At 63.9% G+C, this 57671-nt stretch carries 45 protein-coding genes and 1 tRNA gene; 19 read left to right on the forward strand and 27 right to left on the reverse strand.

Annotated features, from left to right (window positions below; genetic code table 11):
* A partial coding sequence (aceE, locus tag QRN51_RS13220) for a pyruvate dehydrogenase (acetyl-transferring), homodimeric type (protein WP_284990318.1) occupies nucleotides 1-1708 on the reverse strand: 1708 nt, incomplete at its 3' end.
* A 344-nt stretch (nucleotides 1709-2052) separates the two neighbouring features.
* Here aceE and QRN51_RS13225 point away from each other — a divergent pair.
* The 3 genes from QRN51_RS13225 (at nucleotide 2053) to QRN51_RS13235 (ending at nucleotide 5251) form a co-directional block, all read left to right on the forward strand.
* On the forward strand, nucleotides 2053-3621 hold the full coding sequence (locus tag QRN51_RS13225; RefSeq protein ID WP_284990319.1) for an NCS1 family nucleobase:cation symporter-1: 1569 nt from the start codon (nucleotides 2053-2055) through the stop codon (nucleotides 3619-3621).
* Nucleotides 3622-3706: 85 nt separating this feature from the next.
* Nucleotides 3707-4465, forward strand: a complete 759-nt coding sequence (locus tag QRN51_RS13230; RefSeq protein ID WP_284990320.1) for an aspartate/glutamate racemase family protein — start codon at nucleotides 3707-3709, stop codon at nucleotides 4463-4465.
* A 21-nt stretch (nucleotides 4466-4486) separates the two neighbouring features.
* Complete coding sequence (locus QRN51_RS13235) at nucleotides 4487-5251, forward strand: SDR family oxidoreductase (RefSeq protein WP_284990321.1); 765 nt, start codon at nucleotides 4487-4489, stop codon at nucleotides 5249-5251.
* Here the strand turns inward: QRN51_RS13235 and QRN51_RS13240 are convergent.
* Both QRN51_RS13240 and QRN51_RS13245 read right to left on the reverse strand, forming a co-directional pair.
* Nucleotides 5248-6159 carry a glutaminase gene (locus QRN51_RS13240; protein ID WP_284990322.1) on the reverse strand — a complete coding sequence of 304 codons (912 nt, stop codon included), beginning with the start codon at nucleotides 6157-6159 and terminating at the stop codon, nucleotides 5248-5250. The genes QRN51_RS13235 and QRN51_RS13240 overlap by 4 nt on opposite strands.
* Before the next feature lie 5 nt (nucleotides 6160-6164).
* Entirely contained in the window at nucleotides 6165-7781 is a 1617-nt protein-coding gene (locus tag QRN51_RS13245) for a PucR family transcriptional regulator (protein WP_284990323.1), read from the reverse strand.
* Between the two features lie 272 nt (nucleotides 7782-8053).
* On the opposite strand from QRN51_RS13245, the gene QRN51_RS13250 reads away from it, so the two are divergent.
* The 3 genes from QRN51_RS13250 (at nucleotide 8054) to QRN51_RS13260 (ending at nucleotide 14144) form a co-directional block, all read left to right on the forward strand.
* Nucleotides 8054-9652: an amino acid permease gene (locus QRN51_RS13250; protein ID WP_284990324.1), complete on the forward strand. Its 1599-nt coding sequence runs from the start codon at nucleotides 8054-8056 to the stop codon at nucleotides 9650-9652.
* 14 nt (nucleotides 9653-9666) lie between these two features.
* Nucleotides 9667-12534 (forward strand): aminotransferase class I/II-fold pyridoxal phosphate-dependent enzyme, encoded by a 2868-nt coding sequence (locus tag QRN51_RS13255; RefSeq protein WP_284990325.1) that lies wholly within the window; start codon nucleotides 9667-9669, stop codon nucleotides 12532-12534.
* Nucleotides 12535-12653: 119 nt separating this feature from the next.
* Nucleotides 12654-14144 (forward strand): cation:dicarboxylate symporter family transporter, encoded by a 1491-nt coding sequence (locus tag QRN51_RS13260; protein WP_284990326.1) that lies wholly within the window; start codon nucleotides 12654-12656, stop codon nucleotides 14142-14144.
* A gap of 58 nt (nucleotides 14145-14202) precedes the next feature.
* Here QRN51_RS13260 and QRN51_RS13265 read toward each other — a convergent pair whose 3' ends face one another.
* From QRN51_RS13265 to QRN51_RS13275, 3 genes are read right to left on the reverse strand one after another with little or no spacing between them, the layout of a single operon-like run.
* Nucleotides 14203-14613 (reverse strand): sterol carrier family protein, encoded by a 411-nt coding sequence (locus QRN51_RS13265; RefSeq protein WP_284990327.1) that lies wholly within the window; start codon nucleotides 14611-14613, stop codon nucleotides 14203-14205.
* 15 nt (nucleotides 14614-14628) lie between these two features.
* Nucleotides 14629-15645: an asparaginase gene (locus QRN51_RS13270; protein WP_284990328.1), complete on the reverse strand. Its 1017-nt coding sequence runs from the start codon at nucleotides 15643-15645 to the stop codon at nucleotides 14629-14631.
* A gap of 36 nt (nucleotides 15646-15681) precedes the next feature.
* Complete coding sequence (locus tag QRN51_RS13275) at nucleotides 15682-17259, reverse strand: molybdopterin-dependent oxidoreductase (RefSeq protein ID WP_284990329.1); 1578 nt, start codon at nucleotides 17257-17259, stop codon at nucleotides 15682-15684.
* A gap of 135 nt (nucleotides 17260-17394) precedes the next feature.
* Here QRN51_RS13275 and purD point away from each other — a divergent pair, with 135 nt between their 5' ends.
* Both purD and QRN51_RS13285 read left to right on the forward strand, forming a co-directional pair.
* Nucleotides 17395-18705, forward strand: a complete 1311-nt coding sequence (gene purD, locus QRN51_RS13280) for a phosphoribosylamine--glycine ligase (protein WP_284990366.1) — start codon at nucleotides 17395-17397, stop codon at nucleotides 18703-18705.
* A gap of 3 nt (nucleotides 18706-18708) precedes the next feature.
* On the forward strand, nucleotides 18709-19644 hold the full coding sequence (locus QRN51_RS13285; RefSeq protein ID WP_284990330.1) for a phosphoribosylaminoimidazolesuccinocarboxamide synthase: 936 nt from the start codon (nucleotides 18709-18711) through the stop codon (nucleotides 19642-19644).
* Nucleotides 19645-19819: 175 nt separating this feature from the next.
* On the opposite strand, the gene QRN51_RS13290 is transcribed toward QRN51_RS13285, so the two are convergent.
* On the reverse strand, nucleotides 19820-21106 hold the full coding sequence (locus QRN51_RS13290) for a helix-turn-helix domain-containing protein (protein ID WP_284990331.1): 1287 nt from the start codon (nucleotides 21104-21106) through the stop codon (nucleotides 19820-19822).
* Between the two features lie 138 nt (nucleotides 21107-21244).
* Between QRN51_RS13290 and QRN51_RS13295 the strand changes: the two genes are divergently transcribed.
* Both QRN51_RS13295 and QRN51_RS13300 read left to right on the forward strand, forming a co-directional pair.
* The gene (locus QRN51_RS13295; protein WP_059389476.1) at nucleotides 21245-21508 is read left to right on the forward strand and encodes a hypothetical protein; all 264 of its coding nucleotides are present in this window, start codon (nucleotides 21245-21247) and stop codon (nucleotides 21506-21508) included.
* 352 nt (nucleotides 21509-21860) lie between these two features.
* Complete coding sequence (locus QRN51_RS13300) at nucleotides 21861-22991, forward strand: IS1249 family transposase (protein WP_284990367.1); 1131 nt, start codon at nucleotides 21861-21863, stop codon at nucleotides 22989-22991.
* Between the two features lie 107 nt (nucleotides 22992-23098).
* Here the strand turns inward: QRN51_RS13300 and QRN51_RS13305 are convergent.
* The 5 genes from QRN51_RS13305 to QRN51_RS13325 form a co-directional block, all read right to left on the reverse strand.
* A tRNA-Pro gene (locus QRN51_RS13305) sits at nucleotides 23099-23175 on the reverse strand.
* Nucleotides 23176-23260: 85 nt separating this feature from the next.
* Nucleotides 23261-25078 carry an ABC transporter ATP-binding protein gene (locus tag QRN51_RS13310; protein ID WP_284990332.1) on the reverse strand — a complete coding sequence of 606 codons (1818 nt, stop codon included), beginning with the start codon at nucleotides 25076-25078 and terminating at the stop codon, nucleotides 23261-23263.
* Nucleotides 25075-26904, reverse strand: a complete 1830-nt coding sequence (locus QRN51_RS13315; protein WP_284990333.1) for an ABC transporter ATP-binding protein — start codon at nucleotides 26902-26904, stop codon at nucleotides 25075-25077. Before QRN51_RS13315 ends, QRN51_RS13310 begins: the two co-directional genes overlap by 4 nt.
* A 154-nt stretch (nucleotides 26905-27058) precedes the next feature.
* On the reverse strand, nucleotides 27059-28021 hold the full coding sequence (locus tag QRN51_RS13320; protein ID WP_284990334.1) for a metallophosphoesterase: 963 nt from the start codon (nucleotides 28019-28021) through the stop codon (nucleotides 27059-27061).
* Nucleotides 28014-30326: a transglycosylase domain-containing protein gene (locus QRN51_RS13325; RefSeq protein WP_284990335.1), complete on the reverse strand. Its 2313-nt coding sequence runs from the start codon at nucleotides 30324-30326 to the stop codon at nucleotides 28014-28016. Before QRN51_RS13325 ends, QRN51_RS13320 begins: the two co-directional genes overlap by 8 nt.
* Here QRN51_RS13325 and sp36 point away from each other — a divergent pair.
* The 3 genes from sp36 to QRN51_RS13340 are packed head-to-tail and all read left to right on the forward strand — an operon-like array spanning nucleotide 30325 to nucleotide 31948.
* Nucleotides 30325-30480 (forward strand): Sp36 family protein, encoded by a 156-nt coding sequence (gene sp36, locus QRN51_RS13330; RefSeq protein WP_009359196.1) that lies wholly within the window; start codon nucleotides 30325-30327, stop codon nucleotides 30478-30480. The two genes, QRN51_RS13325 and sp36, sit on opposite strands and share 2 nt — an antisense overlap.
* Before the next feature lie 2 nt (nucleotides 30481-30482).
* Nucleotides 30483-31019 carry a RidA family protein gene (locus QRN51_RS13335; protein WP_059389482.1) on the forward strand — a complete coding sequence of 179 codons (537 nt, stop codon included), beginning with the start codon at nucleotides 30483-30485 and terminating at the stop codon, nucleotides 31017-31019.
* A 17-nt stretch (nucleotides 31020-31036) separates the two neighbouring features.
* Nucleotides 31037-31948 (forward strand): NUDIX hydrolase, encoded by a 912-nt coding sequence (locus tag QRN51_RS13340; RefSeq protein ID WP_284990336.1) that lies wholly within the window; start codon nucleotides 31037-31039, stop codon nucleotides 31946-31948.
* 85 nt (nucleotides 31949-32033) lie between these two features.
* Here QRN51_RS13340 and QRN51_RS13345 read toward each other — a convergent pair whose 3' ends face one another.
* Entirely contained in the window at nucleotides 32034-32711 is a 678-nt protein-coding gene (locus QRN51_RS13345; protein WP_011775987.1) for a Crp/Fnr family transcriptional regulator, read from the reverse strand.
* A gap of 247 nt (nucleotides 32712-32958) precedes the next feature.
* On the opposite strand from QRN51_RS13345, the gene QRN51_RS13350 reads away from it, so the two are divergent.
* On the forward strand, nucleotides 32959-34143 hold the full coding sequence (locus tag QRN51_RS13350; RefSeq protein WP_284990337.1) for a MarP family serine protease: 1185 nt from the start codon (nucleotides 32959-32961) through the stop codon (nucleotides 34141-34143).
* A 34-nt stretch (nucleotides 34144-34177) separates the two neighbouring features.
* Here the strand turns inward: QRN51_RS13350 and aroQ are convergent, their stop codons facing one another.
* The 5 genes from aroQ to QRN51_RS13375 all read right to left on the reverse strand — a co-directional run bounded on the left by aroQ (nucleotide 34178) and on the right by QRN51_RS13375 (nucleotide 40393).
* Nucleotides 34178-34642, reverse strand: coding sequence for a type II 3-dehydroquinate dehydratase (gene aroQ / locus QRN51_RS13355; RefSeq protein ID WP_059389485.1), 465 nt, complete (start codon nucleotides 34640-34642; stop codon nucleotides 34178-34180).
* A 128-nt stretch (nucleotides 34643-34770) separates the two neighbouring features.
* Entirely contained in the window at nucleotides 34771-36960 is a 2190-nt protein-coding gene (locus QRN51_RS13360) for an alpha-galactosidase (protein WP_284990368.1), read from the reverse strand.
* Between the two features lie 115 nt (nucleotides 36961-37075).
* On the reverse strand, nucleotides 37076-38428 hold the full coding sequence (locus tag QRN51_RS13365) for an ABC transporter substrate-binding protein (protein WP_059389486.1): 1353 nt from the start codon (nucleotides 38426-38428) through the stop codon (nucleotides 37076-37078).
* A gap of 51 nt (nucleotides 38429-38479) precedes the next feature.
* A complete protein-coding gene (locus tag QRN51_RS13370; RefSeq protein WP_059389487.1) occupies nucleotides 38480-39439 on the reverse strand; it encodes a carbohydrate ABC transporter permease in 960 nt (319 codons plus the stop codon).
* Between the two features lie 12 nt (nucleotides 39440-39451).
* Complete coding sequence (locus QRN51_RS13375) at nucleotides 39452-40393, reverse strand: carbohydrate ABC transporter permease (RefSeq protein WP_059389488.1); 942 nt, start codon at nucleotides 40391-40393, stop codon at nucleotides 39452-39454.
* Nucleotides 40394-40621: 228 nt separating this feature from the next.
* Here QRN51_RS13375 and QRN51_RS13380 point away from each other — a divergent pair, with 228 nt between their 5' ends.
* Both QRN51_RS13380 and QRN51_RS13385 read left to right on the forward strand, forming a co-directional pair.
* A complete protein-coding gene (locus QRN51_RS13380; protein WP_284990338.1) occupies nucleotides 40622-41824 on the forward strand; it encodes a Gfo/Idh/MocA family protein in 1203 nt (400 codons plus the stop codon).
* A 13-nt stretch (nucleotides 41825-41837) separates the two neighbouring features.
* Nucleotides 41838-42857: a LacI family DNA-binding transcriptional regulator gene (locus tag QRN51_RS13385; RefSeq protein WP_284990339.1), complete on the forward strand. Its 1020-nt coding sequence runs from the start codon at nucleotides 41838-41840 to the stop codon at nucleotides 42855-42857.
* Nucleotides 42858-42876: 19 nt separating this feature from the next.
* Here the strand turns inward: QRN51_RS13385 and QRN51_RS13390 are convergent, their stop codons facing one another.
* From QRN51_RS13390 to acs, 6 genes are all read right to left on the reverse strand, one after another.
* Complete coding sequence (locus QRN51_RS13390; protein ID WP_284990340.1) at nucleotides 42877-43656, reverse strand: DeoR/GlpR family DNA-binding transcription regulator; 780 nt, start codon at nucleotides 43654-43656, stop codon at nucleotides 42877-42879.
* Nucleotides 43657-43685: 29 nt separating this feature from the next.
* Nucleotides 43686-45746 carry a beta-galactosidase gene (locus QRN51_RS13395; RefSeq protein ID WP_284990341.1) on the reverse strand — a complete coding sequence of 687 codons (2061 nt, stop codon included), beginning with the start codon at nucleotides 45744-45746 and terminating at the stop codon, nucleotides 43686-43688.
* A gap of 5 nt (nucleotides 45747-45751) precedes the next feature.
* Entirely contained in the window at nucleotides 45752-46660 is a 909-nt protein-coding gene (locus tag QRN51_RS13400; protein ID WP_284990342.1) for a carbohydrate ABC transporter permease, read from the reverse strand.
* A complete protein-coding gene (locus QRN51_RS13405) occupies nucleotides 46657-47661 on the reverse strand; it encodes a carbohydrate ABC transporter permease (protein WP_059389493.1) in 1005 nt (334 codons plus the stop codon). The genes QRN51_RS13400 and QRN51_RS13405 overlap by 4 nt, the downstream gene beginning before the upstream one ends.
* Before the next feature lie 14 nt (nucleotides 47662-47675).
* On the reverse strand, nucleotides 47676-48992 hold the full coding sequence (locus QRN51_RS13410; protein WP_284990343.1) for an ABC transporter substrate-binding protein: 1317 nt from the start codon (nucleotides 48990-48992) through the stop codon (nucleotides 47676-47678).
* Nucleotides 48993-49189: 197 nt separating this feature from the next.
* Nucleotides 49190-51226 carry an acetate--CoA ligase gene (gene acs / locus QRN51_RS13415; RefSeq protein ID WP_284990345.1) on the reverse strand — a complete coding sequence of 679 codons (2037 nt, stop codon included), beginning with the start codon at nucleotides 51224-51226 and terminating at the stop codon, nucleotides 49190-49192.
* 422 nt (nucleotides 51227-51648) lie between these two features.
* Here acs and QRN51_RS13420 point away from each other — a divergent pair, with 422 nt between their 5' ends.
* From QRN51_RS13420 to QRN51_RS13430, 3 genes are read left to right on the forward strand one after another with little or no spacing between them, the layout of a single operon-like run.
* Nucleotides 51649-52878: an MFS transporter gene (locus QRN51_RS13420; RefSeq protein WP_284990346.1), complete on the forward strand. Its 1230-nt coding sequence runs from the start codon at nucleotides 51649-51651 to the stop codon at nucleotides 52876-52878.
* An 11-nt stretch (nucleotides 52879-52889) separates the two neighbouring features.
* Nucleotides 52890-53681, forward strand: a complete 792-nt coding sequence (gene nth, locus QRN51_RS13425) for an endonuclease III (RefSeq protein WP_284990347.1) — start codon at nucleotides 52890-52892, stop codon at nucleotides 53679-53681.
* Entirely contained in the window at nucleotides 53678-54358 is a 681-nt protein-coding gene (locus QRN51_RS13430) for an NUDIX hydrolase (protein ID WP_059389496.1), read from the forward strand. The genes nth and QRN51_RS13430 overlap by 4 nt, the downstream gene beginning before the upstream one ends.
* A 53-nt stretch (nucleotides 54359-54411) precedes the next feature.
* Here QRN51_RS13430 and QRN51_RS13435 read toward each other — a convergent pair whose 3' ends face one another.
* The 3 genes from QRN51_RS13435 to QRN51_RS13445 form a co-directional block, all read right to left on the reverse strand.
* Complete coding sequence (locus QRN51_RS13435) at nucleotides 54412-54612, reverse strand: YegP family protein (RefSeq protein ID WP_084784587.1); 201 nt, start codon at nucleotides 54610-54612, stop codon at nucleotides 54412-54414.
* Nucleotides 54613-54832: 220 nt separating this feature from the next.
* Nucleotides 54833-55696 (reverse strand): CHAD domain-containing protein, encoded by an 864-nt coding sequence (locus QRN51_RS13440; RefSeq protein WP_284990348.1) that lies wholly within the window; start codon nucleotides 55694-55696, stop codon nucleotides 54833-54835.
* Nucleotides 55697-55740: 44 nt separating this feature from the next.
* Entirely contained in the window at nucleotides 55741-57435 is a 1695-nt protein-coding gene (locus tag QRN51_RS13445; RefSeq protein WP_284990349.1) for a bifunctional 3'-5' exonuclease/DNA polymerase, read from the reverse strand.
* Between the last annotated feature and the right edge of the window lie 236 nt (nucleotides 57436-57671).

Here is a 57671-nt window from a genome sequence, read left to right on the forward strand (position 1 = left end):
GGTCCCGGTCCACGGAGAGGTAGTTCTGGCCCTTGGGGTTGTAGATCTTCGCGGTGGGGAAGAACGCGTCCATGCCGAAGGTCCGGGATTCGTCCGGGACGACCGGGACAATCCGGTGCCCGAATTTCTTGTCGCGGAGCAGGTCTTTGAGCAGGCGGACGAAGGCCATGGTGGTGGCGGCCTGCTGCTTGCCGGTTCCCCGTTTGGCAACGTCAAAAGTCTTGGCGTCGGGCAGCTCGATGGCCGCATGGTTGGAACGCCGTTCGGGGACCGAACCTCCCAGTACAGCTCGGCGCTCAAGGAGATAGGCGATCTCGGGTGCGTCCATGCCGGGGTGGTAATACGGGGGACGGTACAGATCCTCTTCCAAACGGGCATCTGAAATCGGAATCCTGAGGTAGTCCCTGAATTCCTTGAGGTCTTCCATGGTGAGTTTCTTCATTTGGTGGGTCGCGTTGCGGCCCTCGAAGTGGGGTCCGAGTCCGTAGCCCTTGACGGTCTTGGCCAGGATCACGGTGGGTTTGCCCTTGAATTCGACCGCGGCCTTGTACGCGGCGTAGACCTTGCGGTAGTCGTGGCCGCCGCGCTTGAGGTTCCAGATCTGGTTGTCGTCCAGGTCCGCGACCATGTCCTTGGTGGCCGGGGTTTTCCCGAAGAAGTGTTCGCGGACGAACCCGCCGGATTCGGCCTTGTAGGTCTGGTAGTCCCCGTCGACGGTTTCGTTCATGATCTTCACCAGGGACCCGTCGGTGTCGCGGGCCAGCAGCTCGTCCCATTCCCGGCCCCAGACGACCTTGATGACGTTCCAGCCCGCGCCGCGGAAGAACGCCTCCAGTTCCTGCATGATCTTCCCGTTGCCCCGGACCGGTCCGTCCAGGCGCTGGAGGTTGCAGTTGATCACGAAGTTCAGGTTGTCCAGGTTCTCGTTCGCGGCGAGCTGGAGCAGGCCGCGGGACTCGGGCTCGTCCATTTCCCCGTCGCCCAGGAACGCCCAGACCTGCTGGTCACTGGTGTCCTTCAGGCCGCGGTCGTGCAGGTAGCGGTTGGACTGGGCCTGGTAGATCGCGTTCATCGGGCCGATGCCCATGGACACGGTGGGGAATTCCCAGAACGCGGGCATCAGTCGCGGGTGCGGGTAGGAGGAAAGGGCGTGGCCCTGCTTGGACTTTTCCTGCCGGAACCCGTCCAGGTCCTCCTCCGAGAGCCGGCCTTCCATGAACGCCCTGGCGTACATGCCCGGGGACGCGTGGCCCTGGAAGAAGACCTGGTCCCCGCCCGAGGGGTGGTCCTTGCCGCGGAAGAAATGGTTGAAACCGACCTCGTACAGGGTCGCGGCCCCGGCATAGGTGGAAATGTGCCCGCCCACCCCGATGTCCGCCCGCTGCGCCCGGTGCACCATCACGGCCGCGTTCCAGCGCATGTACGCCCGGTACCGGCGCTCGAATTCCTCGTTGCCCGGGAACTCCGCTTCCTGGTCCGCCGGGATCGTGTTCACGTAATCGGTGGTGGTCACCATCGGCACCCCCACCGACTGGGACCCCGCCCGCTGAAGCAGGCTGCGCATGATGAACTGCGCCCGCTCCGTGCCCTGCTCCCTGATCAACGCATCCAAAGACTCAACCCACTCGGCAGTCTCTTCCGGATCACGATCAGGCAGCTGGGAAGTCAACCCGCTAAGGATGTGTGAGGTCTCTTCTCCTGCAGCCACGTCCAACCTCTCTTCATTGAATGTCTGGGCGCTTGCACTGTGGTGCGCGCTGAACCGTGCATAGAAATTTCGTATTGTGAGAATAAAATTCTGTAATTCGAGATTAGCCATGCGTTCGTCAAGCGTCAATCTCGTCCCGCGGAGACTAGCGCCCATGGGGTCCCGCGGCGCCCACGCTGCCGTTTGTGACCGCCGTCGGGAGCTTGGCCCTTGACCAAAGGTGACCTAGCTCATACAGTTATTTCACTATTCAATAACTAGATTCCACGATGCGAAAAGCTTTAACTCCTCTCACAGCGTCTCGGAAGCCTAGTTGCAGCACCACAAAGAAGTGGAGATCCACGATGCAATCGACTCCCCCAGTCGGCGTCACAACGGCTCCGGAGCAGACCATCCTGCCAGGCAGTTCGGTCCATCCGTCAGTAGGAAATGAAACCCTGTGCGATGTGGCGTCCGTCGCAGCGGGCCGAGACATCAGCCCCACCCTCTATAACCTCGACCTCGCCCCTACCAAGAAGGAGGGTAGGCGCTGGACCAGCTACAGCATCTTCACCCTCTGGGCCAACGACGTCCACAGCCTTGGCAACTACGCTTTTGCGATCGGCCTCTTTTCCCTTGGCCTGGGCGGGTGGCAAATCCTCGTGGCCCTGGGCATCGGCGCCGTCTTGCTGTTCACCCTCTTGACCTTCTCCGGTTTCATGGGCCAGAAGACCGGTGTTCCCTTCCCGGTCATGAGCCGGATCAGCTTCGGTATCCGGGGCGCCCAGCTGGCAAGCCTCGTCCGCGGGGCCGTGGCCATCGCCTGGTTCGGAATCCAGACGTACCTTGCCTCCGTGGTGCTCCGCGTCATGCTTGTCGCCATGTTCCCCGGGCTCAAGGAGATGGACGCCAACTCGATCCTCGGCCTGTCCACCCTTGGTTGGATCGCTTTCGTATCGCTCTGGATTGTCCAGTTGGTCATTGTCAGCTTCGGCATGGAAATGATCCGAAAGTACGAGGCCTTCGCAGGCCCCATCATTCTCGCCACCATGCTGGCCATTGCCATCTGGGTCTTCGTGGAGGCCGGGGGTGCCATCCAGTGGTCCGGCATCAAGGGCCTCGAAGGCGGCGAGATGTGGCGCACGATCTTTGCCGGCGGCGCGCTCTGGGTCTCCATCTACGGCACGTTCGTCTTGAACTTCTGTGACTTCACCCGCTCCTCGGTGTCCAAGAAGTCGATTGTCCGTGGCAACTTCTGGGGCATCCCCATCAACATGCTCCTCTTCGGCGCAATCGTGGTGATCATGGCCGGCGGCCAGTACAAGATCAACGGCAAGATCATTGAAAGCCCCTCGGACATCGTGCAGAGCATCCCCAACACGCTCTTCCTGGTCCTGGCTTGCCTCGCTTTGCTGATCCTGACCATCGCGGTCAACTTGATGGCGAACTTCGTGGCACCCGTCTACGCCCTGACCAACCTCTTCCCCAAGCACCTGAACTTCCGCAAGGCAGCCTGGGTCAGCGGTACCATCGGCCTGATCATCCTGCCGTGGAACCTCTACAACAACCCCCTCGTGATCGTGTACTTCCTGGGCGGACTCGGCGCGCTGCTCGGCCCGCTGTTCGGCGTCGTCATGGCCGACTACTGGCTCCTGCGCCGCGGCAAGGTCAACGTCCTCGATCTCTACACGGACCACCCTTCGGGCACCTACTTCTACAAGCGAGGCGTCAACCCCAGGGCGATCGCCGCCATGGTTCCGGCCGCCGTCGTCGCTATCCTTATCGCGTTCGTTCCCGCACTGGAGGCCGCGGCACCGTTCGCCTGGTTCTTCGGCGCAGGCATCGGGGCGTTGTGCTACTACGTGTTCGCGGACAAGAAGCAGCAGCACACCGACGTCTCCGGCGAGCCGATCGCCGTCGTCAGCAACCACTAATATTCAACTCACTCGCAGTTGTTGTCGTTTTCGCCCGTCAAAATGACAACAACTGCGAGTTAGTTGGGCTATCCAGGAGGAACACATGCGCATCCTCGTCGCAAACGTCAACACCACCCAATCCATGACCGACTCCATCGCAGCCCAGGCGCGAAGCGTCGCGGCTCCCGGAACCGAGATCATCGGCATCACCCCGCGGTTCGGCGCCGATTCGTGCGAAGGGAACTTTGAAAGCTACCTCGCGGCCATCGCCGTGATGGACCGCGTGGTCAACTACCCCGAACCGTTCGACGCCGTCATCCAGGCCGGCTACGGCGAGCACGGCCGCGAGGGACTCCAGGAGCTCCTCGACGTTCCGGTGGTCGACATCACCGAGGCCGCGGCCAGCACCGCGATGTTCCTCGGGCACAAATACTCCGTGGTCACCACGTTGGACCGCGCGGTCCCGCTCATCGAGGACCGCCTCAAGCTTGCTGGCCTCGACGACCGCTGTGCATCCGTCCGCGCGAGCGGCATGGCAGTGCTGGAACTCGAGGAGTACCCGGAACGCGCAGTCGAGGCCATCGTGGAACAGGCCGAACGAGCCGTGCGTGACGACAAGGCCGAGGTCATCGTCCTCGGCTGCGGCGGCATGGCAGGACTCGACGAACAGATCCGCCAACGCTGCGGCGTTCCGGTGGTGGACGGCGTGGCCGCAGCCGTGACCATCGCCGAATCGCTCGTCCGCCTGGGACTGTCCACGTCCAAGGTCCGGACCTACGCCACACCGCGCCCCAAGACCGTCATAGGCTGGCCCCTGACCACAACGGACACGACGACGGCGGATGCTCCCGCCGCGCACTAGCCCGACAAACAGGAGAACCGCGTGAGCGAAACCATCCCCACCCGGCCCCGGGTGGCCGTCGTCACCGGAGCCGGCTCCGGGATCGGGCGGGCAGTTGCCCGGCTTCTGTTGGCGGAGGGCTACAGCGTTGCCCTCGCCGGCCGGCGGGAAGCGCAGCTTCTCGAGACTGCCAACGGCCACCCCGAGGCGCTTGCGGTGCCGTGCGATGTGACAGTGCCCGACGACGTCGCGCGCCTTTTCGAGGCGACCCGCCGGCGTTGGGGGAGGGTTGATGTCCTGTTCAATAACGCCGGCATCTTCGGCCCTTCCGGGGGTGTGGACGAGATCAGCGTGGCCGATTGGAATGCCACGTTGTCCGTGAATGTCACCGGATCCATGCTGTGCGCAGCGGAGGCCGTCCGGACGATGAAGGCGCAGGAGCCGCAAGGCGGACGCATCATCAACAACGGCTCCATCTCAGCCCATTCGCCGCGGCCATTGTCCGTCGCGTACACCGTGAGCAAGCACGCCATGAGCGGCCTGACCAAGAGCATCGAGCTGGACGGGCGTCCGTATGGCATTACGTGCGGGCAGATCGATATCGGCAACACACGCACCGAGATCATGGACACCATCGGCGTGGGCTCGGGGGCACTCCAGGCCGATGGAAGCAGGCGCGTGGAGCCGATGTTTCCCGTGGAGGACGCTGCCCGCGCGGTGCTCATGATGGCGAACATGCCGGCGTCGGCCAATGTCGGCTCCGTGGTGGTGACCGCTGCGGGAATGCCGTTCGTGGGCCGCGGCTAGAAAATCGACCAGCCCGTGCGGGTGGTGAACTCGTCGAGGGCGGCAACGCCCGCGAGTGAATTCCCGGATCGTCCCAGGCCGGGGCTCCAGACGCAGATGGTGCATTTGTTGGGTACCACTGCCACAATGCCGCCACCCACTCCGCTCTTTCCAGGGAGTCCTACGCGGTAGGCGAATTCGCCGGCGGCGTCGTAGGTGCCGCACGTGAGCATCACGGCGTTGATTCTCTTGGTCTGGGACGGGGACAGCAGCGGTGTGCCGTTCCCGCGCAGCCCGTTGTTGGCCAGGAACCTGCTCGCCAGGGCCAAGTCGGTGCAGCTCATTTCCAGGGCGCACTGGCTGATGTAAGCCTCGAGGACCGATTCCACGGGGTTTTCCAGGTTCCCGTAGCTCGCCAGGAAGTGTGCCAGCGAGGCATTGCGGTGGCTGTTGGCCGCCTCCGACGCTGCCACTTCGGGGTCCGTATCGACGGAGTTGTTACCGCTTTCTTGGCGGAGCAATTCCCGGACGGGAGATGGCGAGCTGCCCGCGATGCTGAGCAGCCTGTCCGTGACAACAAGGGCGCCGGCGTTGATGAACGGATTCCGCGGAATTCCGTCCTCATGTTCCAGCTGCACCAAGGAATTGAATGGATTGCCTGAAGGCTCCCTGAACACGCGCTTCCAGATCCGGTCGCCATCGCCAGCGAGCACGAGGGCGAGGGCGTAGACCTTCGAAATGCTTTGGATGGAGAAGGGCACGTCGGCGTCTCCGGAGGAGAACACGTCGCCGTTGGCGGTTGCCACGGAAATGCCGAATTGCTTGGCATCCACCGCGGCCAGGCTCGGGATGTAGTCGGCAGGTGCTCCTTGGCCGAGCAAGGGCCGGACCGTGCCGACAATGTCGTCAAGGAGATTCTGGAGGTCCATGCTACTTAGTTCCGTCCTTCGGAGTGGGTCCACAGCCTGAGCTGAAGATGTGCGAGCAACCGTTGCTCTGCGGACTGGAGGTCGATGCCCGCCACTTCGCACGCACGCCTCAGGCGGTAATGCACCGTATTCCGGTGGACGGCCAGTTCCTCTGCGCACCGGTTCACATCGCCGAAGAATTCAAGGTAGGTCAATAGCGTTGTAGCGAACTCGGGGTATCGCTTGCACAGCACGGTGATGCCTCCGTGCCGAAGGTCGGTCCTTGACGCCAGAAGCTCCAGCAATTCCTTGGTCAAAACGGTTGTTTCCACGTCGGCGTAGGACGCCACATGGATTGAGGGTGTGCTTTCCAGGACCTTCAGTACACTGCGGACATGCTCCAGGGTGCCATGCAATGCATCGAGGCGTTCGACGACGGGTCCGACGGCGGCCTGCACCTGGCAGTGCAGGTGGACCCTTGCGTCCCGGACAATGAGGTTGATGAGGCGGTTGATGGCCGGCGGGGACTTCACTGGGTCAAGATCGGGAAGAATCATGGCTATTTCCAGGCCGATGGCTCCCACCACAGCACCTGGTCGGTAGGCCGCCGCATGGATCGATGCCACATTCGCCAACTCGCCGCGCCGCAGTTGTAGGCCCGCCGCGGACTCGTCGTCGCCTTTGGCGGAAATCAGGACGAGGGCCGCCGGCTTGGATGGATCGATGCCCGCGGACTGTGCCTGGGAGTGGATCTGCGGAGTGCCGCTGAGCAGGCTGGAGATCCTGTCGCGCCGCAGTGCCTGGGACTGTTCGTTGCGGTGCCGGACCAGTTCTATCGCCGCGTGCCGTGCAGCTCCGACCATGAGTTTGTCCGTGTTGGGAGCGAGGGGTTCCTTCCCTTCTTGAAGCCAGATGTACCCCAGGATCCGGTTGCCCGCGTGGATCCCGATGGCCACCCGTTCCCGTAGGCCTTCCGTCGGGTTGGCTTCCATGTGGATGGGAGCTTCGGCCGCTTGCAGGTGCTTATAGACCCCGGACTCTTTCAACAGTTTTTGGTAGCGTTCGGGTCCACGTCGGGCCAGGATGGAGAGCCTGCGTAGTTCATCGACGTCGTTGGAGGCCGGTGAATACGCCAGGACGCGGTTTGCGGGATCCTCAATGACGACGTGGCCGTTGGTCAGGGTGGCGGTGGTCTGGGCGATCGCAAAAAGATCCCGGTGGATGATCGTGGACGCGTCCGTGGAAAGTGCCGGCTCCTGGATGCGGTCCTTGGCGATACTCTCCAGCGTGCCCCAGCTCATTGCGGGAGACACGGCAATCAGGCCGATTCCGGTGGGAAGCAGCATTTCCCGGACGGCGTCCAGTTCCTCCTCGCTCCCTTTGACCGCGACGGCGGCGGGGTAGTCCGGAATCAGCTTCCGGATGCTCGGCAATGCCGCGCGACCCCGGACTCCGATCAGCAAGACCAAGCTCCCGCGTTGGACGGCCGTTTCGTCCTCGGCGTCCACGATCACGGTTTCACGAACCGTGCCATTGTCCATTCCGGGAGGAACCAGCAGCTGCCCGTTGTCGACGCCGATGTCTTCAAGTATGTCGCTGAGCATGGCGCCAATGACATGCTCGGCAGATTCAAGGGGTGCCACCCGTATTCACTTCCTCTAAGCGGCTTAGCCGCGCTCACAGCCATGAACATTACTCGCACTCAGGCGGAACGGAGTTGTTATTCGCGCACAACGGGGATCCGGCGAATTTAGCTGGCCAGACAGTTCCTTCCCTTCCGCTGGAACCTAGAGTTGTTTTCCGTCCCCGCGCTGACGATCCAGCAGTGCAGCTGTGATCCAACACTCAAGCCGGGGGACAAGTTCTGGAGCATGCAGCCGCACCCGCGGAACCGGAGTCAAAGGAGACCCCTGGAATGAAACGCACACTGAACTCGCCTGCGCCAAGCCCGATCGCCGGGGCTCGGATTGCCGGGCTTGATCCCGCTGATTCGCTGGAAAACAACCGGGAGCTTCTTGGCGACCGTTCAACCTCGGCGCAGGACTTTTCGAGCGAGGAGGCCGGGTACCACAAGACGCTCAAGCCGCGGCAGATCCAAATGATAGCCATCGGTGGAGCGATCGGAACGGGCCTTTTCATGGGGGCAGGTGGCCGATTGAACGGTTCCGGCCCAGCCTTGATCTTCGTCTACGCCCTTTGCGGGTTCTTTGCGTTCCTGATTCTGCGCGCCCTCGGCGAACTGGTCCTCCACAGGCCCTCCTCGGGTTCGTTCGTGTCCTATGCCAGGGAGTTCTATGGCGAGAAGATGGCCTATGCGGCCGGCTGGCTGTACTTCCTCAACTGGGCCATGACGTCGATTGTCGATGTCACGGCCGTGGCGCTTTACGTCAAGTTCTGGGGACAATTCTGGGAGCCGCTGCAAACGATCCCGCAATGGCTTATCGCCCTTTGCGCCCTTGTCATTGTGCTGGCCCTGAACCTCGTCTCCGTGAAGATCTTCGGCGAGATGGAATTCTGGTTCGCCCTGATCAAGGTGACCGCGCTGGTAGCCTTCCTCGTCGTCGGGGTCTGCTTCATCGTCTTTGGTGGGAAGACCGACATCGGCGTTCCAGGGCTGGGCGTGATCCTGGACCACGGCGGAGCTTTCCCGACCGGTGCCGTAGCGCCCTTGCTGGCGATCAGCGGCGTCGTGTTCGCGTATGCCGCGATTGAACTTGTTGGTACGGCTGCAGGCGAAACTGCCAATCCGGAAAGGGTGATGCCGAAGGCCGTCAACACGGTCGTCTTCCGGATTGCGCTCTTCTATGTCGGTTCTGTGGTGCTGCTCTCGCTGCTCTTGCCGTTCACGGCGTACAAATCCGGCGAATCGCCCTTCGTCACCTTCTTTTCCCATCTCGGAGATCCCCATGCCGCGGCCGTTTCGGCATCGGTGATGAACTTCGTTGTCCTGACAGCCGCCTTGTCGAGCCTCAACGCCGGCCTCTATTCCACGGGCCGGATCTTGAGGTCGATGGCGGTCAATGGCTCCGCGCCACAGTTCACCGCCAGGATGAGCAAATCGGGGGTGCCTTATGGCGGCATCCTGCTGACAGCCGTGATCACTCTGCTTGGCGTCGGCCTGAATGCCCTCGTGCCGTCCCAAGTGTTCGAGATCGTTCTCGAGGTCTCTGCGATCGGGATCATCGGCGGCTGGGCAACCATCATCCTGTGCCACATCAAGCTTCAGGCCTGGGTCAGGCTCGGCAAGGCCGTTCGTCCGTCATTCCGGCTCTTCGGAGCCCCCTTCACTTCATACCTCACGCTCGCCTTCCTCGCCTTCGTTCTTGTCACGATGGGCTTCTCGGAGACGGGGCGCTGGGTCCTCGCTTCCCTTCTGCTCCTGATACCCCTCCTCATTGCCGGCTGGTTCGCTTGCCGCAAACGCATCCTGGAGGCAGCCGAGGCCCGGCGCGGCCACACTGGCGACCTTCCCGTCGTCGCCGGTTCCTTCTCCCAGGGCGGCCGACGCTCCTGATGCACAACGAATTGATGGAAAGCGGAACCACTTTGCCCGGCATCACGCCCCGAAACAGCAGCGCCACCCTGACGACGGAAACCACTCCGAGCAAGCGAAGCCACGTGAACAGCCAACCTCCAAGGCAGGACATCCAGACGCCCAGCAGCGCGTGGCGTTCGCGCGCTGACGCGTGGGAGTTTCTCGGGTACGCGTTCAAGCAGCTGGCAAAGGGAGGACAGGGAATGCAGTCGCTCTCCGGACTGCAGGATCAAGCCGTCCAGGCGCTGCGCCTTCTTCAGGCCATGGAACTGTATTGGGCGGGGCCGGGGCTCGCCGCGTTGGCGCCGTTACTAAACTGCATGGATTCGGGCGATTACGACGCCGGATTGGGCATGATCCGCGGAATGGCGCACCTGATGCCTTCCGCCGGTCCGGGACCAGTAGGTCCGCGTCCAGCCAGCCCGGGACCGGTCAGCCCGGACCGGGTCGGCCAAGAACCAGGGCAGTCCGGGGCGGAGCGCTCTATTTCGGGTGTCCCGGAAGACGGCCGGGAGCGGCGGCCGGCGAGGGAGCGTCCCCGGTTCGATGTCCTGTTTGTCGACGACATGACTGAACAAGAAGCCGAAGCGCTGAAAGCGGAATTGCTGGCCCAGCGGAGGCCGTCCGATGCCTTCACCTATGAACTCATCGTGGTTCCCAGCTACGAGGATGCGCTGGTTGCCTTGGTCCTGAACCCAGCCATCCAAGCGTGCATTCTCCGCCCGGGATTCAGCATCGCCAGCAGCCAGCCGCTTGGCCGCGACCTGAGGAAATACCTTGCCGGCCTCGTGGGCACTGACCTTGCGGGCATGCCACCGCTGGGCAGGTTCCTCAGCCTTGCCGAGCAGATCTCCGAGTTGCGCCCCGAACTGGACGTGTACCTGGTAGCCGGTGTGGCCATGGAGAGCCTCGCGGGCTCACTGACGAAGCGGTTCCGGAGGATTTTCCGCAGGCAGGACAATCTCGACCTGCATCTGTCGCTGTTGTCGGGTGTTGCCGAGCGGTACCGGACTCCGTTTTTCACCGCACTGCAGGAATACAGCCGGCGGCCGGCCAGCGTCTTCCACGCCTTGCCGATCTCCCGCGGTGGCTCGGTGGGCAATTCGCCCTGGATCCGCGACATGGCCGATTTCTACGGCATGAACCTCCTCTTGGCCGAGACGTCCGCGACGTCGGGAGGCCTCGATTCGCTGTTGGATCCGCACGGATCGATCAAGGAGGCCCAAGACTTGGCGGCGCGGGCTTTCGGTTCCCAGAAAACCTTCTTCGTCACCAATGGAACATCCACCGCCAACAAGATCGTCCATCAGTCCATCCTTGCTCCAGGGGATGTGGTCCTCGTCGACCGCAACTGCCACAAATCCCATCACTACGCTTTCGTCCTCGCGGGAGCCCGGGTTTCCTACTTGGACGCCTACCCGCTGGACAAGTTCGCCTTCTACGGTGCCGTGCCGTTGGCCACGATCAAGGCCCGGTTGCTGGCCTACCGACGTGCCGGGCGCTTGGATGAAGTCAAGTTGATCACTTTGACCAACTGCACCTTCGACGGCATCGTCTATGACGTAGAACGCGTCATGGAAGAATGCCTGGCCATCAAACCGGACCTCGTCTTCCTTTGGGACGAGGCCTGGTTCGCCTTCGCCCGGTCCCACCCCGTCTTTCGGCGCAGGACGGCCATGGCCGCGGCGAGGAAGCTTGAGGCCTCATTCAGTGATCCCGGCTATGCCGCCAGGCACGCCGAACAAGCGGCATCTCTCCACGATCCAGTGACGGGTGCGCCCGCCGACGATGAACTCTGGCTGAAGACCCGGCTTATTCCGGATCCAGCGAAAGCGCGGCTGCGCGTCTACGCCACGCAGTCCACCCACAAGACCCTCACCTCGCTACGTCAGGGATCCATGATCCATGTCTTCGACCAAGACTTCAGCGAGCATAACCAAGAGTCATTTCGCGAAGCATATATGACCCACACCTCCACGTCGCCCAATTACCAGATCCTTGCTTCGCTCGACATCGGCCGCCGCCAGGTGGAGCTTGAGGGTTTCGGCCTGGTGCAGAAACAGGCGGATCTGGCAACCATCGTTGCCCAGGCAGTGGCCCGCCACCCCCTACTGAAGAAATACTTCCGGGTCCTCACGTCGAGGGACCTCATTGCGGCACCCTATCGGGAAACCGGCAGTGCCATGCCGCTCCGGGATGGGCTGGCGGCACTGGCGGACGCCTGGCTGCACGACGAGTTCGTCGTCGACCCCAGCCGCCTCACGCTGGACATCAGCCGGACAGGGATCGACGGCGATACTTTCCGGCACCGGTACCTCGCCGACAAGCACGGCATCCAAGTCAACAAGACGTCACGTAACACCGTGCTGTTCATGACCAACATCGGCACCTCCCGCAGCGCTGTCGCCTACCTGATCGAAGTCCTCGTCAAGCTGGCAGAGTCCTTCGAAGAGGAACGGCCGGCGAGGAAAACGGCAGACGAAGGTCTCGCCGCGGGGCTCACGGGAACCACTCCGCCGTTGCCCGATTTCAGCAGCTTCGCGGACCGCTACCGGCGCGATCCGCTCAGTCCTGATGGGGACATCCGTGCCGCCTATTTCGAGAGCTACAAGGATGGATCAACCACCTACCTGTCCGCGGGAGACCTCAAGGCCAGGGTCGCGGAAGGCGAGGAAGTTGTTTCGGCCGGATTCGTCACGCCTTACCCTCCGGGCTTCCCCATCCTTGTCCCGGGCCAGGTCATCACCAGCCAGGCGCTGGAGTTCATGGAGGCTCTCGATACGCGGGAAGTCCACGGCTTCGACCCACTTCGTGGGTTCAGGATCTTCACGGACAAGGCGGGCGAGGAAGCGCAGCACTGATTTCGCTTATTCCGCATTGTGAAATTTGAATTTCCCCTTGTGGAATGAAGTGATCGGGATTACATTTGAAAACAACCCCCCAAATCAGGGGCTGTTCCCAAACTGATTGGTTCAGATCAATGAAGATCCCAGACTCTGCGGCGCTGAAGGCGAGTTCGGCTCCGCGGAAGAAGAAGCCACTGTACAAGTCGCTCTTCTTCCAAATTCTGATCGCCGTCGTCGCAGGTGTACTCATCGGCCATTTCTGGCCGAACATCGGGTCCGCCCTTCGGCCACTGGGCGATGGTTTCATTCAACTCATCAAGATGATCATCGCTCCGCTGATCTTCCTCGTGATCGTCACGGGTATCTCGGCAGTGGGCGACGTCAAGGCGGTCGGAAGGGTCGGGGTCAAGGCACTCCTGTACTTCACCGGCGCCACGCTTTTTGCCCTGGTCTTCGGCCTGATCGTGGGAAACCTCGTCCAGCCCGGAGCCGGACTCCACATCGATCCCAGCACTCTCTCCCAGGATGCGCTCAACGCAAAGACCGGGACTGCGCCGCCCAAGGATGCGGCTTCCTTCCTCCTGGACATCATTCCCACGTCTGTGATCGGCGCGTTCGCCAGCAACAGCCTGCTCCAGGTCCTCTTCTTCTCGGTGTTCTTCGGCGCGGCAATCGTCGTCATCGGCCGCGAGCGGTGCCTCCCGGTCATCAGCCTCATGGAAACCGTCCTGGAACTGATCTTCAAGATCATGTCCTGGATCATGAAAGTGGCGCCCATCGGTGCCTTCGGCGCCATGGCGTTCATCATCGGCCAGTACGGACTCGATACCCTCGGGACCTATGCGCTCCTCATCGCCTCCTGTTACGGGGCGGCCATCGTCTTCATCGGCCTGCTGTTCCTCGTCGCCTGGAGCTTCGCCCGGGTGCCCCTGTGGCAGTTCCTGAAGTACACCCGTGAGGAATTCCTCCTCGCGCTGGGCACGGCATCCACCGAGGCGGTCATGCCCCGGATCATGACCAAGCTGACCAACGCCGGTTGCTCCCGGGCCACCACCGGCCTGGTTGTTCCCACGGGCTACTCCTTCAACCTCGACGGCGCCGCGATCTACCTTTCGATCTCGCTGTTGTTCCTGGCCCAGGCCTTCGGCCACCACCTCGACCTCGGCCAGCAGTTGGCGGCCCTGGGTGTCCTGCTCCTGACGTCCAAGGGCATGGCCGGCGTACCCGGTTCGTCCTTCCTGGCACTCTCGGCCACAGCCGCCGCACTGGGCATCTTCCCGGTCGCCGGCGTCGCGCTGCTCCTGGGTGCCGACCGGCTCATGGACTCCATGCGCGTCGTCGTCAACCTGCTTGGCAACTGTGTGGCTACGTTCGTCGTAGCGAAATGGGAGGGCCAGTTCGACCGTTCGGTCATGGTCCGCGCTTTCAACGGTGAAATCACCAACGAGGATTCCGCCATCATGCTCGGAGCCGAAGACGTCTTCGAAGAACAGGAAATCGAGCGCCTCAGCGAAGGACGCGAGCCTTCGCCGAAGTTCCGGGGCGGCCCGAACCCCGACGCGATACCGCAGTTCGAAATGATCAAACCGGGCCAACACCGGAGCCCCTCGGTCAGTCCGGACTAGGCACCACGCACCATTCCAGTTGATCGCCCCACGGCCCCGCCGTGGGGCGATCGGTTACTTAAGAACTTGCGAAAAGCGGCAGCAGCTCCGACAAATCGGCGCGCAGGCCCGACGCGGCTACCCGGCCGGCGTCGACGGCGGCGGACCACGCCAAGCGGCCGGTGACCATCGCGAGCCAGGTGGCGGCGTCGCACTCTATGACATTCGGTGGGGTGCCACGCGTGTGCCGGGGGCCCTCCACGCACTGGGTCACACCGAACGGCGGCACCCTGACTTCCACGGAGTTACCCGGGGCTCGTGCGGTGAGTTCTTCCAGCGAGTAACGCACCGCGGTGGCCAGCACTGTGCGCGACGGCGGCGTCCCCGGACCCGTTTCCGGTCCCGCAGTGCCCTGCCCGACGGCGGCCTGCCATGCGGCCAGTGCCGCGCGGCCTTCCTCGAGGCCGATCCGGCGTCGTGCAATTGCCATTGTTCGCAGTTCCAATCAGTCCAGAAGCGCCGAAACGGCGTGGCCCAGGCGGATCCTGCCCACAGAGTGGCCACCGCCGAGGACGGGCTCAACGACCTTTTCGAGGACGCTTGAGACGCCTGGAATGTCGACGGCGCCGGCAACCGCGAGAAGCGTGAGTCCAACCAGGGTGGCCGCGCGGGGATTCCCGTCCAGGATCTTCACTGCGACAGAGGCACCTGTGGGGGTTGCCAGGACCAGGACACCTTCCGCACCGCCCTTGGCAAGCACTTCGAGTTCGTCCATGACGATAGTGTTCGCCTCGCCGCGGCCCTGCACTGCCCACGGGTAGTCCAACATGGACGTGGCGATGGTTGCCGCGCGGGCGTTGGAGCTCTGGTCCCGCGGGGCTTGGGCCAGGCGCGAGTAGGCCCGTGCCAGACCGGTCAGGGAAAGCGCGGCCACTGGTGCCCCGCAGCCATCGATGCCGAGATGGGCGATTTTCTCCCCGCTGTATTCCTCGATAACGGTCCGCACGCGGTGTTGTAAGGGATGGTTGGGCTCGAGGTAACTGTGCGTGTCCCAGCCGTTCTCGGTGCAGGCCCAGAGGAAAGCCGCGTGCTTGCCTGAACAATTGGAAGCCAACTTGGACTTGCCATGCTCGGAACGGATCAACCAATTGCGCGCAACTTCGTCCTGTGGCCATACCGACGGGCACTGCAGTTGTTCTTCACGGACGCCTGCCGCTTTGAGCATGCCTTCCACCACGTCCATGTGATCCAGCGAGCCCACATGGCTGGCGCAGGCCAAAGCCACTTGGGCACCGCGGAGCGGAACCCCCGACTGCATCGACGCCAGGGCTTGGAAAGGCTTGAGCGCGGAGCGGGCATAGATGGGCGTGCTGATGTCGCCGAGTTGGGTCACCACGGATCCGTCACCGGAAAGCACCACTGCGGAACCGATATGGCGCGATTCGATGAAGCCGCTGCGTTCGATCACTGCCAGTTCGACGGCGGACTCAACGCTAAAGGTTTCATGCGAACTCAAGGGCATGATGCAAGTCTAGGGTGAAGGAACGGTCTTCCCCGGCTACTCCACGGTCACCATAACGGACTGCCATCCCGAGGCGCCGTCGGGCACGGGATCCGCCCGCTTTTCGGTCTGCAATTCGCCCGTTCCATCCGTGGCACGGACCTTGATGTAGTGGGGTCCCGGAGTGGCGTCCCACGTGAAGGACCACTGCCTCCATGTGATGACAGATGCCTCCGCGGCAAGGGTGGCTTCGGACCAAGGGCCGTTGTCAATCTGGACCTCCACCTTCTTGATGCCACGGGTCTGGGCCCAGGCGGTACCACCCAAGGCAACCTTGCCAGCCAGGACTTTGGCGAAGGACTTGGGAACTTCCAGCCGGGCCATGGTCTTGATGGGACCCCGCTCGGACCAGCCCCGGGTAGTCCAATAGGCCTTGCTGTCCGCGAATCGGGTCACTTCCAGGTCCACCACCCATTTGGTCGCCGAGACGAAGCCGTAAAGGCCGGGAACCACCATGCGCACGGGGTAGCCGTGTTCGAGCGGGAGGGGTTCGCCGTTCATGCCGATGGCCAGGATGGCATCCCTGCCGTCCTGGAGCACCTCCATCGGAGTGGAGGCGCTGAAGCCGTCGATCGAGGTGGAGAGAACCATGTCCGCTCCGGGTTTGGGCCGGGCTTGTTTGAGCGCGTCCCGGATGGGCATGCCCAACCACTTGGCGTTGCCGGCCAGGTTTCCGCCCACGGGATTGGACACGCAAGTGAGAGAGACATGGGTTTCGATCAGTTGGGCGTCGAGCAGGTCTTGAAAGCTCAACCGGACCTCTTGTTCCACCAGCCCGTGGATCCGCAGCTCCCACTCCTGGGCATTGATCTCCGGCACGCTCAAGGCGGTGTCGATCCTGTAGAAGTCCTTGGATGGGGTGAGCCAAGGGGTGACTCCCGGTGTCGGGGACTGGACGCCCGCGGGAACGGGAGCAGCCGCCCGGGCGGGAGCGGGGAGTTTCAAGGAATCCCGTGCCTTGGCCACATTGCTGCGTGCGGCACTCAGGAACCGGCCGCCGCCGGCTGCGATGGCGGCTGCGGCAACGGTGATACCGGTGGCGGCGAAGAACGTCCGGCGCGTCGTGGCGGGACGTTCGATGCCTTTGGCTGCGGTGTCGGCAGGGGCGTCGGGGAAGGATTTCAGCCGCCAGAGCCGGGCCACCAAGAGGCGGAGAACCACGAGTCCAGCCACGGTGCCGATCAGGCTTGGTATGGAATCCGCGGGCTTCACGCCGGCCCGGGTCACCACGGCAGCCACAATCACCGCACCCATGCCGAGGACACCCAACACACCCAAGGCCCATTTGCGGAAGGCCACGATACCCAGCACGCAAGCGAACACGAAGATGGTCAGGCCCATGCCCACAAACAATGCGGCCTTGTCATTGGTGCCGAACGTGGTCACGGCGAAGTCCTTCATCCACGGCGGCGTGAAGTCGATGAACGTGGACCCCAGCGCAATCACAGGAGTTGCCCGGGCCGTAAAGAAGGCGCCGATCAGTTCCGCAACGGAAAGTACGACGGCGGCGGCGGCCACCCCGGCCAGTGCAGCCAATGCGGTGGGTCCCCTGAGCCAGTTCCTGAGCTTCTTCATGCAGGTTGTTCGTAGCCGGAGGCCCCCGAGATGGGTTGGACATGCTCCCTCTTGGTGCCCGCGGTCCGGGTGCGCATGTCCAATGGTGGAGACAGCTTAGGAGTCCTGCCCCCGCACAAAGTACCCTTGAAGACTGTGAAGGTACTCGTCATTGGCCCCGGCGGCCGCGAACACGCAATTGTCCGCTCCTTGCTCAAGGATCCCAACGTTTCCGAGGTCCACGCGGCTCCGGGAAACGCCGGCATCGCCAAGCTGGTCCCCACGTACGCGATCGACGGGAACAACCCCGGCGCCGTCGCAGCGCTTGCGACAAAGCTTGCGGTTGACCTGGTTGTGGTCGGCCCCGAAGCCCCACTCGCGGCGGGCGTATCCGACGCCGTCCGCGAAACCGGCATTCCGGTCTTCGGCCCCAGCAAGGCCGCGGCGCAGCTCGAAGCCTCCAAAGCGTTCGCCAAGGAAGTCATGGCCGAGGCCGGCGTACCCACCGCCATGGCCCGCGTGGCAACAAACGCCGCAGAGGCTGCTGACGCACTGGACACTTTCGGCGCTCCGCATGTGGTCAAGGATGACGGACTGGCCGCCGGCAAGGGCGTCGTGGTCACCAATGACCGCGAGGAAGCTCTCGCCCACGCGCAGGCTTGTTTCGACGCTGGCGGAACCGTGGTGATCGAGGAGTTCCTGGACGGACCCGAAGTCTCCCTGTTCGTGCTCTGCGACGGCCGCACCACCGTGCCGCTGTCCCCGGCACAGGACTTCAAGCGGATTTTCGATAATGACGAAGGGCCCAACACCGGCGGCATGGGCGCCTACACCCCCCTCGACTGGGCACCTGTTGGCCTGGTCCAGGAAGTCATCGACCGCGTTGCGCAGCCCACCGTGGACGAGATGGCCAGCCGCGGTACTCCGTTCGTCGGCGTCCTTTACTGCGGCCTGGCACTGACTTCCCGCGGGACGCGCGTCATCGAATTCAACGTCCGCTTCGGCGATCCTGAAACGCAAGCGGTCCTGGCCCGGCTCAAGACCCCGCTCGGCGCACTCCTGTTGGCAGCCGCCAAGGGCGAACTGGACCAGGCCGAAGAGCTGCGCTGGTCGAAGGAGTCGGCCGTCGCCGTCGTCGTCGCCGCCGAAAACTACCCGGACACCCCCCGCACGGGAGACCGGATCCGCGGCTTGAACAAGGTGGACGCGCTGGAAGGCGTCCACGTCATCCACGCCGGTACCAAACTGGACGAAGAAGGCCGGGTTGTCTCCGCTGGCGGCCGCGTACTGGCTGTTGTCGCGCTGGGAACGGACCTCGTGGAGGCGCGCGAGCGGGCTTACGACGGCGTGGAGCTGGTCCAGCTCGACGGCGGACAGTTCCGAACCGATATCGCCGGCAAGGCAGCCCGTGGCGAGATCCACGTGGTCTCCCCGGCCACCGGCTCCATCCCGAATGTGAAGGCCTGAACCATGCCCGAAAGCAACGCAAACGGCCTGCAGACCGAAACCCTCGACCTGCCGGGGTGGAAGCATTTCTATTCGGGCAAGGTCCGCGACCTCTACGTTCCTGCGGATGATTCCAGCGGGGCCGAGTCGGGCCAGGAGCGCGTCCTGGTTGTGGCCAGCGACCGCATCAGCGCCTACGACCACGTCTTGAGCAGCGAGATCCCGGACAAAGGCCGGGTCCTCACGCAGCTGAGTTTGTGGTGGTTCGAGCAGCTTGGGGTGGAGCACCACGTCCTTGCGTCCACAGCCGCCGAGGGTGTGCCCGCGGAAGTTGAGGGCCGCGCGATGATCTGCAAGCGGCTGGAGATGTTCCCCGTGGAATGCATCGCCCGCGGGTATCTCACGGGTTCCGGCCTGGCCGAGTACCGCCAATCGGGCACCGTCTGCGACATCCCCTTGCCCGCAGGCCTGGTTGACGGCTCGCGCCTGGGGCACGCGATCTTCACGCCTTCTGCCAAGGCTGAAGTCGGCGAACACGACGAGAACATCACATACGACGACGTCGTCGCGATGGTGGGCGACGATATCGCCGCACGCCTGAGCGAACTCACGTTGAAGATCTACACCTGTGCGGAAGAGATCGCCCGGGGCCGCGGCATCATCCTGGCCGACACGAAGGTTGAGTTCGGCATCGACGTCAATACGGGTGTCATCACCCTGGGCGATGAGGTCCTGACTCCGGATTCCTCACGCTTCTGGGACGCTGCGACGTACGCGCCGGGCAAGGCTCAGCCATCGTTCGACAAGCAGTTTGTGCGTGACTGGCTGACCTCTGCGGAATCGGGCTGGGACCGCTCGAGTGACACCCCGCCGCCCGCGCTGCCGGCCGACGTCGTCGAGAAGACTCGTGCCCGCTATGTGGAGGCCTACGAGAAGCTGACCGGCCGGACTTTCGTCTGATCCCCACCGCCACCCTCGCCTCGCAAGTCCCCACCGGCTCCCAGCCTTCGCAAGCTCAGGCCGGGGCCCTCGCCGGTGTGGCCCCACGGCCAGGGAACCCTGGCGGCGTGGGCCCCCGCAGGTGTTGTCGTTTAGACGCGTCTAAACGACAACACCTGTTAGTTAGTTGGGTTCGCTAGCTTGCGCGGGAAGACTGCGCGCCGCCGGCATGGCCCGACGCCGCCCGGCGTTCCGCCAGCCGGATCTCGAGTACGGAGTCCATGGCCTGCTGGACGCGGTCGGCTGCACCCGCGGCGGTGAAATCGCGTTGGGCCTCTTCGAGATGGACCAGCGCGTCCGTGTTTTCACCGGCTGCCTTGAGGGCCTTGCCGAGGAGGAACGCCACTTCGCCTGCGGTGTGCCGGGCGAGGACATCGCGGTCCGCGTGGATTTCGCGCAACTTGGTGATGGCTGCCGGGATGTCGCCCGTCAGGTAGAGCCAGCGGGCGCGGATAAAGGCAACTTCCAACTGGTCCGTCTTGTTTCCGCCCACAATCGACAGGGCGAGTTCAGCGCGTTCGATGGCCGAGAGCGTCTCCGGCTCCACGATTCCCGAGGAGAGCCGGACAGCCGCCGACGCCTTGTTGAAACGGGCCCACAGCTCAATGTCGTTGGCGGGGGAGAGCAGCTTGGCGGCGCGCTCGTGATGCTTGATGCCTTCAACGTAGTCGTGGCGCATGAAAGCCACGTTTCCCACCACCCAGGCCACTTCGCCTGCGAGCTGCGACATCGAATGATCGTCCATCTGGTTGTTCATGGCCTGGCAATACGTCCAGGCCTCGTCCAACCTGCCACTCTCGGCCAATGCGCCGATCAGGGCGCGGTGCGCCCCGATGATCAGGGTTGAGCCTTTGGGCAGCTGCTCGGAAAGCCTCACGGCTTCCTTGGCGTGCTCGACGGCGGTGGACAGCTGCCCTTGTCCGTGGCAGACGGCGGCAAGCATCTGGCGGGCGCGGACGCCCAGGCCCGCAGATTCGGTAGCCATGGGATGCTCCAGGAGATGCTGGATGATCTGCTGGCACTCCTTCAACTGGCCCTGCTTCATGAGGCATTCGGCCTGCATGTAGGTCATGTTCCACCAGGCGCTGGTGTTCTTTGCCTCGAGCGCGATCTGGGCGGCGGTTGATGCGTGGCTTGCGGCAAGCGGGTAGTCCCTGAGGTCCCACGCTTGCCTGGCGTACAGCCCTGCGAGCACGTATTCGGCGTCACTGACGGATACGGGTTGGCTCCAGGCTTCCAAGGCTTTCGGTGCCAGCTCCAGACGGCGGGCGAGTTCTTCAATGACTTCGGCCGTGGGCTCCCGCCGGCCGGTTTCAAGAAGTGAAATGTAGCTGGGTGAGTAAAGATCCCTGCCCAATTCAGCCTGGGTCAGCCCACGTTCGAGCCGTTCGGCACGGAGCTTTTCTCCGAATCCGTTCCCCACAGGTTCCTCCTAGAGGCTTGTCTTTGCGCTGTCTTTACGCCTAAAGCTTGACAGTCGCTGTGGAAAACATTTTACAATGAATGTCAACAGGGACCGCGAAATTTCCGTAACGAATCCGACTCGCATTGAGGAAAAATTATGTTGAAGAAGATTGCTGCAGCAGTGGCCTTGGCCGGCGCTCTTGCATTCTCCGCCGCGGCGCCAGCCGTCGTTTCCGCAGCCCCTGTGGCAGACACCGTCAGCACGGTGCTCAGCATTGGTAACTGGCCTGATCCGATGAGGGTGTCGCAGGCTATCGGCAACTGGCCCGATCCGATGGGTGTGGTCTCGCAGGCTATTGGTAACTGGCCCGATCCGATGAGGGTGTCGCAGGCAATCGGTAACTGGCCCGATCCTGTGTAGCTGAGGCTCGACGGCGGCACCCGGGATCCCGGTGGCCGCTGGATAATTCAAATGAAGTGAAGAAGTCCCCGGTAGTCTGAAATCGACACACCGGGGATTTCTTTTGCTCGAAGATCCGCGTGGACCGTGATATGCCCCGAGTCTTTGTGTCGGGTTGTTAACAACACTTGTCTCTAAACCTCAGGGGCGAGCGAGAAAACCGGTCAGGGGAATGTTTCCGGGTTTTCCCTGGGTTATAGGACAAAACGTGTGTATGGATTGTGCCTGCTTCCCAGTGTTGGCGGGCGAATTTCGGGGTAGCTAAGCTTTGGAAGCTTAGGGTGGCTGGGGTGCTTGCATATCTCTGGAATGTCTGGTCTGCGGTCAGGCGCTGGTACGGAACGGGAAAACGGCCGCGGGTAAGCAGCGCTACCGGTGCCTGGAATGCGGGGCGAGCCGCTCGGGTGAACGCCCGGATGTGAGCCGGCGTGCGGAGCTGGGTGCGTTTCTGGGCTGGCTGCTGGGTACCGGCGGCCAAGCGCTGGTTGACTCGTTCGGTACGGCCCGGTCCTTCCGGCGCCGCACGGCGTGGTGCTGGAATATTGCCCCCGCGATTCCGGCCACGGGCGAGATCCATGACCAGGTCCAGATCGACGGGATCTACGTCGGCTCGTGGTGCTGCCTGATCGCGATCGCCGGTGAGCATGTGATCGGCTGGCAGTGGTGCGACACCGAGAAGAAGGCCGCGTGGGCGGCGTTGCTTGGACGTTTTCCGGCTCCGCGGGTGGTGATCACCGACGGTGGTTCCGGGATCGCCGCCGCGCTCTCTGACTGCTGGTCGGATACCGCCATTCAGCGCTGCCTGGTCCATGTCCAGCGCAACGTGCGCACCTACCTGACCAGCAGGCCCAGGACCGAGGCCGGCAAAGCTCTCCTGCGCCTTGGCCGGGCCCTGACACGGATCAGCACACCCGCGCAGGCCGCGGCGTGGCTCGGCCACCTCAATGACTGGTACCAGAACCACGGGCAACTGGTCCGGGCCCGGACTTACCGCACCGCAGCCTCCCCGGCACCGGCGTGGGTGCGGGCGAATCAGGCCTGGTGGTTTACCCATGACCGGCTCCGGAAGGCCTATCGCCTCCTGGAGCGGCTCAGCCAAGCAGGGAGCCTGTTCACCTACCTGCGTACCGAGTTCACAGGACTCGATATCGCGGCCACGACAAACCGGATCGAAGGCGGCACGAACGCGCAGCTGCGCCTGATTCTGCGGGCCCACCGCGGGATGAGCGAAGAGCACCAGAAGCGGGCCATCGAGTGGTACCTCTATCTCCACAGCGAAACTCCGGACCAGCCCGCCCAGCTCATCCGCCCCGAGCAATACACACCCACACGCCCGGCGGCCCAAACCGCCGTCGAGCAGCCACACGGACCCGAGGAATACGGCAACACAGCCACCGCAGAGGAAGGCCTCTGGGCCCGCAAAGGTTGGGCAGGACGCACGTGACACGCGCGGGATTTACACACGTTTTGTCCTATAACCCTTTTCCCTGGCTGCCGAAAAGCTCGTTAAATAAAGTAGAAGACCTTCCGAGTGGAAGGTCTTCTACCAATTGGTCGGGATGACAGGATTTGAACCTGCGACCTCTTCGTCCCGAACGAAGCGCGCTACCAAGCTGCGCTACATCCCGATCCGCTGCGAAAGCAACTGTTCAAGAATAGCCGATCCCTCCCCGGATGCGAAATCGAAGGACGCCCGCCTGCGGAACCACTGGCTCAGACCAGCGAGTCCTTCCAGGCGCCGTGCAAGCGGGCGAAACGCCCTCCTCCGCCGATGAGCGCGGCCGGCGTGCCGTCTTCGACGATGCGTCCCTCGTGCACCACCAGCACCCGGTCCGCTGTCTCAACAGTAGAGAGCCGGTGGGCGATGATGATCGCGGTCCGTTCGGAGTCCGCACCGGACAACAGGCTGCTCAGGCCGGCCTGCACCAGTCGTTCCGAGGGGATATCAAGCGAAGATGTCGCCTCGTCCAGGATCAGTACTGCCGGGGCCGCAATGAAGGCCCGGGCAAAGCCGATCAGCTGCCGTTGCCCGGCGGAGACCCGGCCGCCACGCTTGTTGACGTCGGTGCCGTAACCGTCAGGCAACGCGGAGATGAAGTCGTGCGCGCCAACGGCCTTCGCCGCGGTTTCGATCTCCTCGCGCGTAGCCTCGGGCCGCCCCAGGGCGATGTTGTCCGCCACGGAGCCGCTAAAGAGGAAGGCTTCCTGGGTGACCATCACGACGGCGCGCCGCAGGTCCGCCGTCGAAAGCTCCCGGAGGTCGACGCCGTCGAGGGTCAAGGATCCTTCGGTGACGTCGTAGAAGCGGGCGATCAGCTTGGCAAAGGTCGATTTGCCGGCGCCGGTCTGTCCAACGAGGGCTATGGTCTGTCCGGCGGGAATGTGAAGGTCCAGCTTGGGGACCACTACCTTGCCGTTGCCGTAGCCGAACTCCACTCCACGGAAGTCGATTTCGCCGCGCGCATGGGGCAATGGCACGGGGTTCTTGGGTGGCCGGACAGTAGGAACTTCTTCGAGCAGGCCGGACACCTTCTCGAGCGCGGCCTGGGCGCTCTGGAAGGAGTTGTAGAACATGGCCATCTGGTCCACGGGCTGGAAGAAGCGCTTCGTTGAAAGGATCAGTGCCAGGAGCACGCCTACCGCCAGCTCTCCCGAGAGTACCCGGAAGCCGCCGAACAGCAGGACCACCGCGACGCACACGTTGCCGATGAGGACCAGGCCCGGTTGGAAGACACCGTTGAGGTTGATGGAGCGGACCGTGACTTTGCGGTAGTCCTCGGAGAGTTCGGCATAGCGCTGGGCGTTCTCCGGCTCCTTGCGGAATGCCTTGATGGCCCGGATGCCGGTCATGGTCTCCACGAAATGCACAATCAGCCTGGCGGACACCACCCGCGATTCGCGGAAGGCGATCTGCGAGTGTTTCTGGTACCAGCGGGCCAGGAAGTACGCAGGCACGCCCGTGGCGAGCATGAGTAGCCCGCTGCGCCAGTCGAGGGCAAACACCGTAAATGCCGTGAAAAGCATGAACAGGATCCCGGAAGCCAGCGAGCTGACGCCCGAATCGAGCAGTTCACGCAACGCCTCCAGGTCCGAGGTCTGGCGCGCGATGATCCGGCCCGAGGTGTACTTCTCGTGGAACTCCAGGCTGAGCCGTTGGGTGTGCCGGAAGACCCTCAGCCGCAGGTCGAGGAGCATTGACTGGCTCAGTTTCGCCGTGGAAGTGACGTAGAGGGCGGTCAAAATCGCCGTTGCGACGGCCGCTGTCAGGTACAGGACGCCGGCCAGGACCACGGGCATGTTGTTTCCGGCGAGCAGCGAGGGCAGTGCGTGGTCGATGCCGAAAGCGATGATCGCCGGCCCGGCCACCCGGGTGGCCTGCGAGAGCACCACCATGGCCAGCGTCAGCCAGAACCGCAACCGCACCGGGCGGATAAGCGATCCCAGCAAGGCGACCGACCGCCGTCGTACTGCTTTGCTGTCGCTGCGGCTCAGGTGGGCGTTGTCTTCATTGGCGGTTCCGAACGTGCTCATCGGCGGCCCTCCCCGGCTTGGTCCATGTGCTGTTCCGAATCCAGCTCGTGTTCTAGTTCGTCGAGTTCGAGGTCGAGGTCCTTCGGCCCGGAGTCGAGGCTCGCGATCACGTAGCGGTAGTGGGCGTTGTTGGCCAACAGTTCCGTATGGGTCCCGACGGCGGTGATGCTTCCGTTTTCGAGCAGCGCCACGCGGTCGGCGAGGGCAACGGTGGAGGGCCTGTGCGCGACGATGAGCGTGGTGGTGTCCCGGAGGACTTCGCGGAGCCTGGCTTCGACGAGTTCCTCCGTGTTCACGTCCAGGGCCGACAGGGGATCATCCAGCACGAGGACCTTGGGCTTCGCCGCGATGGCCCGGGCGAGCGCGATCCGCTGCCGCTGGCCACCGGAAAGGCTCAGGCCTTCCTCGCCGATAAGGGTCCCGACGCCGTCGGGCAGCGAATACGCGAAGTGCGCCTGCGCGACGTCGAGCGCTTCCTCAAGGGCTTCCTCGGAAGCGTCGGGCGCGCCGAGCAGCACGTTGTCCCGGACCGAGCTGGAGAACAGGGTGGTGTCCTCGAAGGCGACCGCCACCACGGTCCTCAGCTGCTCGACGCTGAAGTCTCGGACATCCACGCCGTCGATGGTCACGGATCCTTCGCTCACGTCATAGAGCCTAGGAACCAGCTGGAGCAAGGCGCTCTTTCCGCTACCGGTAATGCCCACGAGCGCCATGGTTTCGCCGGGCCTGATGTCCAGGTTCACGTCGTGCAGGAGCCGGGCGCCGTCGTCGAAACCGAAACCGGCGGCCTTGAAGCTCAAGGCCCCGCGCAGTTCCTTGGGTGTCCTGGGGTTCGCCGGACTGGTGATGGTGTTGGGCGTGTCCATGACCTCGAAGTGGCGATCGAGGGCGGTCTTGGCGGTCAATGCCATGGCCAGGAGGGTCCCCGAGAATTCCACCGGTGCCGCGACCACCGCTGCGGTGCCGAAGAAGGCAACCAAGGAACCGATGCTGAGTTGGCCCATGGAGACGAGCAGGACGCCCGCCACCAGCCCGACGCCGAGCGCCAGCTCGGGCAGCAGTGTCACCACCAGCGTGAAGGTGGCTTGGTGCTTGGCCTTGGCGATCTCGGTCTGCCTCAGCTCCTCGGCCTGTTCATTGAAGTTCTCCAGTGCTTCGCGGCTGCGGCCGAACGCCTTGAGCACTCGGATGCCGTGAACGGACTCTTCGACCGTGGTGGCGAGGTCGCCGGCCTGGTCCTGGCTGAGCCGGGTCACCAGGCTGAAGCGGCGGCGGAAGCGGAAGGAATAGACCATGATGGGCACCGCGGCGGCCAGGAAGATCAAAGCCAGCTGCCAGCTCATCGCGAACATCACCGCGACGCCGATCACCACGGTCAAAGTGGTCACCACCAGCATGATCGCGCCGAACGCCATCCAACGCCGCAGGAAGTTCAAGTCCGTCATCGCCCGGGACAGGAGTTGCCCTGACCCCCAACGGTCGTGGAAGGAAACGGTGAGGTCCTGCAGGTGCCCGTAGAGGGAAACCCGCATCCTCGATTCCACCGTGGTGGCGGGATTGATGACGAACTGGCGCCGCACCTCCACAAGACCGGCTTCGGCGATGCCGAGTGCCAGAACCACGACGGCGGAAATCCAGACAGCGTCGGTAGGACCACCAGGGTGGAGGGAGCCGTTGATCAGGACCCGCAGCACCTGGGGGATGGCAAGCGCCATGATGCTGGCCAGCAACGCGCTGACCAACCCCATGAAAAGCCGGGGGAGGATCGGTTTAACGTGCGGATAGAGACGTTTGACGGAGGTAAAGAATGAAGTCTGTTTGGCCATGCCCGCTTCTCAACAGCTTTGTCCCGGCGTTCCTGGGTTTTCGTACGACGCACGGAGGTAGTTTCCTATAGCAACTACCCTATGCCATCGCGTAACAGGATTCACAGCACCATTGCGTTGCGTGATACGAGGTATTCGGAACTGGTGGCGCTGGTTATTGACGGGGCGTCAGCGTCAGCAGCACTGCTTCCGGCTTGCACGCGATCCGGACCGGGGCGAAGCGCGAGGTGCCGATGCCGCCCGAGACGTTGACCGGCGTCGCGCGTCCGTTGTTCTCCCAGTCATGCAGGCCTTTGGCGCGCCACGTGGGGAGATCGCAATTGGCAACCAGGGCGCCGTAGCCGGGGATGCAGATCTGGCCGCCGTGGGTGTGTCCGGCGAGGATGAGGTCCGCGGAGTCGTTCGTGAAGTGGTCCAGGACCCGTTGGTAGGGGGCATGGATGACGGCAACGCGCAGGTGCGGTCGGGAGTCCTGTCCCACGGTGCCGCGTGGCCAGCCGGTGTAGCGCTCCCGATTCAGATGGGGGTCATCCACTCCGGAGAAATCGAAGCGGATTCCGTTGATGGGCAAGGACTGGTGCCTGTTGGTGAGGTCGATCCAGCCCGACATCCCGAATCCTGAGCGCAGGCGCGGCCAATCGAGCTCGACCGGATTGTCCTTGACGCGGGACGGACCGAGGAAATACGTAGCTGGGTTCTTGAACCGCGGGGCGTAGTAGTCGTTGGAGCCTGGAACGAAGACGCCGGGGAACTTCAAGAGTGGCCGCAACGCATCCAACAGCGGAACAACGGCGTGGGGGTGGCTGAGATTGTCGCCCGTGTTCACCACAAGGTCCGGCTCAAGCGTGGCGAGAGAACGCAGCCATTCGGCCTTCTTGCGTTGGCTTGGCACGAAATGGATGTCGCTTATGTGCAGCACCCGGACGGGAGCCGAGCCTTCAGGGAGGATGGGCACGGTCTCCTCGCGGAGTACGAACTGGTTCTTTTCCCAGAGGCCGTAAGCGAAGCCTGCCACGCCAGCGGTTGCGCCCGCACCCGCAGCGACGGCAAAGCCGCGTCCGATGCTTCGGACGCGGCTTGCCAGCGATTCAATGACGGGCTTGGAGCCGCTAGCCATTCTTGTTTCCGTTGCCATTTCCATTGCCGTTCCCGTTGCTGCTCGGCTGGGTGCTCGGAGAAGTGTTGCCCGGAGTGGTGGTGCTAGGCGTCGAAGGCTTGAACCCGGGCGGGTCGAGCAGGTTCGACGGCGGAGCCGGGAACGGGTTGGTTCCATAAGTGGGAGCGACCTGGAGCATGTAGTTGGCGAACTGCGGACCAGCGATCATGTAACCGTCAATGCCCTGGTAGAACTTGCCATTGATGGTGACGTTCTGACCCGCTCGGTTCTGGCTGCCCAACGGATCGCCGAACCACGTGGCCGTTGCGAGGCCGGAAGTGTAGCCGGCAACCCAGGTGGAACCATTGGAGTCGTTGGTTCCGGTCTTGCCCGCGATGGGGAAGTTGGTCTTGGTGGAGATTCGAGGCTGGATCAGCGAGCCGGAGCCCTTATTCAGAACCTCTTGCATGGCGTAGGCAACACCATGAGCGACCTCGGGGGTGACCGCGCTCCTGCAGCTCGTGGACTGGGCCGGCAGCTTGGCGCCCGTCTGGTCGGTTACCGAGGTGATGGCGATCGGCTCGCAGTACGTGCCATTGTTGGCAAAGGTGGCGAAGGCGCTGGCCATGGTCAGTGGCGCGGTCTGGGTGGAACCAATCAGGTTGCCCAACGTTGTCATGGGAACCTTCGGGTTGGGATTGCTGGCGTCCGGCAGGCCGCCGTGGATGCCAACAGCATCGACGATCTTCTGGATGCCACACAGGTCAACCCTTGCAGCCGTGGCAAATGTCATGGTGTTGATGGAGTTGGCCAAACCATCCACCACTGTCATGGGCTTGTAATATCCACCCTCGGCGTTCTGGAGGTCATGGGTGCCATTGGTGCTGTCATACCAGCCGACCGTCGGAGTCGGGCACGTGTTCTTCCACGGGAAATTCTGGGGATACCGCCGGACGGTGCCATCCAGCACCGTATTCATCGACTTGCCCTCGTTCAACCATTCGGCAAAAGTGAAGGGCTTCATAGTGGAACCGGGCTGGAATCCGCCCAGTCCGTTGAGGTCATTGCCGTTGGCATCCAGTTTGTCTACGTTGAAGTTCTGCTCGGCCTGGAACTTCCCGTCGGCCGGCAGCCAGACGGTATTTTGGGCCATCGAGATGATCTTGCCGGTGCCCGGCTGGACCGACACCAAGGAAGCGCCCCATTTGTCCGGGTTAGCGCCGGCGGAAGCATCTACCTGGGCCTGGGCCACGGCCTGCGCCTTCGGGTCCAGTGTGGTTTGGATGGTCAGGCCACCCCGCGAGACGCGGTTGACGCGATCGTCGATCGTCGCGCCGTAGGCCGGGTTGTTGTAGAGCAGGTGCAGCACGTAGTCGCAGAAGTACGCGGCAGTGGCGGAGTAGGGGCAGCCTTGGCGAGGTTGCGTCACCTTGGTGGTCACCGGCGTCGCGATGGCGGCGTCGTAGTCGGCCTTCTTGATCTTTCCCTGGTCCAGCATGAGGCCGAGCACCAGGTCGCGACGCTGCTTCGCGTGGTCCGGGTTCGTCACCGGGTCGTAGTAGGACGGGCTGTTGACGACGCCGGCCAGCAAGGCGGCTTGCGGCAAGGTAAGGTCCTTGGCGCTGGTGCTGAAGAAGAGCCTTGAGGCGGCCTCGATGCCGTAGGCGTCCTTGTTGAAGAAGACGATGTTGAGGTAACCCTCGAGGATCTGCTGCTTGGAGAACTTCTTCTCCAAAGCGATGGACAGCTTCATTTCGCGAAGTTTGTCGCCCACGCCTTTGTTCACGCCATTGAGCTTGACGTCGGCACCCTTGTTCTGGGACACGAGCGACTCATTAATGACGTTGTTCACGTACTGCTGGGTGATGGTGGAAGCGCCCTGTTTTTGCCCGCGCGCCGTGCTCACGATGGCGCGCATGATGCCGGTGGCGTCAATGCCGCCGTGCTCATAGAAGCGGCTGTCCTCAACCGAGACGATCGCATCCTTGATGAAAGGGCTCATCTGGTCGAGCGAGACCCGCGTGCGGTTCTCGGAGTAGATCGAGGCGATCTGGCTGCCGTCCGCGGCCAGGATGGTGGTCGCCTGGCTGGGCGGGTTCACCTGAAGCTCCGCCGGCAGCGTGTCGAAGAACTGAATGGACCCACTCGCCGCACTGCCCGAAACGGCGGCCGCGGGAACGAGCAAGCCCGCCACCAGGACACCACAAATAGCGCTCACACCGAGGAATCCGAGGATCTTTCCAAGAGTGGTGGCAGTGTCGAATAGAGGGTTCCTACGAGTCACCATGTTCACCACTTTACCGGCAAGGGCTAGTCTTTCTTTCATGACCAAATGGGAGTACGCGACGATTCCGCTCATCATTCACGCTACAAAACAGATTCTGGACCAGTGGGGAGAGGACGGCTGGGAGCTCGTCCAGGTTGTTCCCGGACCCGACGGAAACGGACTTGTTGCATACTTGAAGAGGGAGAAGCAGTAACAATGACAACCCCCGCAGAAGCCACAGTTGGCGCGGATTCCACGGCTCCGGCATCCGCCGTCGAGCAGCGCCTTGCAGAACTGGGACTGACCCTTCCGGCCGTCGCAGCTCCGGTGGCCGCCTATGTTCCGGCCATCGTCTCCGGCAACCACGTCTACACCTCCGGACAGCTGCCCTTCATTAACGGCAAACTCGAAGCTACGGGCAAAGTCTCCAGCGGTGAAGAGGGCCTTTCGGACGAGCCCACGGTGTCTCCGGAAGACGCGCAGAGGTATGCAGCTGTCTGCGCCGTCAACGCCTTGGCCGCCGTCAAGAGTGTCATCGGGGACCTCGACCGCATCACGCGCATCGTGAAGGTCGTCGGCTTCGTGGCCTCCGATACCTCCTTCACCGGCCAGCCCGGTGTCATCAATGGTGCATCCGAGCTCCTCGGGCGTGTCTTCGGCGACAAAGGGCAGCACGCGCGTTCCGCCGTCGGCGTTGCAGTCCTTCCGCTCGACTCTCCCGTCGAGGTCGAGTTGATCGCTGAATTCAGCTAAGGAACCGGTTCACTCAATTGCCACAACTAGCCCGACGCTTGTTTGCGTTACCCCCTGAACTTGAAGGGGCTGCACGGAATTGGCTTGAGCTCGGCGAACGGGCCCCCCGCGCCGCGCGTTTTGCATCATCTGTTGTCCTGCTCCGCGATTCGCCGACCGGCCTGGAAACGTGGATGGGTTACCGTCCCGGTTCCTCGCCTTTGGGCGTTGTCGCGTTTCCCGGCGGCTCGCTGGAACCGAGCGACGACGACGCCCTCGGCTGGCTCGGCCCCTCGCCTCAGCATTGGGCAGAGACGCTGGGGACCGCCGACGTCGGACTTGCCCGCCGCCACGTGGTGGGCGCCATCCGCGAACTGTTCGAGGAGACCGGCGTGCTGCTGGCCGGCCCCGACTTGTCCTCCACAGTGGAGGCGACGTCCACTCCCGAGTGGATGAAGGCCCGCGAGGCCGTGGCGGCCCAGGACAAGTCGTTCACGGACGTCCTGGCCAAGCGCGGCCTGTCGCTGCGGACGGACTTGCTCAAGCCGCTGGTCAACTGGCTCAGCCCGGACTTCGCGCACAGGCGCTTCAATACCCGCTACTTCGCCGCCACTCTTCCCGTGAACCAGCAGCCATCGCTGCTGGCCAGCAAGGGTGTCTGGGGGCGTTGGGTGTGCGTTTCGAAACTCATGGCCGAGCGCGAGACCACTGCGCTTGGGGATGAAATCGGCCAGGAAAACACCGTTGGCTTGCCGCTGGGCCAATTGCTGGTGCCGGGCTCGGAGATCATCCTTGAGAAGATGGCCGCTGCCCAGGGTTGCATTGCGTACCTCAGCTACAAGCGGAAGCCGCACATGTACCAGCCGCGGCTCGTTCAAGAGGATGGCGCGCTCATGCTCGAAGTCGAAGCGGCCCGGACGGTTTCAGGGGAGCCGCAGCGGGAACGCTGACGACACCCAAATCCGCTGGTGACACGAAAAATGCCTGGCGACTCCGGAATTCCGGGGTCACCAGGCATTTTCTGTGTCGCAGGAATTAACGGGAGCGCTGGCGGAGGCGCTGCATGTCCAGGATGACCACTGCGCGGGCTTCCAGGCGGAGCCAGCCGCGCTGGACGAACTCGGCGAGGGCCTTGTTGACCGTCTCGCGGGAAGCTCCGACCAGCTGGGCCAGTTCCTCCTGCGTGAGTTCGTGGGCCACCAGGACGCCGTCGGTCGCGGGCCGGCCGAAGCGGTCCGCGAGGTCCAGCAGGGCCTTGGCGACACGACCCGGGACGTCCGAGAACACGAGGTCGGACAGGGAATCGTTGGTGCGGCGCAAGCGGCGGGCGAGTGCCTGGAGCAATTGTGCGGACACCTCGGGGCGGGTGCGCAGCAGGGCGTTGAGGCTTTCGTTCTTCAGGCCTGCCAGACGCGTTTCGGAAACGGCCGTGGCCGTCGCGGTGCGCGGGCTGGGATCGAACAAGGCCATTTCGCCGAAGAGCTCGCCCGGGCCGAGGATGGCCAGCAGGGATTCGCGGCCGTCCGGAGAGGTGCGGCCGAGCTTAACCTTGCCGGACACGATGAAGTAGAGCTGGTCACCCTGATCGCCCTCACGGAAAACAGACGCTCCGCGTGAAAGGTCCACCTCTGTGAGTTCGTCCGTCAGCAGACGGAAAGCGTCGTCGTCAAGGGTGGCGAAGAGGGGTGCGCGGCGCAATACCTCGATATCCATGAAATCTCCTGAGTAAAAGTTCGGCTGGGGCGCTTCAGCCATTGTTTCAGAATTTTGTCGCGTCTGTGACGTACTTGGCAGCCGAAACGCCCTAAATCACGCGGAAGAGGCCCAAAACCGCGCCTCAAACGGCCGGGAATGCCCTGCTCGGCAGGGGCTTCGCGATCTGGACGACGGCCTGCTTCCGAAGGGAAGCTGTCAGTCTGTGCAACTACAATTGGGGCTTACCCGGCTGTGAGGAGCTTTGGTGTTCGGCTTGACCATATTGGACCTGGCGTTGATTTTGACGCTTCTTTCCTACCTGATCTACGGACTGCGCAACGGCTTCTTCGTGACGCTTGGAGGAATCGCGGGCTTCGCCGTAGGAGCAGCCGCGGCCTTTATCGCGGTCCCGCTCGTCGGCGAGTGGGTGAAGGACAGCGGCTGGAGGCTGACTGCCATTATCGGCTCGGCCGTGGTCCTCATTGTCTTGGGGCACGGTCTGGGTACCTGGATTGGCCAAAGGGTCCGCAAAGCCTTGCGCATCCAGCCTTTGCACGCACTTGACCGCGTGCTGGGTGGTTTCGTCAGTTTGGTTGTTGCCGCACTCGTGATGTCCATGTTGGCTTTCAGCATCGGTTCCTTGGGCGTGCCCTTCGTTTCGCAGCAGCTGGCCGATTCCAAGGTGATCCGCTTCATCGACACCATGACGCCCACACCAGTCAAGGCCAGCGTGGCGCAACTGCGTTCCAAAGTCATGGGCAACGGCATTCCGCAGCTCATCGAGGGCATCGGCCCCGTTACTCCGGTGCCCGTTCCGAACACGAGCACCGACACTCCCGCACTCAACAATGCGGCCCACTCCGTGCTGAAGATTGCCGGGACGGCCTACCAGTGCGGCCAGAACCAGACAGGCTCCGGCTTTGTTGTCTCCCCTGGCCGCGTGGTGACCAACGCCCACGTGGTGGCCGGAGTGTCGCAACCTGTAGTGGAAATCCCCGACGGCGGTGCGTTGCCTGGTCGCGTGGTCTACTTCGACAGCCAGCGCGACCTGGCCGTCATCGCCGTCGACGGCCTCCCGACGGCGCCGCTGCAGTTGAGCCCGGATCTTCCGGCCGGTTCGCCCGCGGCTTTCGCCGGCTACCCGCATGGTGGTCCGTTCCAGTCCAAGCCGGCCGCGGTGGAGGGCATCTCGACCCTGCTGGTCCCGGACATTTACGGCAACAACCCGTCCCCGGAGCAGGTCTACAAGTTGGCGGGAGACGTGCAACCGGGCAACTCGGGCGGTCCGCTGCTGACCACCCAGGGACAGGTTGCCGGCGTTGTCTTCGCCAAGACCACTTCGGATGTGGCGGTGGGCTACGCCCTCACCATGGACGAGCTCTCTCCGGTGGCACAGCAAGCACCATCGCTCAGCGACGCCGTCTCGTCGGGCCAGTGCACCAAGAAGTAGGCCGCCCACCAAGGGACATGCTTAGTCCGAGGGTCTAGACCGCGGTGGCGAGGTAGTCGATGGCCAGCTTGTAGCCCTGGACTCCTGCGCCGACGATCACCGCGGAGCACACCGGGGACAAGTAGGAGTGGTGCCGGAATTCTTCGCGCTGGTGCACATTGGTGATGTGGACTTCGACGGCGGGAAGCTGCACTGCCGCGAGCGCGTCCCGCAGTGCCACCGACGTGTGCGTGTAAGCACCAGCGTTGATGACGATCCCGACGGCGGTCCCGCGGGCGCCATGGATGGCGTCCAGGAGGTCGCCCTCGTGGTTGGACTGGACACAGTCCACCGTGAAGCCGTTGGCCTCGGCGGCGGCCATGGCGAGCTGTTCGACGTCGGCCAAGGTGGACGTGCCGTACTTTTCCGGCTCACGCGTGCCCAGCAGGTTCAGGTTGGGGCCGTTGAGGACGAGGATGGTGCCGCGACCGGCTTCGGTGGCGGTGGGAGCTTCAGTCATGACTCCCAATCTATCGGTGCGCCGAGCCTGTCCGGCGTTTCTTACGCTGCCCGGCTGCGCCGCGGCAGCGTAAGAAACACCGAACAGCGTAAGAAACACCGAACAGCGTAAGAAACACCAAACGGCAGCTACACCGCAGTAATGCTGAGCAGCAACGCGTGCTCAGGGTTCAGGACAGGCACGGGGAGTCCCACCTCCGCAAGGAAGCGCCCGCTTGCCTCAGCTCCGGATGGCAGCCATGCCGGAGGTTGCACCTGGGTGAAGGTGCGGGCATAGTCCGCATCGCCAGGCGCGGGGAAAATTGCTTGCACCCTGTAAGAGCGCTCGGGGTCGAGGCCCGGAACAGCGATACGCCCGGGTTGTTCGGCGAACGACGTCCGGGTGCTGACGACGGCGAACAGCGCGGACGCGCCGTCGTCGGACACCACACCGTGCAACATCAGTGAGTCGTCGGGAACGTCCGCGCGGACCATCCGCCCGCTGTGGATGAGCCCCCGGTGCTCCTTGTACAGGCCGATGAAGCGCTTGAGCTCCTCGCGTTCGGCGCCTTGGACGTGGCGGACATCCCATTCCATGCCGAAATGCCCGAATAGCGCAGTGATGGCGCGGAAGGAGAGATCGTGCGTGCGGGCCGTGGTGTGCGAGGTGGTGGGGCCGATATGCCCGCCCACCAGTTCCGGCGGAACCACTACGCCGGTCCAGCGCTGGATGGTCTGCCTCTCGAGGGCGTCGTTGCAGTCCGATCCCCAGATCCGGTCGGTCCGCTCAAGGATGCCGAGATCCACCCGGGCCCCGCCTGAGGAGCAGCTTTCGATTTCGACGCCGGGGTGGGCCTTGCGGAGCTCGTCGAAGAGCCGGTACGCGGCGAGGGTTTGCGCGTGTACGGACGCACGGCCCGCATGGCCGTGCTCGGCGAGGTCCCGGTTCTGGTCCCATTTGAGGTACTTGATGTTGTTTTCCCCGAGCAGGGCGTCGATCCGCTCGAAGACGTACTGCCAGGCCGCCGGGTTGACGAGGTCGATGATGTGCTGGTGCCGCCATTCCAGAGGGAGGCGGCCGCCGTCCTTGTGGGAGAGTGCCGCGGGGCCCACGATCCAGTCGGGGTGCGCCCGGGCGACATCGGAATCCAGGTTGACCATTTCCGGTTCCACCCAGAGCCCGAATTCCATGCCATGGGAGTTCACGGCTTCGATGAGCGGTGTCAGGCCATCGGGCCAAAGGGTTTCGTCGACGTACCAATCGCCCAGGCCTGCGTGATCGTCGCGGCGCCCGCGGAACCACCCGTCGTCGAGCACGAAGCGCTCAACGCCCAGCTCCGCAGCGGACTCGGCGAGCTCGATCAGGGTGTCCAGCTTGTGGTCGAAGTACACGGCCTCCCAGGTGTTGAGGACCACGGGGCGGGGCTTGCCGGCGGGGAGTCCCGTGGAAGCCGCGGGAAGGACGTGATGCGGGCGCGAGCGGAACCAGCTGTAGAACGCTTCGCTGATGCCGTCGAGGCCACGGTCCGAGTAGGCGGCAAACAGGGCGGGTGTGGTGTAGCCCTCGCCGGGCTGGAGGACTACTTCGGCCGGGCCCAGGAGCTCGGAGCCGCCGATCATCGTGCGGCCATCGGCCACGGTGTCGGCGAATTGTTCGTGGTTGCCGCTCCACGCCAAGTGGGTGGCCCAGACCTTTCCGTGGCGGTTGCCGAATCCGGCGGTGCCCGCCGCGAAAAGCAGCGAGGAATCGTGCCCCGTGCGGCCGTGGCGACCCGTGCGCACCCACGTCCCTTGCTGCACGGGCCGGCGCTGTGGGTGCCGTTCGCGGCACCAGCGCCCGGTGAGGTCAAGGAGTTCGACGGCGTCCGGCCCCACCGGGAGGACGGTGGCGAGCTCGTCGAGCTGGAAGGGGGACGTGCCGTCGTTGACCGCGGTGTGGCGCAGCTCCAGAAGGCCGCCGGGGTGAAGGGTGAGTGTGGACGTCACGGTGATTCCGGCGTCGGGGTCCTTCTGGACAATCGCTGCGGAGGCGACGGCGGAGCTAGGGTCAGCCTGCACATCCACCACGCGAAGCCGGAGCGAAAAGTCCAGTCCCGGAACGCCGTCGGCGATTCGCTGGCCGCGCAGGCCCGGGCGGCCCAGCCACGCGGAGGAGCCCTGCGGGAGGAGTGCGGCCGGTACGTTGGCGTCGACGGCGGAGTGCGGAATGGGTTCGCCCAGGATGGCAAGGTCCGGGAGGGTGCTGCCGAGATCGGCACCCCAGTGGATGACCTCGGCCTCTCCGTTATCGAAACTGACCACCAGGCTTGTGCCGGCGGAACGGAGGTGGAGCGGGTCCATGGGCTGGTTCACTTTCAGAGAGTCGTGTGTCGCGTGATGCGGGAGTGGAGAGTCCGGGCGCCGCCGTCAAAGGAGTGAAAGCGGCGGCGCCCGGACTGGCTTGGCGGGACTGGTGTTACTTGAAGAGGTTGTTGACCTGGTTGTTGGCGTCGGAGAGGGAGCTGGCAGGCTTCTTGCCGCTCAGTACTGCATCCATTGCGGGCTTCATGATGCCGTCAACTTTGGCAGCCTTGTCCGCGATGGGGAAGAGGAAAGTGGTCCCGTCTTTGACCTGCTGGGTGAAAGCGGAGACGTCAACACCCTTGGCCGCGAACGCCTTGGCGGCCAGGTCCGAGGACGTGCTGATCGCCGGGAACACAACAGCCTTGTTGGCGACGACGTCCTGGCAAGCCGACGAGCCAAGGTACTCGACCCACTTGGTGGCCGCTGCCGGGTTCTTGGTGCCGGCCCAGATGGAATCGGCGAGGCCATTGAACATGGACGCGCGCTTACCGCTCGGACCAACCGGCGTGGGGGCGATTCCGGTCTGGATGCCCTTGTAGGCGGTGTACTGGCCGATCATCCATGAGCCGCTGGTATTGATTGCGGCCTTGCCCGCGCCGAAGTTGTCCGACACGCTGGCGCCTACCGTTGTTTCGAGTTTGGGCATGTAGCCCTTGTCCGCCAGTCCTGCCCACCAGGCGATGGTTTCCTGGAACTTGGGGTCGTCGTAGTTGAACTTGGTGCCCCACGGGTTCTTGTCGGTAGCGGTCCAGCCGGTGGTGGCTGCGAGGAAGCTCCATTGGGTCTGGCCCTGGCCGGAACCGGAGGACTCCAAGCCCAAGCCGTAGACGGCCACGTTGTTCTTGTCGAAGCCGGCTTCGTCTCCGCGCTTGCCGTTCTTGTCCACGGTCAGGTGGGCAATGGTCTTTTCGTAGCTGCCGCCGTCCTTGGGGTTCCAATCGAGCTTGGCCATCTGCTCGGCGGTGATCCCGGCGGAGTCAGTCATCGCCTTGTTGTAGAAGAGGCTGATGGTGTCCCAGTCCTTCGGGAGGCCGTAGCGCTTGCCGTCTTGGCCTACCCAGAGATCGGCCAGGCCCTTGTTGTAGCTGTCCAGCTTGACGCCGTCCTTGGCTACGGCATCGTCGAGGGCCAGCAACTGCTTCTTGGAAGCAAACTCCGGGTACTTGGACAGGTGGTCGGTGAAGACGTCCGGGGCGGTGCCGGACACGAAGCCGTTGGTCAGGGTGGTCCAGTAGTCGTCCCAGCCGCGCTGGGTGATTTTGACCGTGATGTTCGGGTTTGCCTTGGTGAAGTCGCTCGCGCACTGCTGGTATGCCGGGAGCTGGTTGGCATCCCACAGCCAGTAGTTGATCTCGCCCTTTGCTTCGCTGGAGACGGGGGTGGAACCGCCACAGGCGGAGAGTGACAGCGCGGCTGCGGCAGCGACGGCGACGGCGGCTGCGACGGTGCCAATGGATTTCTTCATGGTGGACCTTTCAGGGGGTTGCGATGGAACGGGGCGGTGCTGGGGGATGACTTACTTGATGCCGGAGAAGCCGATGGAGTTGACCACCTTCTTGCCGAAGGCGATGAAGAGGATCAGGACGGGCAGCGCTGCCACGAGGGTGGCGGCCATGAGCCCACTCCAGTCCGGCGCCCCTTGCGGGGACTGGGACTTGAAGACGCCCAGTCCCACAGTGAGGACGCGGACACTTTCGTCCTGGCCCACCAGGAGCGGCCAGAAGTACTCGTTCCACTGACCGATGAAGGTCAGCAGGGCCAGGGTGGCCAGGGGTGCTGCGGCGTTGGGGATCACGATCTGGAAGAAGATCCGGAGGTGCTTGGCGCCGTCGAGCATGGCTGCCTCTTCCACTTCGCGGGACATGCTCAGGAAGAACTGGCGCAGGAAGAAGATGGCGAACGGGGTCATGAACATGAAGGGCAGTGCCAGCCCGGCGAAGGTGTTGAGCAGGCCCAGGTTCTTGATCATCAGGAAGTTGGGCAGGGCGGTGAAGATCGGCGGGACCATCATGGTGGCCAGGAAGATCGCGAACACTTTGTTCCGGCCGGGCCAGCGCAGGCGGGAAAAGGCATAGGCGGCCATTGCGCTGAAGAACACCTGGCCTGCGGTGGTCATGGTGGCGAAGACGATCGAGTTGCGCAGGTAGAGCCAGAAGTTGATGTCAGCGCCGGAACCGCCTTCGGCGATTGCCTGCTCGGGGCTCTGTAGCCCGAAGACCCGCTGGAACGCGCCCCAGCTGAAGTCCGCGGGAAGGAGGTTGCCGGCGTTCGAGGCGAGCGAATGGTTGCTGGACAGTGCAGTCCGGAGCATCCAGAGGAACGGTGCCAGGGTGACCACGACGGCGATCGCTACGAGGACCCAGGCACCTGCGCGGCGCCAGTTGAAGGGTTTCGTGCGGGGGCGGCGCGATTGCGGAGAGCCGACGACGGCGGTGGCGGACTCGCGCGAACGGCGGGAATTGGTGGAGGTACTCATGGCGGGGCTTCCTTAGTCCAGGTCCGTCTCGTTGCCTTTGAGGAACTTCATCTGGATGAAGGCCACGAGGGCGAGAATGATGAAGAGAATGACGGACAGCGCTGAGGCGTAGCCGAAATCGGACTCGCCGAACGCCTTTTGGTAGATGTACATCTGGATGACCCGGGAGGCATTGACGGGTCCGCCTCCGGTAGTCACGGCAACGGTGTCGAAGACCTGGAATGAACCGATGACGGTGACCACAAGGACCAGGACCAGCACCGGGCGAAGGAGCGGCATGGTGATGCTCCAGAAGGTCCGGGTGGGGGAGGCGCCGTCAAGGTTGGCTACCTCGTAGACGTGGTTGGGGATGGCCTGCAGGCCGGCGAAGATCAGCAGGGCCGTGTAGCCCATGTGCCGCCACACGTTGACGAAGGCGATAGTCGGAATGGCCCATTGATCGCTGCCGAAGAAGGCGATGCGGGGCAGGCCCATCCAGTTGATGATCTCGTTCACGATGCCCAGTTGGTAGTCCAGCATCCAGAACCAGAGCAGCGCGACGATCACGTTCGCCACGAGGAACGGCAGCAACAGGACGCCGCGGATGAAGGTGGACTTGGCCACGCGGTGCATGAGGAGCGCGAGTCCGATGGCGATGACGGTCTGGAAACCGATGTTCAGTGCAACGTATTGGACGGTGACGGCCATCGCGTTCCAGAACAGGTCGTCGCTGAAGATCGACGTGTAGTTCTTCAGGCCGATCCAGGTGGGATCACCCAGGATGCTGTACTCGGTGAAGCTGAGGTAGATGCCCCGGATGGTGGGGACGAGGAAGAAAAGAACAAAGCCGATCATCGCCGGGAAGATGAAGAGCAACGCGATCTTCAAGTCACCGATCCGGCGGATGCCGAACCTTTTTGGTTTGCCCGGTTGGGGAAGCGCGGCGGGCTCCGCTTGTTTGGCAAGGGTGGTCATCTTCGACCCTTTCCTGACTGTGATGTGGGTTACAACTGATGGAAATCTACACGAGTAGATATGAAGGGGTCAAGTGGTCTTGTGAACTTTTGTTCGATTATTTTGGATTTATTGCTTTTTATTGACTCGAGTAGATCCCAGTGATTCACTGGCCTGAGTCACTCGTCGAGCCTCTCCGGGCGCGGCGATGGCATTCTGAAGCCACCCACACGAATCGAAGGGCTAACAATGACGTTTTCAATGGGAGTAGTAGGCCTCGGCCAGTTCGGGGGCCAATTCGCCCACCTCTTCAAGCTCCACCCCGGGGTTTCAGCGGTCTACGCAGTGGACGAGCTCCCTGAACGGGCGTCCAAAGCTGTTGAACAGCTGGGGCTCGACGGCATCATGGCCAGTTTCGACGAGTTGCTGGCCTCCGACGTCGACGCCGTCGCCATCTTCACGCAACGCTGGACGCACGGGCCCTTGGTGATCAAGGCGCTGCGCGCCGGAAAGCACGTCTATTCGGCTGTTCCGATGGCAATCTCGGAGGAACAGATCGCCGGGATCATCGAGGCGGTGCGTGAAACCAAGCTTGTCTATGCCATGGGAGAGACCAGCTTCTACAACCCCGCAACCGTCTATGCGCGCAAGCAGCACGCCGCCGGAAAGTTCGGCCGCATCTTCTACACCGAAGGCGACTACGTCCACGACATGGACCTGGGCTTCTACGAGGCCTACCAGTACAGCGGCGGCGAAAACTGGAAAGCAACCGCCAGCTACCCGCCCATGCTGTACCCGACGCACGCCATCGGAGGCGTGCTGGGCGCCATACCGGGCCACGCCGTGAGCGTCAGCTGCATCGGCGTCAAGGACGATCGCGGCGACGGCGTCTTCGACAAGGAAGTCAGCATGTTCGACAACGACTTCTCCAACGCCACTGCGCTGTTCGAAATGAACGACGGCGGCGCGATGCGCACCAACGAGATGCGCCGCGTCGGCTACCCCTCGCATATCCGCGAATCGCGCTTCCGCTTCTTCGGCACGGAGGCAAGCTTCGAGCAGCTGGCCACCACCACGCTGTGGCAGGACAAGGAGGGGGTCCTGGACGTCTCGGACCAGGTGGAGACCAAGCCGAGCATGTCGGCCGATGACCCCTCGTTGGCGGACGTCGCCCCCGAACTTCGCGGTGCGTTCATCTCCGGCCTCGCTCCGGTGCACGACGCCGGACGGCTCCCCGTTGAATTCGAGGGAGCCCCCACCGGGCACGAAGGCAGCCACCAGTTCCTGGTGGACGACTTCGTCACGGCCGTGAACAAGGGAAGCCTTCCTCCGGTCAACGCGTGGGTGGCGGCGCGCTTCACGCTCCCCGGCGTCGTGGCGCACGAGTCCGCGCTCCGCGGCGGGGAACGGCTCCCCATCCGCGATTTCGGCGATGCTCCGGAGGCTTTGTAGCTAGCATGATCCAATGACTACTTCGGCAGTGCACACCCCGCGCGGACCGGTGACGCGCAAAGACGTGGCCCGGTACGCCGGGGTGAGCACCGCCGTCGTGAGCTATGTGGTGAACGGCGGCCCCAAGAAGGTGGCGCCGGCAACGGAAGCGAAGGTCCAAGAGGCCATCCGGATCCTGGGATACCGGCCGAATGCCGCGGCGCGTGCGTTAAAAATGGGATCCAACCAGACCCTCGGCCTCGTGATTCCTGACTCCAGCAACCCCTTCTGGGCGCTGCTGGGACACGCTGTGGAAGTGGCTGCCGCCGAGCGCGGCTATGCCTTGCTGCTGACGAATTCCGACAACAAGCTGGACTCCGAACGCCGCCACATCCGCAACCTCGCTGACCGGCAGGTTGATGGCGTGGTCCTGGCCAGCGTCATGTTCGAACCCGATCTACTGGAGCTTTTCGGCACTGAAATCCGCTCGGTCCTGCTGAACCATGCCTCGATCGCCCCTGGTTTCAACAGCGTCGGAGTGGACCTTGAGGCCGGAGCCCGCTTGGCCGTGGAACATTTGATCGGCCACGGACACACCAACATCGGACTCGCCATGGGCATCACGGCGGACAACGTGACGGACGGACGGGAAGAGGGGTGGCTGCGTGCTCTGCAAGCCGCCGGTCTGCCTCCTGGACCCCTTGCACGCGACGGTTTCGACCGCCCCGGGGGCTACGCTGCCGGACAACGCCTCCTGGCATCTGCCAACCGTCCGACGGCGATCTTCGCCAGCTCCGATATGCAGGCAATCGGGGTCCTGCGGGCAATCCGCGAGGCAGGTCTCTCCGTTCCGGAGGATATCGCCGTGGCGTCCTTCGACGGCTCGGTTGAGGCTGAATACACCTGGCCGGCCCTGACCACGGTGGAACAGCCGGTGTGGGAGATGGCAGAGGCCGCAGTATCCGCGCTGGTGGGCGAGAACCGCAACGAACCCCCGCAGCACAGGGTCTTCCCCACCCAGCTCCGCATCCGCCAATCGTGCGGGTGCCCGTAACGCCTTCCCCGCCCACGCGTTAGTGAGCGGCGATCCTGAGCTTTCCGACGCCGTCGGCGAGGATGCGCCGGGCATCCTCGCCGAGGTGCGAGTCCGTCACGAGGACGTCGGCTTCCTCCAGCTGGGCAATCGATGCAATGCCGACAGTTCCCCACTTGCTGTGGTCCGCCAAGACCACCACGTTGCGTGACGCGCTGATGAACGCCCGGTTGGTTTCGGCTTCCTGCAGGTTCGGCGTGGTGAATCCGGCGTCCGCATCCATGCCGTGGACGCCCAGGAACAACATGTCCAAATGCAGTTGCTTCAGCGCGGCCGTCGCGATGGGACCCACCAGAGCGTCCGACGGCGTGCGCTCGCCGCCCGTCACGATGACCGGGAAAGCCTCCCGCGAACCTGAGGCGTTGTGGAAGAGATCCGCAATCCTGATGGAGTTCGTCACCACCGTGATCCGCGGGCCTTCCAGGAGTACCTTGGCGAGCTCGTAGGTGGTGGTTCCGGCGCTCAAGCCCACGGCCATGCCTTCGTGGACCAGGGTGGCGGCCTCGACGGCGATCGCGTGCTTTTCGTCGACCAGTTGGGTGGATTTCAGCTCAAAGCCGGGCTCGTGGGTCCGGGCATCGCCCGGTATCTTGGCCCCGCCATGGATGCGCTCGACGAGCCCGGACTCCTCAAGCGACTCGATGTCGCGCCGAACAGTCATGGCTGAGACGCCCAGCAGTTGCGCGAGGTCCGAGACGCGGACAACGCGTTCACGCTGGACGGCGTCGACTATGGCGGTGTGGCGGGCTGCCTGAAGCATCGGAGCCTTTCTGGACGGACGGCGGGTGGCTAGGCGGGAGTGGCGACGACGGCGACGCCTCCGGCAGTAAGGTTTAGCGTACCTCCGGTAGGTGTCCCGCCCAGGAGCTCGACGCCGTCGAGCGGCACCTCCACGTCCCGCGCGCTGTGGTTGATGACGAAAGTCCAGTCCTTGGTGCCGTTGCTCCTGCGGACGATTTCCACGTCTTCCGGAGGCTGAACGCCCAGGACCGGTGCCACTCCGGCGTCCGAGCAGAGGAGCTGGACGAGTTCGGCCAGCCCCTCGCGGCCCAAGGTCGTGGCGACGTAGTAGGCGGCACCGCGCCCGGCGGATCCCGCCCGGCGGGTCACCGCGGGCGAGCCGTCGACGCCGGTGCGTGCGCCGCTTGTGTCCGTGCCGCCGTCGAACGTGGCAAGAACCTCCGCCCCGGTTGCCTTCCCCAGCTCGCTCCAGACCGTCCCCGAGCCGAAGCGGCTCAAGCCCACGGCATCGCCTGAGCGCAGGGGGAAGAATTCCTCCATGCTGACGCCCAGCAGTTCGGAAAATGCCCCTGGGTAACCGCCGCCGTTGACCGGATCCATCCGGATGTGGTCGTTCTCGTCAACGATCCCGGAGAAATACGTGATCACGAGGGTTCCGCCGGCTTGGACATACTCGTGGAGCTTCGCGGCGGCCTCATCGGTGACGAGGTACAGCATGGGCGCGATCACCAGTTTGTAGCCGGAAAGATCGTCGGTGCTTTGCCGGATGTCCGTGGTGATGCCGGCCCGGTAGAGCGCATCGTGCCAGCGCCGCGATTCCGGGAGGTTCCGCGCGTCTTCGCTGGGATGCGAGTCCAGTTCGGTGCCCCAGCGGGCGTCGGTGTCATGGATGATGCAGGCTTCGGCCTGGACCGTTGAGCCGGCCACCTCCGAAATGCTCTCGAGCGCCCGGCCCAGCTCCACCACTTCGCGCCACACTTTGCTGTCGCGGCCGGCGTGGGGGACCAGTCCGGAGTGGTACTTTTCGGCCCCGGCGCGGGAAGCTCGCCATTGGAAGAACAACACGCCGTCGGTTCCGCGGGCCACGTGCTGCAGGGAATTGCGCAGCATTTCGCCCGGCACTTTGGCCACGTTGCGGGGTTGCCAGTTGACTGCCGAGGTGGAGTGTTCCATGAGGAGCCATGGTTTGCCCTGTGCCCAGCCGCGGGTGAGGTCCGCCGTCATGGCCAGGTCCTGGAAGTTCCGTTCGTCGGCGGCAATCAGATAGTGGTCGTTGGACACCACGTCCATGTGCCCGGACCAGCGCCAATAGTCCACAGGGGCGTTCAGGCCCATGTTGAAGCCCATGAAATTGGTGGTGACGGGGTGCTTCGAATGTGCCCTGATGATGTCTGCCTCCGCGTTGAAGCACTCAAGCAGGGCGTCGGAGGAGAACCGCGCGAAATCCAGTTGCTGCGTGGGGTTAACCCACGTTCCCGAACGCCGCGGCGGCAGGATCTCGGCCCAGTCGTAGTAATGCTGGGACCAGAAGGCCGTACCCCAGGCCTCATTGAGCGCGTCCAGGCTCCCGTACCTGGCCTGGAGCCATTCCTGGAAGCCACGCTCCGCGTGCGGGCCGAAGTCCGGTTGGTTGTGGCAACCGTACTCGTTGTGGACATGCCACATCACGACGGCGGGGTGACCCGCGTAGCGCTGGACGATCGCCGTCGTCAGGGCTGCTGCGGCCCGGCGATAGTCCGGCGAGCACGCCGCGAAGGCCTGCCGCGAACCGTAGCTTTGCCGGACGCCGTCGGCATCCACCGGGAGCGAATCGGGGTACTTGCGGCTGAACCACGGCGGGGGAGAAGCGCTCGCGTTCGCGAGATCCACGCTGATCCCGTTGGTGTGGAGCAGGTCCAGGATCCTGTCGAGCCAGGCGAACTCGTAGCGGCCTTCTTCGGGCTCCAGAAGGGCCCAACTGAAGATGCCGACACTGACCAGGTTCACTCCGGCTTCCTTCATGAGGGCGACGTCGTGTTTCCAGACCTCTTCGGGCCATTGTTCCGGGTTGTAGTCGCCGCCGAACGCGATCCGGCCGCCCAACTTGTCGACGATGTAATCCATTGCCATGCGTTTTATCCTTTGCTGGAACCGAGCGTGAGGCCGGCCACGAATTGGCGCTGCAGCACGAGGTAGATGATCAGGGTGGGTATCACGGTGATGGTGGCACCGGCCGCCAGGAGGTTGTAGTTGCTGAGGAACTCGCCCTGCAGGTTATTGATGGCCGTCGTGATGGGCAGCCGGTTTCCGCTTTGGATGAAGAGCAGCGGCCAGAAGAAATCGTTATAGATGAAGATGACTTCCAGGGTTCCGAGCGCCGCGAGGGCGGGTCGGCACAGCGGCAGGATGATGTTCCAGTACTGCCGCCAGATCCCGGCCCCGTCCACCAGTGCGGCTTCCGTCAGGTCGGACGAGAGGGCCTTCATGTAGTTGGAAAGCACGAAGGTGCAAAAACCGATCTGGAACGCAGTGTCCACGGCGATCACCGAGATGTAGGTGTTGAGCAGGTTGCCGGAATCGCTGAAGGAGTACGGCAGCGTGACATGTTTGAACATCTCGAACAACGGAGCCGCCAGGACCTGCGGCGGCAGGAGGTTGCCGGCCGTGAACATGATCAGGAGCGTGACGTTGAACTTCCAGCTCACCCTGGAGACGGCGAATGCCATCATCGAGGCGAAGAACAAGGTCAGGAGCACCGAGGGGACGGTGATGATCACCGAGTTCAGGAGGTATTTCGAGAATCCGCCCTGGGTCCAGGCCGTGATGAAGTTGTCGAAATTGAAAGTGCCGCCAAGGCTGAAGTAGCCGTATTTGTCCGTGTCCGCCTTGGGACGCAAAGCCGTGAACAAGGACCAACCCAGCGGAATAAGCCACATGATGGCCATGACGGTCAGGAAGATGTGGGTCCCGTAGTGGCGTTTGCCGGAGTTCCGGGTTCCGCCGGTGGCTGCCGTGCGCGGGATGGGGTTGGCGAGGGTGCTCATGCCTTGCTCTCCTTGCCGAAGGTGCGGATGAGGTAGAAGACGATGGGGATCAGCGAGATGACCAGGAGAATGACCGCGAGGGACGAACCGACGCCGATCACCTGGCCTTCGCCGATCAGGTTCTGGATCACCAGGGCGCTGATCAATTCAAGGCCGTTGGTCCCTCGGTTGATGACGTACACAATGTCGAAGGCACGGAGCGACTCGATGATCGTGATCACCACGATCACGATGTTCACAGGGCGCATAGCCGGGAAGACGATGCGGAAGAACGTCTGCGCCGCGCTGGCGCCGTCAATCGACGCCGCTTCCCGCAGCGAGGGGTCCACGCCCTTGAGCCCGGCCAAGTACAGGATCATGACGTAGCCCGCGTGGCGCCACGTTGCCGCAACCATGGCCGCCCAGATATTCACGTTCGAATTTCCGAACCAGTCCACGGCTTGTGGTGTGCCCGCCGTGCCCAGGAGGTAGTTCAGCAGTCCGCTGTCCCGGTTGTAGAAAAGCTGCCAGATGATGCCGATGAGGGCCAGCGACAACATGACCGGTGTAAAGAAGATGCTCTGGTAGATCTTGCTGCCGCGGATCTTCTGGTCCAGGAGCACTGCCAGCAGCAGGCCGAGGGGTGTTGCGATCAGGGCCAGGAAGACGAGCCAGAGGACGTTGTGTTGAATGGCGGGCCAGAACGGGGGATAGTCCTGGACCACGTAGTGGTAATTGTCCGTCCCTGCGGCCTTGATGTCCTTCAGGTCCAGGCCGTTCCAGCGGGTGAAGCTCAGCGCGATGGAGAAGAGCGTGGGCAGCCAGACAAGCAGGAGCTGGATCAGGGTAGGCACGCCCACCATGATGGCGAGGACGAATTTGTCGCGGCGCGTGAGGCGGCGGACCCTGCCTGCTTTGCCGGTCCGCCTGCCGGTGCCGGGCTGGCTCTTGCCGGCCGTGGTTCGCCCGGCAGCACCGGGTTCGCTGTCCGGTGCTGCCGGTTTCTCGGCGGTAGTACTCATGGGGATTCCTTCAGCTACTGGGCTGCGTAAAGGGTCTTGGCCTGCGCTTCAAGGTTCTTGACGTCCACGGTGCCGTCCTTGATGAAGGACTGCAGCGCGGGGATCATCACGTTGTTGGCCATGGCAGGGAGGGCGTCACGGTCCAGGAACTGGCTGATGTACTTGGCGTTGGAGATGGTGTCTGCACACTTCTTGTTCAGCGGGGTGAACTTTGACGTGTCGGCGCCCTTGACGGTGGCGATGTTGGAGCCATCCACGGCTGAATAGGCGTTCTGGCCTTCGGCGGATCCCATGAACGCCAGGAAGTCGTGAGCCGCCTTGTTGTCGCCGCCCTTCTTGGACAGGAGCAATCCGTCGATGGGGGCCTCGACGGCGTCGGTGCCTTCCACCGCGATTTCCGGGAACGGGAAGAAATCGATGTCCGCCAGCACGGCGGGATCCGTGAATTGCTGGGTCACGAACGAACCCAACAGGTACATGCCGGTCTTCTTGGCTTCGAGTGCCTTGGCCGCGTCCTGCCAGGTCTGGCCGAGGGCGTTGGGGTCCTGGAACGGCAGGAGGGCCTTCCAGGTGTCGAAGACGTCGCTGACCTTCTTCTGGTCCCAGCTTTCCTTGTGGGCGGTCAGGTCCACGTGGAACTGGTAGCCGTTGAGGCGCATGTTGATGTAGTCGAAGGTGCCCATGGCCGGCCAGCCGTCCTTGTCCGCGAAGCCGATGGGGATGATGCCGTCGGACTTCATCTTGGTGGCCAGGGTCTTCAGCTCATCGAACGTCTTGGGGACTGCGTAGCCCTTCTCGGCCCAGAAGCTCTTCCGGTAGAAGAAGCCCCACGGGTAGTTGTAGTTGGGGACCAGGTACATCTTGCCGTCCGGGCCGGTGGAGGCCTTCTTCATGGCGTCGGAGAAGTTGCTGCCGATCGTTGCCCATACGTCGTCTACGGGAGCCAGGAGGCCCTTGCCCGCGTAGTACTGCATGCGGTAGCCGGCGAACCACGTGAAGGCATCGTCGGGGCTGCCCTGGAGATAGGAGTTGATCTTGTTTTGGAAGTCGTTGTGCGGGACGACGTTGGTGGCCACCGTGATGCCGGACTTCTTGGTGAAGGCATCGGTGACGGCTTTGTAGGCGGCCTTGGGAACATCGTCCGAGGAACCTGAACCGAAGGTCAGGCTGTTCGAGGAAGCTCCGGGAGCCGGTCCGGATCCGCCGGTGCAAGCAGCCAGCAGCGGAATGCCGGCGAGCCCAGCAGCGCCTATACCGAGCGTTTTCAGGATGGTGCGGCGTCCAGGGCCGGCGTTGTAGGCCGACTGGAACGGGTCAAGATTCGCTGCCATGTTCTCTCCCTTGAAAGCGTGGTGCTTGTGAGTTATCTCACGTAGAACTCGACTATAACCGCTCAAAAGAGAACATGAAAGAACTAAATATAACATTCTTGCGACGGCGGGTTTTAAGACAAGAACGGCGGTCCTCCTGGGAGAGAACCGCCGCCCTTGCGTGGTGCCTTGGCGCTTTTGTTTGCTTGGGGCAGAGCCTACTTCTTCAGCGATTCCGCGATCTGGGCCATGATGGTCGGATCGGACAGGGTGGTGGCATCGCCCACTTCGCGGCCTTCTGCGACGTCCTTGAGGAGGCGGCGCATGATCTTGCCCGAGCGGGTCTTGGGCAGTTCGGGGACCACGAGGATGTGCTTGGGTTTGGCGATGGGGCCGATTTCCTTGCCCACGTGGTTGCGCAGTTCGGCGACGGTGGCGTCGCCGTCGTTGACGGCGTCCCCGCGCAGGATGACGAACGCGACCACGGCCTGGCCGGTGGTTTCGTCGGAAGCCCCGACGACGGCGGCCTCGGCCACCCAGGGGTGGGACACGAGGGCGGATTCGATTTCGGTGGTGGAGAGCCGGTGCCCGGAGACGTTCATGACGTCATCCACCCGGCCCAGGAGCCATACGTCGCCGTCTTCGTCCTTCTTGGCCCCGTCCCCGGCGAAGTACATGCCCTCGAAGCGGGACCAGTAGGTGTCCTTGAACCGTTCCGGGTCCCCCCAGATGCCGCGCAGCATCGCGGGCCAGGGTTCGCGGACCACGAGGTAGCCTCCGTGCCCGTCCGGGACGGACTCGCCGGCCTCGTCCACGACGTCGATCGCGATGCCCGGCAGCGGGACCTGCGCAGAACCGGGCTTGGTCGCCGTCACGCCCGGCAGGGGCGCGATCATCTGGGCGCCGGTCTCGGTCTGCCACCAGGTGTCCACGATCGGGGCAGGGTGTTCCTTCTTTTCCCCGTTCTTCCCGGCGTTGGAGCCGATGACGTCCCGGTACCACATCCAGGCCTCGGGGTTGATGGGCTCACCCACCGAGCCCAGGACCCGGATCGAGGACAGATCGTACTTGGCAGGGATGTCCCGGCCCCACTTCATGAACGTCCGGATCGCCGTGGGGGCGGTGTAGAGGATGGAGACTTTGTATTTCTCCACGATTTCCCACCAGCGGCCCTGGTGCGGGGAGTCCGGGGTGCCTTCGTACATGACCTGGGTGGCGCCGTTCACGAGCGGGGCGTAGGCGACGTACGAGTGGCCGGTGACCCATCCGACGTCGGCGGTGCACCAGAACACGTCCGTCTCGGGGTGCAGGTCGAAGACCGCCTTGTGCGTGTACGCGGTCTGGGTCAGGTAGCCGCCGGTGGTGTGCAGGATGCCCTTGGGCTTGCCCGTGGTCCCGGAGGTGTACAGGATGAACAGCGGGTGTTCGGCGTCGTGCCCGACGGCGGTGTGCTCACCGGACGCGGCGCCGACGGTGTCCTCCCACCACTGGTCCCTGCCCTCGTGCCAGTCCACCGGCTGGCCGTTGCGCTTGACCACCACGACGTTCCGGACCGAATGGCCTTCCTTGGACAGGGCCTGGTCCACGGCCGGCTTGAGCGGGCTGGGCTTCCCGCGCCGGTACGTGCCGTCCGCGGTGACCACGAGCTTGGCCTCGGCATCATCGATCCTCGAACGCAGGGCATCCGCGGAGAAACCGCCGAACACTACCGAATGCACGGCCCCGATCCGGGCACAGGCCAACATCGTGATCACGGCCTCGGGAATCATAGGCAGGTACACGGCCACCCGGTCACCCTTGGCCACACCGAGCGACTCGAACGCGTTGGCGGCCTTCTTCACCTCTTCGGTCAGCTGCGCGTAGGTGTAGGAGCGGGTGTCGCCCGGTTCGCCCTCGAAATGGATGGCCACCCGGTCCCCGAGCCCGTTCTCCACGTGCCGGTCCAGGGCGTTGTACGCGGCATTGACCTTGCCGCCGACGAACCACTTCGCGAACGGCGGGTTGGACCAGTCCAGGGCCTCGGTGAAGTCCGTGTCCCAGTCCAGCAGTTCCCGGGCCTGCCTGGCCCAGAACGCGGGACGGTCCGCATTGGCTTCCGCATAGACTTCGGCGCCGACTACCGCGTTGGCCGCGAACTCAGCGGTGGGCGCGAACTTCCGGTTTTCATGGAGAAGGTTTTCGAGGGCGTCGCCGTTGCCTGCCCCGTCGGATCCGGGTGCAGCGGTGGTCGTCGATCCATTGGCGTCCTGGGACATGTGAACCTCATCATTCATCGATCTCTGCCGCGCGGTTGTCCTGTGTCGGGGCCGCCCCACGCGCCAATCGTGCACGGCGTTGGGCTGCGGCGCCTCACGGGATTCCGCAAAGAGCTTTTCCGGAACCCACCTTAGCGTTTTGAGCCGACAACAAGTGTCTGCGGTCACAATCCGGACCGTGAGCGGCCGGTGATTCGCGCCGAACGGTGCTGAAGGCTTTCGCTTGGCTCCCAAGGCGGGGAATATTACGGCGTGGCGTGCCTGCCTCCGCGCCGATGCCAACTAGTGGACTGTCAGATGCGTGGCATAGGCTGAAGAGGTCTCGAGACGCGAGAACTTGCCGCCCGGTCCGGCCCGGAAATTACTGGGTGCAGCCTTGGGCGGCGGCGTCCGGAACACCGCCGTACTAAGGAGATTTGCACATGAACCAGACGAGCCAAGGTCCGAAATACGGTGCGCTCGCGCCCGGGTCGGCCCCCGAAGCAGCAGCTGGATCCGGGGCGCCAGAGCCCGGCAGCGTGACCTCCCCGAAGTACCAGGCCGTGCTGGGTCCGTTCACTATCCGGGACCTGACCGTTTTCGGCTCCACCTTGGTGATGTTTGTGGGGTCCCTCCTGCCGATGTTTGGCGGGCGCTATAACTTGTGGAACCTCGACAACCTTTTCTTCCTGGCACTCGGGATCATTCTTCCCCTCGTCGTTACCGCCTTGTTCGTTGCCCGGCGCCTGCAGCCGGGGAACATCGTGAGGATCGGTTCCCTTTCGACTGACCAGTTCGCTTCCGTCGTGGCGTCGTTCGCCCTGACCCTGTTCTTCCTGTCCGCAGCAGGCGCGTTTACCGTCTTCGTGCTCGTCGGACTTATCGGCTCTCTAGGTCTTCTGGCCGCGACGGTCCTGGCTCCCCACTTGCCGTTCCTCCGCGACGATTTCCAGGACCGTGCAGAACAGCCAGCTCACATTGTGGCCCGGGAATCGACCGTTCCAACCCGCAAGCCTGCGGTGCCGAAGCCGGCCAAGCCCAAGCCGGAGCCTGCCAGCCCGGCACCGGCCAGCTTGGCAGCAGAGGAGATCCCCGCCGCTGCCGCGCCGCCACCCGCCGCACCTGCCGCAGCCGCGCCTGTCGCTGAACCCGTCGCTGCCGCTGCGACCACCACCGAACCTGTCCCTGAACCCGCAGCCACTGAAGCCGCCGCCGCCGTCGCGCCTGCCGGGCCGGCCGCCGTCGTACCTGCCGAGACTGCAGTTGCCGACCGCGGGCGGGAGGTGCACGCGCCGACGCCCGAGGAGCCCAAGCACCTGCCTACTGCCACCATGGCTACGCCCATCGTCGGCGGCCCGGACTCCGGCGCAGGACCGGCCACCCAGCACATCGGCACGGTCGATCAGCCCCGGGTTCACGAGCCCATCGGCGCCACCGTCGATCCGGCCACGCGAACGGACGAATCCGGCCACGCCTCCGGGTACGAGGCATTCTGGTTCGCCGTGGCCCATCCCCGCGTCGTTGTCGACGAGCACACCGGCATGCCCGCCTTCACCATCGAACCGGGCGCGTGGGTCCTGGCCCTCGAAGACCGCGGCGCGGAATTCCTCGTGCAGGATACTGACGGCAGTGTGGGCGTCCTGCGCGATCTCAGCCACATCGAACGCGGCTAGCCTGGCCCGCCGTGGACACCGTCGTCGAAACCCCGCTGGCTTTGAAGCGGCGTGCGCGCAAAATCAACAAGGCGCTTGCTGAGCTCTATCCCTACGCCCACGCTGAGCTTGATTTCCGGAACCCGTTCGAGTTGGTCGTGGCCACGGTGCTGTCAGCCCAGACCACCGATGTGCTGGTCAACCAGGTCACCAAGATCCTGTTCGCGCGCTATCCGGATGCCCGGAGCATGGCCGAGGCCGAGCTTGCCGAGCTGGAGGCGATCCTGCAGCCCACCGGCTTCTTCCGTGCCAAGGCAAAGAACGTCCTGGCGCTCAGCACGCGTTTGGTGGACGAGTTCGACGGCGAGGTTCCCGGCCGGCTGGAAGACCTGGTGACACTGCCCGGCGTCGGGCGCAAAACGGCGAATGTGGTACTTGGCAACGCGTTCGGTGTCCCGGGAATCACCGTGGACACGCATTTTGGAAGGCTCGCGCGCAGGTTTGGCTGGACGACGTCCGAGGACCCGGTGAAGATCGAGTTCGATGTCGCCGAGCTGTTCGAGCCCAAGGACTGGACCATGCTGTCCCACCGCGTTGTTTTCCACGGCCGCAGGGTTTGCCACGCGCGCAGGCCGGCGTGCGGAGCGTGTGCAGTGGCCAACTGGTGCCCGAGTTACGGTGAAGGCGAAAAGGATCCCGTCAAAGCAGCCAAGTTGCTCAAATACGAACTGGCGCCCGGCAACGAAGCGCTTCTCGCACAGTTGCTTGCCGAGACCCACCGCGCGGCGGAGATTCGCATGGAATCGCAAAGGAGGCCGGCATGACGGCGCTCGAGGATCTCGTCAGCCTCATCACCAGGATCGATTCGGGCCTCCATCCCGGCCCTGATCCACGGATTGCCGCTGCAACCGTCGATCCGGACAAGGCACGGAAAGCGGCCGTGCTCATGCTCTTCGGCGTCTTGGACGACGTCCCCGCCCAATCCGGGAAACCAGTGGCCCCCGCGGACTTGGACGTCTTGCTGCTGGAGCGCGCCCACACCCTGGACGACCATCCCGGGCAGGTGGCGTTCCCCGGCGGCAGCATCGATCCCGGGGATGAGTCAGCCGTCGCGGCAGCCCTCCGGGAAGCGGTGGAGGAGACAGGCCTGGACAGCGGTGGCGTCCAGGTGCTGGGTGTCATGCCGGAACTCGGCCTGATCCGCAGCAATTTTGTGGTCACGCCGGTCTTGGCGTGGTGGGCGTCGCCGTCGCCCGTGAGGGTGGTGGACTACGCCGAATCCGCCCAGGTGTTCCGCGTACCGGTGCGTGATCTCCTGGATCCCGACAATCGATACACCGGGACGCTCACGCGGCTCGGCCGGACTTTCTCGAGCCCGGTCTTCCAAGTCAACGGGCTCGTGGTCTGGGGTTTCACCGGGATGGTGCTCAGCGGTTTGTTCGACGCTTTGGGCTGGACGGTTCCGTGGGACACGGAGCGCGTGCTTGAGATCGAGATCTAGCCTCTAGCAATGTGCCTTGCGCAGGCAGGCCGCTGGCCCGCCACTGGCTCCGGCTATGCTGCGCGCCGGACGGTTTTTGAGCGATCCACGACGATGCCCGTGGCAGCATTTTCGCGCACGGCGTTGATGCCGTCCACTACGGCTTTCAGGTGTTTGAACCGTGGCGATTCCGCCACCAAGGTTCCATCGGCGGCCGTCAACCGAAACCGGTAGCCGTCTTCGCCGTCTTTGAGAATTTCGAATCGTCCAGCCATTTTGCTGTTCCCCCTTGGATACTGCCCGCACAGTGACTTGCGCAGTGAGTGCGTCTTTGCACTGTGGCGCCCCTCACGTCGAACGCCACAAGACGAGACTATCGAGAAGGAAGGGGCGTGCTGAAGTTACTTTGGGGTACATTACTTGCCCGGGTCATGCCGGGTTCGTTTCCGCCATATGACTCGCTTTCGGGGCCGCCGGCGGTTATGGTTCCGGGCTTCAAAAGATCAGTGCGCGCCGTGGTGCCGGCACCGGATATTCGGCGATTGCCATCCGGAACTCTTCCTCCGCGCTGAGTCGCCGCCGGACCTCCATCGATTCCAGCCTCTGGGCATCTTCCGCGTCGACGCCGGGGTTTTTCGCCAGTTCCCTGATCCATTCGCCGGCCACGACAGCGTCATGTTGCTCACCCAACAACCGCTGCAGGGCGATCGCCGGTTGGATCACGCCCGAAGCGTGATGGCTGAAGGCGTCCGCAACTGCCTCCACTGAGTAACGGAGGCACTTGACGTCTTTGCGCGCCTGGTGGAGTGCGGCGTTACGGACCTCCGGGTCGTTGCTGCCTGCCTGCTCCGCGAGGCTGTGCTGCAACCGCTCCCACCGGCCTTGGAGGCGCTCCGCGAGGTCCGCCGTCGGGTGCTTGTATTCCCTTGCGGTGGGCACTTCCAACAGGGCTGCCCTTGCGGCCCGCACCGTGCGTTTGCTGCGCTTGTGCCCACCCAGGGCAGCGGCCAGCCGGGCGCTGGACGCTTCCAGTTCCTCCACGGCCTGGCGCACGGTCCCGGGGTTTTTCCACGAGTCCTTGGTGTCCAGGGACAGCCGTATCCTTTGCGCCAGGACATAAGCGTCCCTGGACTCGCCGAGCGAAGTTGCGAGCCAACTGACTTCCTCGCGGGCGGTCCGGGGGAGTTTGGGAATCATGCCGCGATAACAGCTAAGCACTGAACGGAGCCGGCGAAGGGCGAGCCTGGCGTTGTGTACGGCTTCCGGATCGGCCGCTGCAACCAGCGGCAATTGTCCTTCCAGAGCGGTCAGTTGGAAGGCGATGTATGCAGCCAGCGGTGCGTGGCCTTTGTGTCCCACGGGGCAATCGTCCTCTGCTGTCGGGCGCGGGGCAATAGCGCCGATTACTTCGCTTTGTCGTAGGAATCGACGACGGCGACGCTCACCGGAAATTCCACCGGAACCCGCCCGAACAGCAGTTCCTTCGCCGCGGCTGCGGCCTCTTCGATGGCCTTGATGCACGCTTCCACCGACTCTGCAGGTGCGTGGACCATCACTTCGTCGTGTAGGAAGAACACTAGTTCCCCGGCAGGCAGGCCGTCGGCACGTGCGGTGCGTAGCCGCCGTCGAAGTTCGGCAAGCCAGCACGACGCCCAGTCCGCCGCGGAACCCTGCACCACGAAGTTCCGCGTGAAACGGCCCCGCGAGCGGGCGATGCTATCCGCGCGCCGCTGTTCTTCCGCCGTCGTGGATTGTTGGCTGCGGATCCAGCGTTCCGACGGCGGCGGGCTGCTGCGCCCCAACCTTGAGGTCACGGTGCGGCCGCCTTCGCCGTCGCGGGCTGCCTGTTCCACGAAGCCGACTGCCCGGGGATAAGTCCGGGTCAACTGTGGCATGAGGCGCCCGGATTCGCCCGTGGTGGCACCGTAAATTGCGCCCAGCAGGGCGATCTTGGCCTTCGAACGGTCGCCACCGAAACCCTGCGCGGCGATACCGGCGTACAAGTCCTTGTCCCGGGCAGCCTCGGCCATCTTCGAGTCCTGCGCGAGCGCCACCAGAACCCGGGGTTCGAGCTGGGAGGCGTCCGCGACGATCAATTTGTGCCCCGGGTCGGCATGCACCGCGCCCCGGATCTGGCGGGGGATCTGCAACGCCCCGCCTCCCCTGGACGCCCAACGACCGGAAACCACGCCCCCCACCACGTACTCGGGGCGGAACCGCCCGTCGCTCACCCACGCGTCCAGCCACGACCAGCCGTTGGCAGCGAACAAACGGGAGAGCTTCTTGTACTCCAGCAGTGGCTCGATGGCAGGATGCTTCGATTCCTTGAGTTCCCACTGGCGGGTGGTTTTTACTTCGATCCCGTTCCGATGGAGTGCACGCATGAGGTCCTGGGGTGAATCCGGATTCAGCTTCGGAGAGTGGAGAATCCCGCGAAGCTCGTTGCAGAGAGCTTCGAGCCTGGCCGGCCGATGGCCGGCGGGTGGGCGGGGACCCAAGTGGCCTTCCAGGATTTCTTCGTGCAGCGTCTCCTGCCACGGCACACCCGTGAACTGCATTTCGGCGGCGATCATGGCACCGGCGGATTCCGCAGCCAGCAGCAGTTTCAGTCGGTGCTGCCGGCCTTCTTCCTTGGAAGCCTGGCCGAGCGCATGTTGCTGGGCCGCGAATTCGGCCCGGATCTCGTCCAGGCTTGGCTGGGTGCTGCGCGGGACCAAGTCGTCGAACAGCGCGTCCTGCTCGGCGGGCGGCGGGGGAGGCTGGAGGACCCGCGGCGGAACCGGCATTTCGTCGTCTTGCGTGAGCTTTTCCGCGCTGCGGGCATAGTCCGTGTGGGCCGTGAACTCAGAATGCACCAGAATGGCGCGGCAGAGTGTGAGGTCGTGGCAACGCTCCAGTTCCACCCCGGCCTGGAGCATCGCCGGGTACCAATCCTGCGTCCGGTTCCAGACCCAGCGCGGACGGCTCTTCTCCAACCCGCTGACGACGACGGCGAGATCCGCCTTTCGTACCGCGCGCGGCTCCGCCACGGCTACTCCGGCAGCGTTGATTTCCTGAATGGCTGCGCCGTCTGGATGGGCGGCGAGCAGCAGGTACATGCTGACAATTCTGCCCTGTGATTCCGTGGAACCTTGCACTTTGCGGACAGTTGCCGTCCGCAAGCTTGTGGCCTGGGTAGTGCGGCGTCCGGGGCGATGCTGTCCGGGGTGCGGCGTCCGGGGCGATGCAGTCCGCGGGCGCCGTGTCCGGGGCGATGCAGTCCGCACGCGGACCCGTCCCCCACAGGGGTCGTTGTGGGTGCTTTGTCCACATACGCCGATACGGGCCTTCAATG

The sequence above is a fragment of the Arthrobacter sp. efr-133-TYG-120 genome (genome assembly GCF_030209785.1).
Lineage (GTDB): Bacteria > Actinomycetota > Actinomycetes > Actinomycetales > Micrococcaceae > Arthrobacter.

Excerpts from the sequence above, each read along its gene's own strand:
- QRN51_RS13295 (WP_059389476.1), top strand. The coding sequence starts at position 21,245 with ATGTTGAAGAAGATTGCTGCAGCAGTGGCCTTGGCCGGCGCTCTTGCA.
- QRN51_RS13420 (WP_284990346.1), top strand. The coding sequence starts at position 51,649 with ATGAACCAGACGAGCCAAGGTCCGAAATACGGTGCGCTCGCGCCCGGG.
- QRN51_RS13395 (WP_284990341.1), bottom strand. The coding sequence starts at position 45,746 with ATGGCAATGGATTACATCGTCGACAAGTTGGGCGGCCGGATCGCGTTC.
- QRN51_RS13325 (WP_284990335.1), bottom strand. The coding sequence starts at position 30,326 with ATGAAAGAAAGACTAGCCCTTGCCGGTAAAGTGGTGAACATGGTGACT.
- QRN51_RS13285 (WP_284990330.1), top strand. The coding sequence starts at position 18,709 with ATGCCCGAAAGCAACGCAAACGGCCTGCAGACCGAAACCCTCGACCTG.
- QRN51_RS13370 (WP_059389487.1), bottom strand. The coding sequence starts at position 39,439 with ATGAGTACCTCCACCAATTCCCGCCGTTCGCGCGAGTCCGCCACCGCC.
- QRN51_RS13345 (WP_011775987.1), bottom strand. The coding sequence starts at position 32,711 with ATGGATATCGAGGTATTGCGCCGCGCACCCCTCTTCGCCACCCTTGAC.
- QRN51_RS13335 (WP_059389482.1), top strand. The coding sequence starts at position 30,483 with ATGACAACCCCCGCAGAAGCCACAGTTGGCGCGGATTCCACGGCTCCG.
- QRN51_RS13430 (WP_059389496.1), top strand. The coding sequence starts at position 53,678 with ATGACGGCGCTCGAGGATCTCGTCAGCCTCATCACCAGGATCGATTCG.
- QRN51_RS13445 (WP_284990349.1), bottom strand. The coding sequence starts at position 57,435 with ATGTACCTGCTGCTCGCCGCCCATCCAGACGGCGCAGCCATTCAGGAA.
- QRN51_RS13390 (WP_284990340.1), bottom strand. The coding sequence starts at position 43,656 with ATGCTTCAGGCAGCCCGCCACACCGCCATAGTCGACGCCGTCCAGCGT.
- QRN51_RS13360 (WP_284990368.1), bottom strand. The coding sequence starts at position 36,960 with ATGGACCCGCTCCACCTCCGTTCCGCCGGCACAAGCCTGGTGGTCAGT.
- QRN51_RS13270 (WP_284990328.1), bottom strand. The coding sequence starts at position 15,645 with ATGCCCTTGAGTTCGCATGAAACCTTTAGCGTTGAGTCCGCCGTCGAA.
- sp36 (WP_009359196.1), top strand. The coding sequence starts at position 30,325 with ATGACCAAATGGGAGTACGCGACGATTCCGCTCATCATTCACGCTACA.
- QRN51_RS13385 (WP_284990339.1), top strand. The coding sequence starts at position 41,838 with ATGACTACTTCGGCAGTGCACACCCCGCGCGGACCGGTGACGCGCAAA.
- QRN51_RS13435 (WP_084784587.1), bottom strand. The coding sequence starts at position 54,612 with ATGGCTGGACGATTCGAAATTCTCAAAGACGGCGAAGACGGCTACCGG.
- QRN51_RS13315 (WP_284990333.1), bottom strand. The coding sequence starts at position 26,904 with ATGGCCAAACAGACTTCATTCTTTACCTCCGTCAAACGTCTCTATCCG.
- QRN51_RS13250 (WP_284990324.1), top strand. The coding sequence starts at position 8,054 with ATGAAACGCACACTGAACTCGCCTGCGCCAAGCCCGATCGCCGGGGCT.
- QRN51_RS13365 (WP_059389486.1), bottom strand. The coding sequence starts at position 38,428 with ATGAAGAAATCCATTGGCACCGTCGCAGCCGCCGTCGCCGTCGCTGCC.
- QRN51_RS13310 (WP_284990332.1), bottom strand. The coding sequence starts at position 25,078 with ATGAGCACGTTCGGAACCGCCAATGAAGACAACGCCCACCTGAGCCGC.
- QRN51_RS13265 (WP_284990327.1), bottom strand. The coding sequence starts at position 14,613 with ATGGCAATTGCACGACGCCGGATCGGCCTCGAGGAAGGCCGCGCGGCA.
- QRN51_RS13260 (WP_284990326.1), top strand. The coding sequence starts at position 12,654 with ATGAAGATCCCAGACTCTGCGGCGCTGAAGGCGAGTTCGGCTCCGCGG.
- QRN51_RS13230 (WP_284990320.1), top strand. The coding sequence starts at position 3,707 with ATGCGCATCCTCGTCGCAAACGTCAACACCACCCAATCCATGACCGAC.
- aroQ (WP_059389485.1), bottom strand. The coding sequence starts at position 34,642 with ATGACTGAAGCTCCCACCGCCACCGAAGCCGGTCGCGGCACCATCCTC.
- QRN51_RS13275 (WP_284990329.1), bottom strand. The coding sequence starts at position 17,259 with ATGAAGAAGCTCAGGAACTGGCTCAGGGGACCCACCGCATTGGCTGCA.
- QRN51_RS13405 (WP_059389493.1), bottom strand. The coding sequence starts at position 47,661 with ATGAGTACTACCGCCGAGAAACCGGCAGCACCGGACAGCGAACCCGGT.
- QRN51_RS13225 (WP_284990319.1), top strand. The coding sequence starts at position 2,053 with ATGCAATCGACTCCCCCAGTCGGCGTCACAACGGCTCCGGAGCAGACC.
- QRN51_RS13375 (WP_059389488.1), bottom strand. The coding sequence starts at position 40,393 with ATGACCACCCTTGCCAAACAAGCGGAGCCCGCCGCGCTTCCCCAACCG.
- QRN51_RS13320 (WP_284990334.1), bottom strand. The coding sequence starts at position 28,021 with ATGGCTAGCGGCTCCAAGCCCGTCATTGAATCGCTGGCAAGCCGCGTC.
- QRN51_RS13380 (WP_284990338.1), top strand. The coding sequence starts at position 40,622 with ATGACGTTTTCAATGGGAGTAGTAGGCCTCGGCCAGTTCGGGGGCCAA.
- QRN51_RS13410 (WP_284990343.1), bottom strand. The coding sequence starts at position 48,992 with ATGGCAGCGAATCTTGACCCGTTCCAGTCGGCCTACAACGCCGGCCCT.
- acs (WP_284990345.1), bottom strand. The coding sequence starts at position 51,226 with ATGTCCCAGGACGCCAATGGATCGACGACCACCGCTGCACCCGGATCC.
- QRN51_RS13400 (WP_284990342.1), bottom strand. The coding sequence starts at position 46,660 with ATGAGCACCCTCGCCAACCCCATCCCGCGCACGGCAGCCACCGGCGGA.
- QRN51_RS13255 (WP_284990325.1), top strand. The coding sequence starts at position 9,667 with ATGGAAAGCGGAACCACTTTGCCCGGCATCACGCCCCGAAACAGCAGC.
- QRN51_RS13240 (WP_284990322.1), bottom strand. The coding sequence starts at position 6,159 with ATGGACCTCCAGAATCTCCTTGACGACATTGTCGGCACGGTCCGGCCC.